51 protein-coding genes and 1 tRNA gene (1 of these 52 running past the window's edge) are annotated in these 57,671 nt (G+C 46.5%); 21 read left to right on the top strand and 31 right to left on the bottom strand.

Annotation, left to right across the window (positions count from 1 at the left end; genetic code table 11):
- Nucleotides 1-740, bottom strand: the 5' portion of a protein-coding gene (locus QUB66_RS10985; RefSeq protein ID WP_442923290.1) for an FAD-dependent oxidoreductase. The gene continues 472 nt to the left of window position 1, outside the view; only the first 740 of its 1,212 coding nucleotides appear in the window; it begins with the start codon at nt 738-740; its stop codon lies beyond the left edge, outside the window.
- A 332-nt stretch (nt 741-1,072) separates the two neighbouring features.
- Here QUB66_RS10985 and QUB66_RS10980 point away from each other — a divergent pair, with 332 nt between their 5' ends.
- A complete protein-coding gene (locus tag QUB66_RS10980) occupies nt 1,073-2,389 on the top strand; it encodes a glycoside hydrolase family 10 protein (RefSeq protein WP_332967654.1) in 1,317 nt (438 codons plus the stop codon).
- 195 nt (nt 2,390-2,584) lie between these two features.
- Here the strand turns inward: QUB66_RS10980 and QUB66_RS10975 are convergent, their stop codons facing one another.
- The 3 genes from QUB66_RS10975 to QUB66_RS10965 form a co-directional block, all read right to left on the bottom strand.
- Nucleotides 2,585-3,796 (bottom strand): M20 family metallopeptidase, encoded by a 1,212-nt coding sequence (locus QUB66_RS10975; protein ID WP_265233779.1) that lies wholly within the window; start codon nt 3,794-3,796, stop codon nt 2,585-2,587.
- A gap of 210 nt (nt 3,797-4,006) precedes the next feature.
- Complete coding sequence (gene bioD, locus QUB66_RS10970) at nt 4,007-4,714, bottom strand: dethiobiotin synthase (protein WP_332967655.1); 708 nt, start codon at nt 4,712-4,714, stop codon at nt 4,007-4,009.
- A gap of 58 nt (nt 4,715-4,772) precedes the next feature.
- Nucleotides 4,773-6,455 carry a protein kinase domain-containing protein gene (locus QUB66_RS10965; RefSeq protein ID WP_332967656.1) on the bottom strand — a complete coding sequence of 561 codons (1,683 nt, stop codon included), beginning with the start codon at nt 6,453-6,455 and terminating at the stop codon, nt 4,773-4,775.
- A 606-nt stretch (nt 6,456-7,061) separates the two neighbouring features.
- On the opposite strand from QUB66_RS10965, the gene QUB66_RS10960 reads away from it, so the two are divergent.
- Complete coding sequence (locus QUB66_RS10960) at nt 7,062-7,193, top strand: hypothetical protein (RefSeq protein WP_332967658.1); 132 nt, start codon at nt 7,062-7,064, stop codon at nt 7,191-7,193.
- 48 nt (nt 7,194-7,241) lie between these two features.
- On the opposite strand, the gene QUB66_RS10955 is transcribed toward QUB66_RS10960, so the two are convergent.
- Nucleotides 7,242-7,700, bottom strand: coding sequence for a GatB/YqeY domain-containing protein (locus tag QUB66_RS10955; protein ID WP_265233775.1), 459 nt, complete (start codon nt 7,698-7,700; stop codon nt 7,242-7,244).
- A gap of 309 nt (nt 7,701-8,009) precedes the next feature.
- Between QUB66_RS10955 and QUB66_RS10950 the strand changes: the two genes are divergently transcribed.
- Together QUB66_RS10950 and QUB66_RS10945 are read left to right on the top strand one after the other, a co-directional pair.
- Complete coding sequence (locus QUB66_RS10950; protein WP_265233773.1) at nt 8,010-9,002, top strand: ribose-phosphate pyrophosphokinase; 993 nt, start codon at nt 8,010-8,012, stop codon at nt 9,000-9,002.
- A 315-nt stretch (nt 9,003-9,317) separates the two neighbouring features.
- Nucleotides 9,318-10,577 carry a DUF3747 domain-containing protein gene (locus tag QUB66_RS10945; RefSeq protein WP_332967660.1) on the top strand — a complete coding sequence of 420 codons (1,260 nt, stop codon included), beginning with the start codon at nt 9,318-9,320 and terminating at the stop codon, nt 10,575-10,577.
- 107 nt (nt 10,578-10,684) lie between these two features.
- Here the strand turns inward: QUB66_RS10945 and QUB66_RS10940 are convergent, their stop codons facing one another.
- The 5 genes from QUB66_RS10940 to QUB66_RS10920 all read right to left on the bottom strand — a co-directional run bounded on the left by QUB66_RS10940 (nt 10,685) and on the right by QUB66_RS10920 (nt 17,220).
- On the bottom strand, nt 10,685-11,020 hold the full coding sequence (locus tag QUB66_RS10940; protein WP_265233771.1) for a XisI protein: 336 nt from the start codon (nt 11,018-11,020) through the stop codon (nt 10,685-10,687).
- Nucleotides 11,008-11,424, bottom strand: coding sequence for a XisH family protein (locus tag QUB66_RS10935; RefSeq protein ID WP_265233770.1), 417 nt, complete (start codon nt 11,422-11,424; stop codon nt 11,008-11,010). Before QUB66_RS10935 ends, QUB66_RS10940 begins: the two co-directional genes overlap by 13 nt.
- Before the next feature lie 158 nt (nt 11,425-11,582).
- Complete coding sequence (locus QUB66_RS10930; protein WP_332967662.1) at nt 11,583-12,524, bottom strand: hypothetical protein; 942 nt, start codon at nt 12,522-12,524, stop codon at nt 11,583-11,585.
- Nucleotides 12,502-16,806: an AAA domain-containing protein gene (locus QUB66_RS10925; protein WP_332967665.1), complete on the bottom strand. Its 4,305-nt coding sequence runs from the start codon at nt 16,804-16,806 to the stop codon at nt 12,502-12,504. The genes QUB66_RS10930 and QUB66_RS10925 overlap by 23 nt, the downstream gene beginning before the upstream one ends.
- A gap of 341 nt (nt 16,807-17,147) precedes the next feature.
- A tRNA-His gene (locus QUB66_RS10920) sits at nt 17,148-17,220 on the bottom strand.
- A gap of 347 nt (nt 17,221-17,567) precedes the next feature.
- Between QUB66_RS10920 and QUB66_RS10915 the strand changes: the two genes are divergently transcribed.
- From QUB66_RS10915 to cobA, 4 genes are all read left to right on the top strand, one after another.
- Nucleotides 17,568-19,112, top strand: coding sequence for a serine/threonine-protein kinase (locus tag QUB66_RS10915; RefSeq protein ID WP_332967666.1), 1,545 nt, complete (start codon nt 17,568-17,570; stop codon nt 19,110-19,112).
- Between the two features lie 196 nt (nt 19,113-19,308).
- Complete coding sequence (locus QUB66_RS10910; protein ID WP_265233888.1) at nt 19,309-19,992, top strand: manganese catalase family protein; 684 nt, start codon at nt 19,309-19,311, stop codon at nt 19,990-19,992.
- A gap of 133 nt (nt 19,993-20,125) precedes the next feature.
- Nucleotides 20,126-20,866: a sirohydrochlorin chelatase gene (locus QUB66_RS10905; protein WP_442923289.1), complete on the top strand. Its 741-nt coding sequence runs from the start codon at nt 20,126-20,128 to the stop codon at nt 20,864-20,866.
- On the top strand, nt 20,863-21,708 hold the full coding sequence (gene cobA / locus QUB66_RS10900; RefSeq protein ID WP_265233766.1) for a uroporphyrinogen-III C-methyltransferase: 846 nt from the start codon (nt 20,863-20,865) through the stop codon (nt 21,706-21,708). Before QUB66_RS10905 ends, cobA begins: the two co-directional genes overlap by 4 nt.
- Before the next feature lie 199 nt (nt 21,709-21,907).
- On the opposite strand, the gene QUB66_RS10895 is transcribed toward cobA, so the two are convergent.
- The 8 genes from QUB66_RS10895 to QUB66_RS10860 all read right to left on the bottom strand — a co-directional run bounded on the left by QUB66_RS10895 (nt 21,908) and on the right by QUB66_RS10860 (nt 28,496).
- Nucleotides 21,908-24,160: a transglycosylase domain-containing protein gene (locus QUB66_RS10895; protein WP_332967667.1), complete on the bottom strand. Its 2,253-nt coding sequence runs from the start codon at nt 24,158-24,160 to the stop codon at nt 21,908-21,910.
- Between the two features lie 575 nt (nt 24,161-24,735).
- Complete coding sequence (locus tag QUB66_RS10890) at nt 24,736-24,858, bottom strand: photosystem II reaction center protein J (protein WP_006635506.1); 123 nt, start codon at nt 24,856-24,858, stop codon at nt 24,736-24,738.
- Nucleotides 24,859-24,927: 69 nt separating this feature from the next.
- Nucleotides 24,928-25,050 (bottom strand): photosystem II reaction center protein L, encoded by a 123-nt coding sequence (locus QUB66_RS10885; protein ID WP_172190234.1) that lies wholly within the window; start codon nt 25,048-25,050, stop codon nt 24,928-24,930.
- A gap of 9 nt (nt 25,051-25,059) precedes the next feature.
- A complete protein-coding gene (gene psbF, locus QUB66_RS10880) occupies nt 25,060-25,197 on the bottom strand; it encodes a cytochrome b559 subunit beta (protein WP_006635504.1) in 138 nt (45 codons plus the stop codon).
- A 20-nt stretch (nt 25,198-25,217) separates the two neighbouring features.
- On the bottom strand, nt 25,218-25,466 hold the full coding sequence (gene psbE / locus QUB66_RS10875; protein WP_265233764.1) for a cytochrome b559 subunit alpha: 249 nt from the start codon (nt 25,464-25,466) through the stop codon (nt 25,218-25,220).
- A 56-nt stretch (nt 25,467-25,522) separates the two neighbouring features.
- On the bottom strand, nt 25,523-26,536 hold the full coding sequence (locus tag QUB66_RS10870; protein WP_265233763.1) for a photosynthesis system II assembly factor Ycf48: 1,014 nt from the start codon (nt 26,534-26,536) through the stop codon (nt 25,523-25,525).
- Nucleotides 26,523-26,858: a rubredoxin gene (locus QUB66_RS10865; protein WP_265233762.1), complete on the bottom strand. Its 336-nt coding sequence runs from the start codon at nt 26,856-26,858 to the stop codon at nt 26,523-26,525. The genes QUB66_RS10870 and QUB66_RS10865 overlap by 14 nt, the downstream gene beginning before the upstream one ends.
- Nucleotides 26,859-27,128: 270 nt before the next feature.
- Nucleotides 27,129-28,496 carry a hypothetical protein gene (locus QUB66_RS10860; RefSeq protein WP_265233761.1) on the bottom strand — a complete coding sequence of 456 codons (1,368 nt, stop codon included), beginning with the start codon at nt 28,494-28,496 and terminating at the stop codon, nt 27,129-27,131.
- A 268-nt stretch (nt 28,497-28,764) separates the two neighbouring features.
- On the opposite strand from QUB66_RS10860, the gene ndhC reads away from it, so the two are divergent.
- From ndhC to QUB66_RS10815, 9 genes are all read left to right on the top strand, one after another.
- Entirely contained in the window at nt 28,765-29,127 is a 363-nt protein-coding gene (ndhC, locus tag QUB66_RS10855; RefSeq protein ID WP_006635500.1) for a photosynthetic/respiratory NAD(P)H-quinone oxidoreductase subunit C, read from the top strand.
- A complete protein-coding gene (ndhK, locus tag QUB66_RS10850; protein WP_332967671.1) occupies nt 29,118-29,843 on the top strand; it encodes a photosynthetic/respiratory NAD(P)H-quinone oxidoreductase subunit K in 726 nt (241 codons plus the stop codon). Before ndhC ends, ndhK begins: the two co-directional genes overlap by 10 nt.
- Nucleotides 29,836-30,339, top strand: coding sequence for an NAD(P)H-quinone oxidoreductase subunit J (locus QUB66_RS10845; protein WP_332967672.1), 504 nt, complete (start codon nt 29,836-29,838; stop codon nt 30,337-30,339). Before ndhK ends, QUB66_RS10845 begins: the two co-directional genes overlap by 8 nt.
- 166 nt (nt 30,340-30,505) lie before the next feature.
- On the top strand, nt 30,506-30,730 hold the full coding sequence (locus QUB66_RS10840; RefSeq protein WP_265233755.1) for a type II toxin-antitoxin system HicA family toxin: 225 nt from the start codon (nt 30,506-30,508) through the stop codon (nt 30,728-30,730).
- Nucleotides 30,727-30,954: a type II toxin-antitoxin system HicB family antitoxin gene (locus tag QUB66_RS10835; protein ID WP_332967673.1), complete on the top strand. Its 228-nt coding sequence runs from the start codon at nt 30,727-30,729 to the stop codon at nt 30,952-30,954. Before QUB66_RS10840 ends, QUB66_RS10835 begins: the two co-directional genes overlap by 4 nt.
- 85 nt (nt 30,955-31,039) lie before the next feature.
- Complete coding sequence (locus QUB66_RS10830) at nt 31,040-31,288, top strand: DUF4926 domain-containing protein (RefSeq protein WP_332967674.1); 249 nt, start codon at nt 31,040-31,042, stop codon at nt 31,286-31,288.
- A gap of 132 nt (nt 31,289-31,420) precedes the next feature.
- Nucleotides 31,421-32,083: a restriction endonuclease gene (locus tag QUB66_RS10825; RefSeq protein WP_332967676.1), complete on the top strand. Its 663-nt coding sequence runs from the start codon at nt 31,421-31,423 to the stop codon at nt 32,081-32,083.
- Nucleotides 32,080-33,543, top strand: coding sequence for a class I SAM-dependent methyltransferase (locus QUB66_RS10820; RefSeq protein ID WP_332967677.1), 1,464 nt, complete (start codon nt 32,080-32,082; stop codon nt 33,541-33,543). Before QUB66_RS10825 ends, QUB66_RS10820 begins: the two co-directional genes overlap by 4 nt.
- Nucleotides 33,544-33,589: 46 nt before the next feature.
- Complete coding sequence (locus QUB66_RS10815; RefSeq protein WP_332967678.1) at nt 33,590-34,210, top strand: Uma2 family endonuclease; 621 nt, start codon at nt 33,590-33,592, stop codon at nt 34,208-34,210.
- Between the two features lie 68 nt (nt 34,211-34,278).
- Here the strand turns inward: QUB66_RS10815 and QUB66_RS10810 are convergent, their stop codons facing one another.
- The 5 genes from QUB66_RS10810 to QUB66_RS10790 all read right to left on the bottom strand — a co-directional run bounded on the left by QUB66_RS10810 (nt 34,279) and on the right by QUB66_RS10790 (nt 42,055).
- Entirely contained in the window at nt 34,279-35,544 is a 1,266-nt protein-coding gene (locus tag QUB66_RS10810; protein ID WP_332967679.1) for an ABC transporter permease, read from the bottom strand.
- 490 nt (nt 35,545-36,034) lie between these two features.
- The gene (locus tag QUB66_RS10805) at nt 36,035-37,855 is read right to left on the bottom strand and encodes an efflux RND transporter periplasmic adaptor subunit (RefSeq protein ID WP_332967681.1); all 1,821 of its coding nucleotides are present in this window, start codon (nt 37,853-37,855) and stop codon (nt 36,035-36,037) included.
- 610 nt (nt 37,856-38,465) lie between these two features.
- On the bottom strand, nt 38,466-39,092 hold the full coding sequence (locus QUB66_RS10800; RefSeq protein WP_332967683.1) for a Uma2 family endonuclease: 627 nt from the start codon (nt 39,090-39,092) through the stop codon (nt 38,466-38,468).
- Nucleotides 39,093-39,197: 105 nt separating this feature from the next.
- Nucleotides 39,198-40,466 (bottom strand): M16 family metallopeptidase, encoded by a 1,269-nt coding sequence (locus tag QUB66_RS10795; RefSeq protein ID WP_332967703.1) that lies wholly within the window; start codon nt 40,464-40,466, stop codon nt 39,198-39,200.
- Nucleotides 40,467-40,789: 323 nt separating this feature from the next.
- On the bottom strand, nt 40,790-42,055 hold the full coding sequence (locus QUB66_RS10790) for a M16 family metallopeptidase (RefSeq protein WP_265234252.1): 1,266 nt from the start codon (nt 42,053-42,055) through the stop codon (nt 40,790-40,792).
- A 367-nt stretch (nt 42,056-42,422) separates the two neighbouring features.
- Here QUB66_RS10790 and QUB66_RS10785 point away from each other — a divergent pair, with 367 nt between their 5' ends.
- A complete protein-coding gene (locus tag QUB66_RS10785; RefSeq protein WP_332967684.1) occupies nt 42,423-43,451 on the top strand; it encodes a hemerythrin domain-containing protein in 1,029 nt (342 codons plus the stop codon).
- A 395-nt stretch (nt 43,452-43,846) separates the two neighbouring features.
- Here the strand turns inward: QUB66_RS10785 and QUB66_RS10780 are convergent, their stop codons facing one another.
- The gene (locus QUB66_RS10780) at nt 43,847-46,438 is read right to left on the bottom strand and encodes an SdrD B-like domain-containing protein (protein ID WP_265234254.1); all 2,592 of its coding nucleotides are present in this window, start codon (nt 46,436-46,438) and stop codon (nt 43,847-43,849) included.
- A gap of 1,013 nt (nt 46,439-47,451) precedes the next feature.
- Nucleotides 47,452-49,383, bottom strand: a complete 1,932-nt coding sequence (locus QUB66_RS10775) for an SdrD B-like domain-containing protein (protein WP_265234255.1) — start codon at nt 49,381-49,383, stop codon at nt 47,452-47,454.
- A gap of 280 nt (nt 49,384-49,663) precedes the next feature.
- Between QUB66_RS10775 and QUB66_RS10770 the strand changes: the two genes are divergently transcribed.
- On the top strand, nt 49,664-50,350 hold the full coding sequence (locus QUB66_RS10770) for a peptidoglycan-binding domain-containing protein (RefSeq protein WP_332967685.1): 687 nt from the start codon (nt 49,664-49,666) through the stop codon (nt 50,348-50,350).
- 286 nt (nt 50,351-50,636) lie between these two features.
- Here the strand turns inward: QUB66_RS10770 and QUB66_RS10765 are convergent, their stop codons facing one another.
- Nucleotides 50,637-52,532 (bottom strand): DUF1565 domain-containing protein, encoded by a 1,896-nt coding sequence (locus QUB66_RS10765; RefSeq protein ID WP_332967687.1) that lies wholly within the window; start codon nt 52,530-52,532, stop codon nt 50,637-50,639.
- A 220-nt stretch (nt 52,533-52,752) separates the two neighbouring features.
- On the opposite strand from QUB66_RS10765, the gene QUB66_RS10760 reads away from it, so the two are divergent.
- Both QUB66_RS10760 and thiS read left to right on the top strand, forming a co-directional pair.
- On the top strand, nt 52,753-53,835 hold the full coding sequence (locus tag QUB66_RS10760) for a thiamine phosphate synthase (RefSeq protein ID WP_332967688.1): 1,083 nt from the start codon (nt 52,753-52,755) through the stop codon (nt 53,833-53,835).
- Nucleotides 53,836-54,049: 214 nt separating this feature from the next.
- Nucleotides 54,050-54,262, top strand: a complete 213-nt coding sequence (gene thiS, locus QUB66_RS10755) for a sulfur carrier protein ThiS (protein WP_332967689.1) — start codon at nt 54,050-54,052, stop codon at nt 54,260-54,262.
- A 378-nt stretch (nt 54,263-54,640) separates the two neighbouring features.
- Here thiS and rpmA read toward each other — a convergent pair whose 3' ends face one another.
- The 5 genes from rpmA to QUB66_RS10730 all read right to left on the bottom strand — a co-directional run bounded on the left by rpmA (nt 54,641) and on the right by QUB66_RS10730 (nt 57,381).
- Nucleotides 54,641-54,937, bottom strand: a complete 297-nt coding sequence (rpmA, locus tag QUB66_RS10750; RefSeq protein WP_332967691.1) for a 50S ribosomal protein L27 — start codon at nt 54,935-54,937, stop codon at nt 54,641-54,643.
- A gap of 27 nt (nt 54,938-54,964) precedes the next feature.
- Entirely contained in the window at nt 54,965-55,357 is a 393-nt protein-coding gene (rplU, locus tag QUB66_RS10745) for a 50S ribosomal protein L21 (RefSeq protein WP_332967692.1), read from the bottom strand.
- Nucleotides 55,358-55,718: 361 nt separating this feature from the next.
- Complete coding sequence (locus tag QUB66_RS10740; protein WP_332967693.1) at nt 55,719-55,934, bottom strand: hypothetical protein; 216 nt, start codon at nt 55,932-55,934, stop codon at nt 55,719-55,721.
- Nucleotides 55,935-56,270: 336 nt separating this feature from the next.
- Complete coding sequence (locus QUB66_RS10735) at nt 56,271-56,780, bottom strand: DUF3122 domain-containing protein (RefSeq protein ID WP_265234264.1); 510 nt, start codon at nt 56,778-56,780, stop codon at nt 56,271-56,273.
- A 103-nt stretch (nt 56,781-56,883) separates the two neighbouring features.
- Complete coding sequence (locus QUB66_RS10730) at nt 56,884-57,381, bottom strand: hypothetical protein (RefSeq protein WP_332967695.1); 498 nt, start codon at nt 57,379-57,381, stop codon at nt 56,884-56,886.
- Between the last annotated feature and the right edge of the window lie 290 nt (nt 57,382-57,671).

The raw sequence follows: 57,671 nt of genomic DNA, 5'->3' as shown, positions 1-57,671 counted from the left end.
GGCATTGGGCATTGGGCATTGGGCATTGGGTATTGGGTATTGGATGCTATTTCAATCATTTCTTGGTTTTCTATGGCACAGACTTTTTCCATTAAATGTACTTTAATGTCACGACTAATCATAATTTCTTTGAGGCGATGACGTACTCTATAGTTATGTCCCGGCATCAATTCAGCACCGCTATGAAACAAGTGAATTTCTAATCCATCTTCCTGCTTAAACTGTCCTCTCTCATTGAAAATCCATCCGTTACATCCGTTGCCGAACCCTTCTTCCTTCGCCAGACGAGATTGCATATTCAATGCTAATTCTACGCCGCCTGCACCGCCACCGACAATGGCAATCCGCAGAGGTTTTTCGGGATGATTTTGTCTCGATTCTAGTAACTGATTCCAGCTAGCTAAAAACTCCGGTACGGGTTTAGCTGGAATGGCATATTCTGCGGCACCTGACACCGATAGAGTCGCGGGAGTGCTGCCGATATCCACAGACAGCAAGTCAAAATCAACCGGAGGACGAGTTTGACAAATAACTTGATTTTTGCTACAGTCGATCGCGATCGCCCGATCGACCAATATGTGACATCCAGCAAATTCCGCGAGCGATCGCAAATCGATGTGACATTCATCATAATCGTAAAAGCCAGCAACGTGCCCCGGCAGCATCCCCGAATAAGGGGCGTACAGGACATCGCTGATCAGAGTCAAACGCACTCCCGGCAGAGGTTTCATGCCGAACATTTTTAATACAATAGCATGACTGTGACCGCCGCCAATTAAGACTAAATCTTTCACAATTACAGATGTTCGATCGAGATATTCTTTTCCCCGATATTGTACAACACTCGCATGGATTGGGCAGCACTGTCCGGTCAGGAGAGCTGGCAGCGCGTAATTAATCATTGCCCCAGCACGTTGACATCATACTCTCACTTACCCTCTGGATTACGGATGATACTTGGTCGAGTTGCGATCGCACATTCAGCACAAATAGCTGTAGACTGTAGAGCGAGCAAATTTTATCACCAAATTATGCCGGGGTGCGTTTGATAGCTAACTCACCATTCACAACTATGACATTACGGATTATTCCTCGCAGTTGGCTGCGATCGATTAAAAGCCTGTTACCACTACTGTTTGCCATCTCATTCATTGTAGTATTGCTGGTGAATAACGTGATTCCGGCGATCGGCCAGCAACCCCGCCAGGAAATTCGCGGAGTTTGGATGACGACAAACGACAAAGACATCCTCAGAGATAGGCGAAAAGTAGGAGATGCTGTCAGCCAACTAAAGCGGTTAAATTTCAACACAATTTATCCCGTAGTTTGGAACTCTGGCTATGCAATGTATCCCAGCCCAGTCGCCCAGCAAAGAGACATTCAACCCTTTGTTTACAGAGGGTTAGATGGACAAGATATGCTCGAAGATTTAATCAGTCAAGCTCACCGCCAAGGCTTGCTAGTAATTCCTTGGTTTGAGTTTGGTTTCATGACTCCTCCCACCTCAGAATTAGCATTAAACAATCCCGATTGGCTAACCCAAAAACAAGACGGTAGCCAAACATCAAACGGTGCGGGTGGCGAAGTAGTTTGGCTCAATCCGTTTCATCCAGAAGTGCAGAAATTTATTACCGAACTTGTACTAGAAATCACCACACAATACAACGCTGACGGCATCCAATTCGACGATCACATGAGTTTGCCGTCAGAATTTGGCTATGACGAATACACAGTTGCTTTGTATACCAAAGAAACCAAAAAAACACCTCCAACAGATTCTCAAGATGCAGCATGGCTGAAGTGGCGAGCCAATAAAATTACGGCTTTTATGTCGCAACTAAATCAAGCCGTCAAAGCAGAAAAACCCAAGGCAATTTTCTCGATTTCTCCCAATTACTACGAATTTGCTTACAAACATCACCTCCAAGATTGGCTGGCTTGGGTGCGTTTGGATATTGCCGACGAACTAATTGTGCAAGTTTATCGTCCCAATTTAGAATCATTTGTGGACAAAATTAACCGTCCAGAAATGCAAGAAGCACAGCAAAAAATTCCCACCGGAGTTGGGATTATGACAGGTTTAAGAAATCGCCCAGTAGCGATTGAGCAAATCAAATCTCAGGTGCTGGCAGTTCAAGAATACGGCTTAGGTGCGGCTTTCTTCTACTACGAAAGCTTGTGGGAAGATGCGCCCGAATCAATTGGCGATAGACTTTCTCATTTCAGTGCTTTCTTCCCATATTCTGCATTCCGTACAGCGCTACAATCACCCAGACGTGCAGCGACTTTCCCTCCGCCACCAGCACCCAAACCAGATCCTAAAAATAAGCAACAACAACCTACTAAAACCCCCGCACCTTTGCCCTCACCAACCACATCAAAGAAGTAGGGTGTGCACTGCGCACCGGTTGAGTTTGTACCTCACAAACCATAATTTGTAGGGTGTGCACTGCGCACCGGTTGAGTTTGTAACTAACAAACCATAGTTTGATCTCAAAATCAAAACGCTGAAACTGAGTCAACCGGTGCGCATTGCGCACCCTACAAGCTTAACTGGTGCGCATTGTGCACCTACAAATCAAGGCTAACCGCAAAAAGTTTCCACGCATCGTACAAACATTTCTACACCCATCCCCAGCGCAGTTTCATCAAAATCAAAACGCGGGTGATGGTGCGGGTAAGCCAAGTTTTTCTCTGGATTTGCAGAACCCAAAAAGAAATAGCAACCGGGGACTTCTTGCAAAAAGAACGACATATCCTCGCCGCCCATTGTTTGACATTCCGGCACGATTCCCGCAGGAGTTTCTACAACCGATTCGGCTACGCTGCGTACTAAGTCAGCCATGCTCGAATCGTTGATGACTGGCGGGTAAAGGGCGCAATAATCGAGTTTGTAAGTTGCGCCGTGACTCTGACAAATTCCGGCAATTACTTGCTCGATGCGCTGAGAGAAATAACCTCGATATGTGGGATTGAAATAGCGCACTGTGCCACCGATTTGGGCGGTGTCGGCGATGACGTTGTGGGTGTGGCCTGCGTGGAATTTGCCGACTGTGACTACCGCTGAGTCGATCGGGTTAATGTTCCGTGCGACAATTGACTGTAGGGCGCTGACAATTTGGGCTGTAACTACGATCGCATCTACAGTCTGATGTGGCATTCCACCATGCCCACCTTTACCAAAAATCGTGCAGTCAAAAACTTCTACAGCCGCCATCAGCGCGCCACTACGGACACCTACAGTGCCTAAAGGTAGATTGTTCCACAAATGCAAGCCGACGATCGCATCAACATCAGGATTCTGCAAAACTCCGGCTTCAATCATCGGTTTTGCGCCACCTGGGCCTTCTTCGGCGGGCTGAAAGATGAATTTTACTTGACCCGAAAAACTGTGTTTATGCTTTGCTAGATAATAGGCTGTCCCAAGGGCGATCGCAATATGACCGTCATGGCCGCAAGCGTGCATAATACCATCATGCTGCGATCGATAATCCACCTCATTTTCCTCTTGAATCGGCAAAGCATCCATATCAGCCCGAATTGCCAAAACCCGCCCCGGTTTGCCGCTGTCTATCGTTGCCACAACACCAGTTTTAGCAATATTAGTTTGATGTTCTATTCCCCATTCCTGCAACTTTTGGGAGACAAACTGCGCCGTTAAATTCTCGTCAAAACTCAACTCCGGTTTTTGGTGTAAGCGGCGCCGCCATTCGACTAACTGAGGCTGCAAATTTCTAATCTCCAGCCGCAACTGAGATAAATCGACATCAGTTAAATTCGGTAAAGTAGAAACCATGTTTTTTCTCCTTTTTAAATTATGAACAACTTGTAAAACTCTCTCTTTTCTTCCTCTGCGCTCTCTGTGTTCTCTGCGGTTAAAAAAATCTTATTCAAAAATCAAATATAAATGCTATGTCAATCCTATTTGAGTTGTGCCGGAGATTTTTTTTGGATGAACCGCAGAGGGCGCAGAGTACGCAGAGCAAGAGAGGTGTTGAGACTAGGGTTATTTAGCAATTTTAGAAACTAAATTAACTCCTGGCAATAAACGTTCTAAATCTAATTCTGAAGCTGATGCCGCTAATTTTTTCAGGTCATTTGGATCATCTAAATATGGCAAAGTACCCAACACAGGAATTTGAGTCAGCGACTGAATTAAATCGATCGGTGTCCAGTCGGCAATTTCTTGCTCAGAACAAGCTTGAACGCAATTAAGCACAATTCCTCTCAGCTTAAAACCTGTGTGTCTGGCGAGAGCAACATTCGCTACAGCTTGCCCGATCGCACCTAACCTCACAGGTACCACCAAAACTCCCCTCAACCGCCAATCCCTGGCAATATCAGCCACCGTCAATTCCCGCGTTACAGGCGAACCCAGCCCTCCCAAAGCTTCCACCAACACAAAATTCTTGCGCTCACAGAGACTTTGCAGCGTCGTCCAAACCTTTTCTAACTCAATATTTTTCCCCTCCCGTTCGGCAGAAATCGGCGGTGCTAGAGGCGCGCTAAAGTGCAGCGGATTGAGTTCTTCGGGGGATTGGTCGAGTGTAAATAAACGGGTGTAGAGTTCGCGATCGCCCGTTCCGGTTTGCAGCAGTTTCATAATTCCCAAACTGCGATCGCGAAAATACATTTGCCAATAAGCAGCCAGAGCGCTGGTCAAAACAGTTTTGCCCGCGTCAGTATCAGTTCCAGTAATTAGCAGCGAGTTCATCGGCAAATAGCTAATAAGTAATTGGCTTCAACTTTAGTCTAGGGGAATTTTGCCAGAACTAGGGTGAAGGCGAGGGTGCGGGAGTTGGCGCAGGTTCCGGTGACGGCGCGGGAGTTGGCGCAGGTTCTGGTGACGGTGCGGGAGTTGGCGCAGGTTCCGGTGACGGCGCGGGAGTTGGTGCGGGAGTCGGTGCGGGAGTCGGTGACGGTGCGGGAGTTGGTGCGGGCGTCGGTTTCGGTGCCGGAGTTGGTGCGGGCGTCGGTTTCGGTGCCGGAGTTGGCGCGGGAGTTGGTTTGGGCGTCGGTTTCGGTGCCGGAGTTGGTGCGGGAGTTGGTGCGGGAGTTGGCGCGGGAGTTGGTTCCGGTGTTGGCGCGGGAGTTGGTTCTGGTGTTGGTTCTGGCGGTAGCGTTGGAGTTATTTCCGGCAAAGGTTCTGGAGTTAGTTCCGGCGAAGGTTCTGGAGTTAGTTCCGGCGAAGGTTCTGGAGTTAGTTCCGGCGAAGGTTCTGGGGTTGGTGTTGGTTTGAGTGTCGGAGTCGGTGTTGGCAATGGTTCTGGGCTTGGTATCGGATTTAGTATCGGCGTCGGAGTTGTGAATGCTGGCGCTGTCGGAGTTGCTTTGGGCGTCGGTTTGTTGAGAAATGAGCCTACCAAGGCCCAGGAACCGAAGCCTGTCAAGATGACTAAGCCCGTTAATAGTCCGATCGCAGCCACGGGATTGTCCCACAAAGAGCCACCAGCAGGCTCAATTAGAGGATCTGGCTGGTTTTGCGGGCCGGCACTTAGGGGCACCATCGGCTCGGATTCTGGCGGCCTACCCACGGCTACCGTTGCGATTAGCGAAGCATTTGACGGCGCGACTGCTGATGCTGGTGGTGCAGTTGGCGCGTTAGATTGAGAGTAAGGATTCGTTTGGCCGTCGAGTGCTTGGGCGACTTCGCTGACAGATTGATATCGATCGCCCGGAGAGCGATTTAACATCCGATTCAGTACCAAAGCTAAACCCGCGCTCACCTGCACTCGCTGCTGCCAATTCCAGTGCAGCGTTGTTTGATCCAGCAATTCCTGCGGTTCTTTGCCTGTCAGCAGGACGATCGCCGTTACAGCTAAAGCATACAAGTCACTGCTGGCCGTGGCGCGCCCGCTTTGCAACTGTTCCATCGGCGCGTAGCCGATTTTACCGACTGTTGTCGCGTGGGCTGTTCCTTCGGGAGACTGAACCTTGGTAGCGAGTTCTTTCACCACTCCAAAGTCAATCAGTATCGGCAACTGGTCATTTTCCCGGCGGATGATATTTTCCGGCGAGATGTCGCGGTGGATGATGCCGCGGGCGTGAATGTGAGCCAGTACCGGCAGCATTTGTCGGATAAATATCAAAACTTCTGCTTCACTAAAGGTACGGCCTCTAGCAGGATCGAGTAACAGTTCGCGGTAAGTCATGCCTTCCACGTAATCCTGCACTAAAAACAAACGTTGATTCTCTTCAAATATTGCCCGAAACTGGGGAATTTGCGGGTGCGCAATTTGGTAAAGTATTGCCGCTTCTCTTTGAAACAATTCCTTCGATTTTTCCAAAACGTAAGGCCCGCTTTGCATCGGAATCAATTCCTTTAGGGCGCAGCGTTCTTTAAACCGCCCCTCGTCTTCTACTAAATAAGTCCGACCAAATCCCCCTTGACCTAAAATATTCACTAAGCGGTAGCGGTTTTGTAGGAGAGTTCCAATAGCAATAGGTGGCTGCATAAGTTTAAGTAGAAATTGGTGAAATACCTAACACTAACCTTACGGTGAGCGTGTAGGCTTCGTGTCTCGTTTGCCGTTGCTCTGTTGGGGATATCCATTGCTGAATATTCGTCACCAAAGACGATCCAAGTCTTACACAGCATCTCTGGCTTTACAGCCTTTATCCCTTCGTAGGGAACCCACGCAGAAGCCCTGTTTCCCAAGGCAAAAAACTATTTCGTATGACAAACTTGGATTGTATTTCACATTGGGACGTATCGCAATAACCAGCGGTCTGTCTTTTCCCCCTTTCTCTCGCAGTTGTCCGAGGCCAAGCATATTACTGCTGCTGTAGCCTCTTGTTCGCAGTCGAGTGGGTGGGTCGCAACCACTTATATCATACCATCTTTTTGTGAGAAATTCACTGACTTTGTTTGGCTTATATCCCAGCGCTGAATTGAGTACAATTACAGCGTGGGACTTACGCCAATTAAGTTAAAAAATAGGCGATCGCTAGACGGACGGCGGTTTCAACCGCCCTAAATCTTTAATGCTCAAGATCCTACTTCACTGCTTGTAGTTCCCAGTCCCGACCAAAGTTAGCATTTTACATTTTTTTGAGCGACTTTGAGAAATCGGGTTTTTGTGGGCGATCGAGAAGAATGGGCAACCACAGGGGGTTTGCCCCGATATTTCGTTTATTTGGGCGATCGCAAAAGCGAAAAATTAGGAGATTTGCTGCTACATTCTTCCCAATGACAACTCCCAACTCCCAACTCCCAACTGCCAACTGTCAACTGTCAACTGTCAACTGTTAAGCTTTGCTTTCACCATGTCTTGAATTCTGTTACCATCTGCCTTGCCCTTAAGCTGCTGCATTGCCTTACCCATCACCTTGCCCATATCTTTTGCAGAAGTAGCGCCCACCGAGGCAATCACCTCGTCAACGACTTGACTCACCTCTTCATCTGACATCTGCGCCGGCAAATACTCTTCCAGAATTGCCAACTCCGCCACTTCTTGTGCAACTAAATCTTCGCGGCCACCTTTGCGGTATTGATCGATCGAATCCCGGCGCTGTTTCGCTATCTGCATCAAAATTTCCAATTCTTGAGCTTCTGTCAGCGTATCTTGCCCCGAAGGACGCAGACTGACCTCTTTTTCGAGAATAACTTTCTTGATGCCGCGAACTGTTTCCAAGCGAACTTTGTCCTTGGACTTCATGGCTGCTTTGATTTCTGCGTCAATCCGTTCTCTTAAGCTCATCGATTTCTACCTTGCTTTCCCTAATATCCAAAATCTGGAGTATACTTCCGATTCTTAACTGTTTTTGCAGTTTTTGGCAAGTTTATTGCCTGTTGGTGGCATTTTGATCACCTTGATCCCAAATGTCTTCGGGTTTTGACCTAATTTGGGGCGGCTGCACTTCGAGTCTGGGCCCCAAATAGACTATCGGCAGAATTTTTAGCGATCGAACGCTACCCTAAACATAAAATCTATCCTAATGTTGGCTGAACATTTTTAGTTTCCGATGGTAAGATGACGGTAAAATAAACGTCTTGCAAGAGGCCTGCTGTGATCCGTTCTGCTACTTTACCGCTTCCGCTTCCCCAGTCGCCAGTTTCTGCTCACGACCGTCTGCGACTGTTCTCCGGTTCTGCTAATGTTCCCCTCGCCCAAGAGGTGGCTCGCTATCTGGGGATCGATTTGGGGCCGATGGTTCGCAAGCGGTTTGCTGATGGGGAACTCTACGTTCAAATTCAAGAATCGATTCGGGGTTGCGATGTTTACTTAATTCAGCCTACTTGCTGTCCGGTAAACGATCGCCTCATGGAATTGTTAATTATGATCGACGCTTGTCGTCGCGCTTCGGCAAGACAAGTTACTGCGGTGATTCCCTACTACGGCTATGCTAGAGCAGACCGCAAAACAGCCGGCAGAGAGTCAATTACTGCGAAGTTGGTCGCGAATTTGATTACTGAAGCTGGGGCCAATCGCATTTTAGGGATGGATTTGCACTCGGCTCAGATTCAAGGTTATTTTGACATTCCCTTCGATCACGTTTACGGTTCGCCAGTGCTTTTGGATTATCTGGCGAGCAAGAAATTGACGGATATTGTTGTGGTTTCGCCGGATGTTGGCGGAGTCGCTAGGGCGAGAGCGTTTGCTAAAAAGCTTGGCGATGCTCCCTTGGCAATTATTGACAAGCGCCGTCAAGCTCACAACGTCGCCGAAGTGATGAACGTCATCGGGGATGTCAGAGGCAAAACAGCCGTGTTAGTGGACGATATGATCGATACTGCGGGCACGATTTCCGAAGGCGCAAGATTGTTACGCCGCGAGGGTGCGAGACAGGTATATGCTTGTGCTACTCATGCGGTTTTTTCACCTCCGGCGATCGAGCGTTTGTCTAGCGGATTATTGGAAGAGGTAATTGTTACGAATACAATTCCTGTACCTGAAGAGCACCGTTTTGAGCAATTAACTGTGCTTTCGGTAGCGAATTTGCTAGGGGAAACTATTTGGCGGATTCACGAAGATAGTTCTGTGAGCAGTATGTTCCGGTAGGCATAAAAGGCATTTTTTCAATATTTATTTTAGGGTGCGTTAACTAAGTGTAACGCACCATTTTTTTAAAGAATATTCCCCTAAATCCCCCTTGAAAATAGGGATGCAAGAAAATACTCTTGTCGCCCCCTTGAGAAGGGGAGGCCAGGGAGATCAGACTTAACTGCACCGTATTCAATTTTATGATATTTGCGCGATCGCACTTAGCATCACCGGAACAAGAGATGGTAAAATTCTATCTTGTTGTCTGAGCAGCGCGACCTTTTCATATTCTAGATAGGTCTCATCAAAACAAGGGGTAAATAGGGAAAAACTATGAAACATTCACTGGTACGAACAGCGGCCGCACTTGTCGGTTCAGCAATTTTAACACTTGGCGCGATCGCTCCGGCGAAAGCATATACTTTTGACGAAACCGAAATTAACCAAGATCGAGTAATTGCGATCGCCCAACCGGGCGGTCTGACCGGCTACCAATTACTAATTGTAGAACAGGTCACAGACAGACGCAAGTGCTGGAGCGAAAGCGGCTCTAATCCCGTCGTAGTCAATCCGTTATTAGCTACTTTTGATTTCACCGGCATTTGCGGCCGCGCCACAGACAGCAACGGCTTTTCTATCCGCATGGCCGGCACCGATTTAGTATTAAAATATAGCCTAAGTTTGCAAGTCGTTGACGGCAACGTTTTACTAATGGGAACTCCCATCGATCCTAACGACACTCAACCGATAATTATCGGCCGCACAAACGGCGACAATAACGGCTTCATGAAAATCACCCTCGACCCCGCTTGGCGCTTCAGTAAAAGAGCTTACCAAGGCAAAATATTAGGTCACTTTTATTTTACTAGCAGTCAACCCGCACCGGGAGAAACTGGAAATACCGGAGGAAATACCGGAGGAAATACCGGAGGAAATACCGGAGGAAATACCGGAGGAAATACCGGAGGAAATACTGGCGGGAATACTGGCGGGAATACATTCGGAGATATTGCTAGCGATATCTACGCTTCCGAAATTAAAGAAGCTGTGGCGCTAGGATTTGTAGCTGGATTTGCTCAAGATAATACCTTTCGGCCACAACTTGCTGTTACCAGAGAGCAATTGGTATCTTTAGTATTAGAATCATTGAAAGGAATACAAGGTGCTAACATCACATTTTCTAGCAATGTTTCCACCCGTCCCTACAGCGATGTTGATAGCACGCGCTGGAGCGCGGCAAAAATTCTATTTGCACGGGATAATAAGATAGTTAGCGGCTATAAAGATGGAACTTTTAAACCTACGCAGCCGGTGACTCGCGCTGAATTGATGGCTGTGCTACGAAGAGCCTCAGAATTTGGTTTGTCGGCGCGGGGATTGCAGCCTAATTTAATTGGTAAGCAGCCTCCAAAAACTTTTGCGGATACTCAGAATCATTGGGCTGCTGCTATTATTACTCAAATGTCTGCTTATTGTGGTGTGGCTTCGTCTCTCAATGAAGTTGGAACTCGTTTTGCTCCCGATGATTCGGCAAAGCGGAATTACGCGGCGGCGGCTACTTTGCGGATGCTGAAATGCGTTAAAGCTCAGTAGGATTATTGTAGGGTGCGTCACAGAAGCGAATGCAAAATAATTGGGATTTTCCCAAGAGACGCGCCCTATATTAAGTGGAGATCTGTCAACTGTCAACTGTCAACTGTTTAGGCTACACCGTAATCAGTATATGGTCGTTTGTATGGCGGTTGCAATCCCAAAACGATATCCTCTCTTGGCACTCCCATTTCAACTAATTCCTCCGCTGGATTTTCCTCTGTCAAATTTTGTTGAAGCCAGATTTTTCCATCTTTTATATCAATGTGAATGATGGTTTGATAAATCCGGGTTAAGTGTTCCCAGCCGACATTCATCCACTGATAATGATCTCGTTCTGTGTCGCAGATAAGTTGCACTTCGACTTCATCATCAGAAACATCATCTTCGGCATAACGGGTGATTAATGTCTGAACGTATTGACGATATTGAGCTAGTTTGTCCATTGCACAATTACCTCATTTTTTGAATCGTATACAATTAGAAATACCTGATACTGTTGTACCGCAGCTTGAGTAAATTCAGACTGAAAAAATGTTTTATACACGTCAATTGGTACTGCTAAGTATAATTTCCGATTAGGTTCAACAGATGCCAGACCTAGCCGATAACTTAGAAATTGTCCCAATGCAGCATAAAAGTCTGTAATCACAGAGGGATTGAGGAAGCTTTTGATTTCGACTGCAATTTTCTCCCCTCCTCGCTCCGCTGCGACTAACCTTTCTGCTCCCAAATCGACCTGAAATTTAATATTACCAAACTTAAACCTTAGTGGATCGGCAGTAATCACCCACTGTTCTTTTTCAAGAGATCTCTTTACGGATTCGTGGAAGGTATCTTTGGCGGACACAAATTTAATCTCAGCACGATCGCATACAACTACAAATTATAGCAAAATCACAGTATATTGTCAATCAGTAAAAGACTAAGTTTCTCAATATTTTTTAGCCAATGTGGACTTCAGTCCGCACTACAAACAGTTTCGTAGTGAGGACTTTAGTCCGAATATTACTTGTTTCCCGACTCCATTTCCTTGCGTTTCTTCGTTGATGACTTTTTGCGAGTTTTCGGAACCGGGATTGTCTCTGATTCTGGCTGTGCGATGTCTGCGATTGATTTGCACAATTCATTCAACAATTTCTGCTGAGATTCGAGCTCATTCAGCCGATTTGATGCTGTTTCTAATATTTGCTTTCCCTGTCTGGCTTGGATGGTAGTTTGATTTTCGATCGCATCCAGCAACACAAAAACTGATACAATTTGCCAAATATCCACATCGTCGCCGATGACATCGCACTGAGAGACGATTTTGCCGTTTTCGGGAACGTGAATCCCTAAGCCGGAAGCTTGGATGAGCGGCTGGATTTCTGCTAGACTTAAATTGGCAAGGTCGGTAATTTTATGTTCGAGCGATACAAAATCTGCTAAATCTGGTAAGTTGACCGATTCTGCGGGTAAAGCATCGAACTTAAAGGTAAGAGTTTGATTTAACGGATCGGAAATCGCGTAAATTGATTGGATTTGCGATCGACTAACCGCACCTTGATCGAAAAAATCTTTGCCTAAAGGTGCGATCATCTTCGTTGATGAGCCTCCCGTAGGGGCGGGCTTCGCTAACGCAATTTTACCATTATCCGCCACCTCCAAAATCTCCAAATTAACCAAATTCGTCGCCGTAGTTTTCACAAAAACCTGATCCAACCCCAGCAAATCCGCCAACTCCTGCAAAGTCGGCGCAGGATCAAACTCAACACCAGCCCGCAAAATAAACTCTTCCAACACATTAAACTCGCGCGGTTCACTAATCGCCACTTCCAGCGGAGTTTGGCGAATTGCAAAGCGGAATTGACGCGCCGCCAACACTGACAAACCAGAGTTTTCCTGCTCAATTTGTTGGGCTAGCGAACTTAAATTCGCGTCAATTTGTTTAGCCGATGACGCTAGCAACATCTACAAAACCTCCGCAGTGACGCACCATTTTTGAAACTTCCTGATACATTTTTCCGACAGTACCTGTTTGTTGGGTAAATAAATCGTGACAGCCGACAACTATCAGCAATTCTTGAGCACGGGAAAAAGCCACATTCACCCGTTCCGGTTCCTTAGCAAATCCAATATCGCCCCTAATATTATTGCACACTGTGCTGACAATTATCACAGGTCTTTCCATGCCTTGAAATATGTCAACCGTACCAGTGCGGATACTCAAAGAAGGGAATCTTTCGGCGGCGATTCTATCTTTAATTGCGTTCAATTGAGCGCCGTAAAAAGTGATAATCCCGATTTCTTTCGGCGGTTCACCCTCTACCATCTTAGGCCGCCAAGCCGTTTCCATCTGTTCGCACAAAAGCTCGATCGCATCAATCTCCTTCACATTCAACCGCGAAGTGCCCTGTTTTCCCTCTTCAAACCCTTGTCCCACGGGCGTTTTCACCCATAGGATATGATTGTGTTCTTTAATGATGTCACCTGCGAGATGGTGCGCGCGTCTCGTGTCTGCTTCCAGAATCCCACAATTGAGCTTTTGCTGGTAAAACTGATTGATTGCGCCCATAATTTGCGGGTGCATTCGGTATTGAGTTGTCAGCATTTTTTTGATACCGTCGCCAGCACTTTCAAACAATATTTTGAACAGCGATTCTTTGATAAAACTAAGTTCATCTCCCGTACAACCAATGTCTTCGGCGATATCGTCGATCGTACTTTGATTAAACATCGGCGGCAATTGCCTGTGATCGCCCACCAATACTAATTTTCTGCCCTTCAAAGCGGGAATTAATAACTCTGGTGGAGTGCATTTACTAACTTCGTCAATAATCACTGCATCAAAGCTGGGAAAGTTTTTGCTAAAATCGAAACTCGCAGCTTGCACGCAGGTAATGCCGATCACGTTGGCGTTGTCAATATAAATTTGCTTTAAATCATTGCGGTCTTTTTCCGATGGATTGCGGAGTTTTTCAATCCAATCTGTGACAAAGTTTTGAGAACGTTTGAGGGCAGTTTCTTCTCGTTCTAATTCCCGTTGCCAATGTTTGAATAAACGCTTGATTTTGCTTAAAAAATCTACGCTGAATAATCCGGTACTGGGAACTTCTGGCTGGTATTTATCCGGGATAGTTTGCCATGCTAATTCCCACCAATTTCTCTCTATAATTAATTCTGCTGTTGGCTGCTGTTGTTGGAGTTGAGCGGTAATATCGCTCAATTCTGCTTGAAGTTGCGCGAGTTGCTCATGCAAAGCTGTGGATGCAATTTCCAGCGGGGATAATTGCTCGTCAAGAGTAGTTTTGATGACTTCCAAAATTCCGAACGGATCTAAGTCAGTAATGGATTTTTCAAGCTGAATCAGACTGGTTTTCCAAACATCAATTTGCTTAACAAACTGCTGCGGTTGTTCCCAAATATTCGACTTTTGGGCGAGATATTGAGAGGCTAAGATCCGCAACTTTTCCGGTGCGTTTGGTAGTTCTACAATTGCTTGCAATAGATTCGTAACTTCGCTAATTTTTAAGTTAGCTTCTTGCTGCGCTGTTTCTACCTGAACTTGGGCGGCGGATATTTGCTGCTGACTGACGGTTTGACCGATTTTATCTAATAACTGTTGCTGTTTGATCAGTTGTTGTTCGGTTTCGGTTTTTAGGGGAACTATGCACTGACGCGCGTTTCCGAGGATGCTGTGCAGCAATTCTTTGACTAGGCGATCGAAGGTTGCCTGGATTTGATTTGGCTGCAAGGATTCACTATAAAATTGTTGGATATTAGCTAAGAAAGTGCTGGCTTTTTCGATGATAAATTTGCGCTGGCTGGCGCTGACTTGGGAATAGCTGGCGAAGTCTTTGGCTAGTTGTTGCCATTGCACGCGATCGCCCGCAGTGAGCACGATCGGCGTTTGACTCAAATTTAGGTGTAAAAACTCGCTAAATCGGAACTGCTGCCCTTGAATGTCCTTAAAACCTGCGGTGGCTTCGTGGGATAGCGCCTGCCGCAACCGATCCAAATCGGGCAAATTGACTTTACACTTAGGCGGGACGATCGGCATTTTGAGCTGTCGAGCAATTTTCAGCAATCCTGCGGGCAATTCTACCATATCATCCGTCAGCATCGCGCCCGTTTCCCAGCAAGCTTTCACGACTTCATACAATCCCGTATCCGCCGTCTCAATCCATCCCGCAACGGCGACGACAACCGCCGCAATTTCGGTTTTTCGGAGTTCCAAATTCTGGATTTTTTGTTCGAGATTGTGGCGATGTGTCTGATTTTGCTTGTCGCCCAACTGTAGCTGATTCACCGCATCCGACAACTGGCGCGACACCCGCAACGACTCCGCAACCCCTGACATCGCGTGACAAACATCCTCAGCGCGATCGCCCGCCGTCTTAAATTCGGATAATTGCGGTGCTACAGTTTCGCGCAACCAAACCGCAATTCCAAACGCGCCGCACATCGGGCGATCGAATCCTATTTGAATAGCATGATTGACGCAAATCCGCACATTTGCCATAAAGTTTTCGACTAAAACATTGCCTTCCGAATAAGGTTTTAGTTTCGGCATAAACTCGGCAATTTCCGAAGATTCCCAGTTAACATCCGGCGCAGATAGAAGATTGGCCAGCCCATCAACTAAAGATGCAATCTCGCTTTTGGCAGTTAAACTTAGTTGATAAGCTGCTGATTGCACGCTCAACCTTTCCTCAATATCTGCCTGACTATCATGTAGGTGTTTTAATCCCTTGAAAAAAGCTCTCTCGGCGGCAGAATAGGCATTAAATCTGTCGAAATCTGCCAGCAACTGCCGCAAAGATGTGACATTAATCTGACGCTGCGACAGTTTTTGTTCGCAATCAATCGCCGTATTTTGTAGCCAAGTGCCGATCGCATTTTCTTCTAAAAACGGCTGCCCTTCTTCCTGCACCTTATGAGCTTTTCCCTTCCGCAAAGCCCGAATCGCCGGATTATGAACCAACCTACTCAAAGCATTATCAACCGCCAAATTAGCCTGGGAAGCAATCAGTGTTTTGCCACCTTGACGCGCAATTTGATAGCAAATTTCCGCAATCACCGTCGTTTTTCCGGTTCCCGGCGGCCCTTGAATTAGAATTAAATCCCGCGCCGAAAGTACCATTTCTACGGCGGCGAGTTGATCATCATTAGCATTGCGATTTAATAAGTCTTCCCGATCTAACTTAACCAGTTTATCTGGAATTCTCGCCTGAGAAGAGTCGAATAAAAACTCGCTTAAATAGGGATTTTGAGCGCGGCCATCCGTGAGCATTTTTAAAGCTTTTTTCTTGCGATCGATCTGACTGATATCGCCCGCCGCCTCAAAATACAAAAATCCTTGTTTGGGAAGTTGATATCTGCCGCCCGCCATGCGATCGCCCAAATCAACATCTAACTTAATCCGTAATTTACCATGATCAAACTCAATTTCCGCAATGCTACCCAAAGTCTCGCCATCGCGGCAACTTCTGCTTCCCGGTGGCGAATCAAATAAAATAATGTCTTCATTTCTGGCTTTTTTTAGCCTTTCGCGAAAGTCGCCGATTTGTAAGGGATTCTCATCGTAGCCGTCAAGAGTTGCAGAATTGCGATCGATTTCAAAAGTAACGATTTTGAAGCCGGAACCGTAGTTGTGAGCGCGGAAAGGTACACAAAATTGACGCGCCTCGGCGATGCGTTTTTCGACATTTAAGAAAGTGTGCCAAACTTTTAATTGTTCGGTACTCGGTATATGTCTATCGTCCCAGAATGGCATTTGTTGGACGCGGGCGATCGACTTTGCGGGAATTGGCGATCTACTTTTTGGCAAAAGTCGCAACTGCATCGGTAAAACATACCCATCTTTTCTACCTCTGGGAACCGCCACCAAACCAGCATCCAGCAGTTTTAAGCCACCGATTCCATCTTCTATGCGTACAGTTGCGAGTAATCGCAAAGTGCGATCGGCTTTTTGCAACAATTCCGGCAATTCAAAATAATCTCCATCCGTAGCAAGAATCAATTCCCAGATTTCTTCCTCAGAAAATCTCTCATTCACCTTTTGGCGGCGCACATAAAAAAGACTGTGGGATTTGCCGGCTATCTCCGACATCAGAAGTTCCGCACGATCCCTGCATTCCCAATCGCAATATTTCGCTAAAGCCGCGTCCCCTTCAACTTGGCCAATAAACTTATTAATCGTGCGATCGCCACTAAATTTATATCCCCAATCTTCTGCTACTAAAGATGGCATATTTTGATTTTAGATTTTAGATGTTAGATTTTAGATTGGATTTAAGATTAGCACATAGGTTCGTAGTTTGTAGGGTGTGCACCGCGCACCAATTGAATTTGTAGGGTGTGCACCGCACCGGTTAAGAAGAACGGTTAAGAAGATCCGGCGGTTAGAAACCGCGTCTACACAGACGAAACCCGCCTCCGCGGGTTAAAGACGAAGACCGGGCGATAAAAATCACGTTACCTTCTTCAGTCCGCGGAGGCGGACATTGTTTGTGTAGACGCGGTTTCAACCGTACGTCCGATCTGCATCACCGCACACAAGGCGCGTCTGAATCTGCACAATAAAATCAAAAGGGCGAATGATGGGAATTGAACCCACGAATGGTGGTACCACAAACCACTGCCTTAACCACTTGGCTACACTCGCCATAACGTTTATAACTATAGCATCATATCTCAGCACAAGTCTAGGGGTAAAGCAAAAATATTTCAAAATATTTTTCAGCGTCCCTGAACCCGACAGATCAATTGCGCCTCCCATTCCAGGCACAGCAAGAGTTTAGCACAATTTTCCCTTTGGGAAAGCTGCAATAATCCCGCTTCCTGAGTAATCACGCAGCTTGGGATCAGCAGGTTTCCCAGCGTCCCGATTCAGCCCAGCACACTAAAATAGCCTCATAGCCCAGACTACATCAATTCCCTCATCCTTCCCTTCTTTCTTCCTTGGCGCCCTTTGCGCCTTCGCGGTTCGTTTAAAAAAAATCCAAAATCAATATGAGTTACTGCCTAAATCCAGAATGTCAAAAACCCGAAAACCCCAACACCGCAGAACATTGCTTAAACTGCGGCTTTAACCTATTGCTAAGACAGCGATATCGCCCGATTCAACTCATAGGTAGAGGTGGATTTGGCAAAACTTTCCTAGCAATTGATGAAGACATCCCATCGCACCCCCGCTGTGCAGTAAAGCAATTTTATTTTCACGATCGCGATCCAAAAATATTCAACAAAGCCCTTGAATTATTCCACCAAGAAGCCATCCGTTTAGACGAGCTCAAACACCCACAAATTCCCAAATTATTAGCCTGCTTTGAACAAGAACGCCAGATTTATTTAGTTCAAGAATTTATAGACGGGCCGACTCTCAAACAAGAATTAGAGGAGAGTGTATACGATGAAAATAAAATTTGGCAACTGCTGCAAGACCTATTACCCGTGCTGCAATTTATCCACAATAGCCACGTCGTTCACCGCGACATTAAACCAGAAAATATTATCCGCCGCCAATCTAACAATAAACTTGTATTAATTGATTTCGGCATTGCTAAACTGCTGACTGATTCAGCCCTACTCCGTCCAGCAACGCTCATCGGCAGTCAAGATTATATAGCTCCTGAACAAATGCGTGGTAAAGTATTTCCTGCTAGTGATCTTTACAGTTTAGGTGTTACTTGCGTTCGCCTAATGACGCAAGTTCCGCCGTTGGATATGTATGACTGCAACACTGAACGCTGGTGGTGGCGCGACTTTCTCCCGAAAGGCACGAGTATTAGCAACGAGTTAGGTGAAATTTTAAATAAATTGCTGCAAACTCATCTTTGTCAACGCTACAGTTTTGCGTCGGAAGTTTTGCAAGATATCAATGCAGTTTTAGATGTTCGCCCTCAAGATTTACTTTTGCCGAAACAGCCGTTAGCAAAGCCCTCGCAGAGGATCGCCCCTACGATCATTGATAGCCCTAACTCAGATAATCTCACCGCGCCACCAACTCCTAATTTTCTGATTTCACCGACCAAAACTGCGGCTAATTCGCCAGAAAGTTTTTATTTATCTGTTACTTCTAATTTCGTTCCGACTATGACTTCTGCACGGGCAGTTGATTATACCAAACTACGGGATTGTTTGTCAAGCAAAAAGTGGAAAGAAGCCGATCGCGAAACTTGGACAGTCATGTGTCAATCTCTCTCGCTAGAACCGGGAACTCCGTTAGAAATCAGCCAAATTTACAAGTTACCGTGCCCAGATTTGCAAACAGTCGATCGCCTGTGGCTACATTATAGTCAAGGTCGGTTTGGTTTCAGTGTCCAAAAGCAAATCTACGAAAGCGTTAAGGGAGATTATATCCGATTTTGCGATCGGGTAAACTGGCCGAGATACAACTCTGCTATCGCTTCAGGACAAATTAAATTTACTCAAAAAGCACCAATCGGACACCTCCCGTCTCGCAGTTGGGTGGGCGGCATTCAGTGGGTGCGACACCTCGATGCCCTGTCAGCAAAATTAACCGAGTGCAACAATAATGAGCCTGCTAAATCGTAATCTTGTGTACCAAATAACTAAGTAAAATTTTATATTTTAAATCTACCTGAAAGCAGAGAAATGGCTCCCGCTAGATGTATCCAGCGAGCGAGGTTCGAGGTTCTCGCTTGTCGCACAATGGATGCTGAAGGTAAACACAGATACAAGTCGGCAATCTGGCGACTGTAACAACCGAACTAAAGAGAGGTATCGATCGATGTTTTTTCACAAAAAACAATTAATGGCTGCGGTGACTGTAGACGAAGCCAACCCCCGTTTTGCTCAATTGCTGCTAGAACAGTTTGGCGGAGCCACCGGAGAACTGACAGCAGCTCTGCAATACTGGGTGCAGTCTTTTCACTGTGAAAATGCAGAGATTAAGGATATGCTCCAAGATATTGCGATCGAAGAATTCAGCCACTTAGAAATGGTGGGCCAACTCATCGAAATGCACACCAAAAACGTTGATCAAACAGATGCTTACAAAAGCACTTTGTTTGCGATACGTGGTGTAGGCCCGCACTTGTTGGACAGCCAAGGTCAAGCTTGGACAGCAGCTTATATCAACGAAGGCGGGGATGTGGTGCGCGATTTGCGCGCTGATATCGCTGCGGAAGCAGGAGCTCGCCAAACCTACGAAGAATTGATTAAACTAGCGCCGGATGCCGGAACCAAAAAGACACTGCACTTCTTGCTAACTCGGGAAATTTCCCACACTCAAATGTTCATGAATGCTCTGCAATCAATGGGCAAACTTACCGATCCGCTGTTCGGAAATATCGCGCCAGATTCAACAGTAGATTTGTTCTTTAACTTGTCTAGTGATGGCAAGGACAAACCCAATGCTTTGAATTCTGAACCTACTTTCAAGTACGTCGCCGATCCTGAACCCAAAGGTTAATCAAAATATTCGGCAACTTATATCCCCTACTTCTTATAGAAGTAGGGGATATCGTTGTTATGTTTTTTTAGGAATTTAGGCTCCCAGATGTTAGAATTATTCAACATCATCGACCCTTAACATCAAATCCCTATTGAAATTGCGATCGACCTATTTATTAGTTTCCCACGGCAGCCGCGACCCCAGACCCCAAATCGGTTTGGAAAACCTAAGTCAACTGCTGTCTCAAAAATTGCCTGACTCGTTCCCCGCAGTCGCCACCGCCACCCTAGAACTCGGCCCCGCGCCACTCCACGAACAAATTTGCAGTTTTGGCGAACATACCCTGTCGCTGGGACTGACAGAATTGCAAATCCTGCCCGTATTTTTATTACCGGGAGTTCACGTCGCCGAAGACATACCCGCAGAGGTGGAAATTGCCCAAAAAATTTTTGGTTCCCGGTTAAAAATAGAAGTGCGCCCGCATTTAGGTTCCCAGGAAGCGGGCTTAACAAACTTGCTGAAAACTCAGATGCAAGACGTAGCTTTTCTCCCCAATTTGCTATCCCCAAAATGGATTGTATTATCTCACGGCAGCCGCCGCCCCGGAGGTAACTCGACAGTCGAGGAAATCGCCAGCGAACTCAGTGCACAGACAGCTTATTGGTCGGTAAAGCCGAGTTTGGAAGAGCGAATTGACAGTTTAGTTCGTGGTGGACAGCAGCAAATCGGAATTGTGCCATACTTCTTATTTAATGGAGGAATTACAGATGCGATCGCCAAAAATGTCGCACAGCTAAAGCAGCAATTCCCTGCGGCGGAGCTTCATCTCGCAAATCCTCTAGGCGCAAGTGTAGAATTAGCAGACTTAATTCGGGATTTAATTCAAAAATGAATCGCAAAGACACAGAAGAGGTCAAGGAAGCAAGCAAAATGTCTTTAGGTAAAGTGTATTTGGTAGGTGCAGGGCCCGGAGACCCGGGTTTGATGACGTTAAAGGGAAAAGCTCTGTTAGAGTGTGCGGATGTCGTGATTTACGATGCTTTAGTCAGCCCTCAAATTTTGGCAGTAATCAATCCGCAAGCAGAACGAATTGATGCCGGCAAACGCAAAGGCCGTCACTCGTTAATGCAGGACGAAACAACTCAGTTAATGATCGAAAAAGCTCAAAATAATGCGATCGTAGTTCGTCTCAAAGGCGGTGATCCATTTATTTTCGGGCGCGGTGGCGAAGAAATGGAAGAGTTGGTAAAAGCTAGAGTTGCGGTGGAAGTCGTTCCGGGTGTAACTTCTGGGATTGCGGCCGCTGCTTATGCGGGAATTCCTCTCACACATCGATCGTACAGTTCGTCAGTTACCTTTGTCACCGGCCACGAATCAGCGGGAAAATATCGACCAGAGGTAAATTGGCAGGCGATCGCCCGTGGCTCCGAAACCATTGTAGTATACATGGGAATCCACAATTTGCCTTATATCATCGGCCAGTTAACAACAGCCGAATTGAGTGCAGAAACGCCCATAGCATTAGTGCGCTGGGGAACGCGGCCGGAACAAGAAGAATTGATCGGCACTTTGAGTACAATTGTAGAGCAAGTTGAGGTGGCTGGATTTTCCGCACCTGCGATCGCGGTAATCGGAAATGTCGTCAATTTACACTCAATATTGTCAGGCTGTCGGCCATATCAGGCGGCGGTTGAAACCGCGTCTACACAAACCATGTCCGCCTCCGCAGACTGAAGACGTACGGTTGAAACCACATCTACACAAACGATGTCCGCCTCCGCAGACTGAATAAAATAACTCAATTTTAACCGTCTTTGTCTTCAACCCGCGGAGGCGGGTTTTGTCTGGGTAGACGCGGTTTCAACCGTCGTCTCTTCTTAAATCCCCAGCCTAAAAACTTCGCTGTCAACTGTCAACTGTCAACTGTCAACTGTTAACGCGCCACCTGTCGCATATATTCCCCCCACAACTGAGCAGCATTTGCACTACCTCCGGCAGTCGGAGAATTATCATCATTTCCCAACCAAACTCCCGTCACCAGTTCCTGACTGGGAATATAACCGACAAACCACAAATCCTTATTATCATTAGTCGTGCCTGTTTTTCCAGCTTCTCCCAACCCCAAAGCAGCACTACTACCCGTACCTCCCCGGACAACACCTTGCAGCATATCAGTCATCGTATCCGCTACGGCTTCAGAAACTAACTGCCGATTAGCAACGCCATCTTTTTGATAGTCATAAATCACCCGACAACTTTTAAAATCATTTCGATCTTTGCAATCGCTGCTGTCAATAATTCGCTTGATCACATGGGGGCGATTGCCCAAACCCCGGTTCGCCAAAACCCCGAATGCACCCGTTAATTGTAATACGTTAACTTCACTTTCACCTAACACCAAACCAGGGGTAGAACGCAGTGGAGATGTAATCCCCAAACGTTTAGCCATCGCCACTACATTGTCTAAGCCGACATCTTGTGCGACTCTCAAAGCAATGGGATTTTCTGACTGTGCTAAACCCCGATACATATCAGCGCTACCGCTAGTTCTGGCACAGCCGCTGTAACTTTGTCCGCCCCAGGAAAGCGGCTCGCAAGAATAGGTCTTATTTGGTGATATTCCGCTTTCTAAGGCGGCTGTATAGGTGAAAATCTTAAATGTAGAACCGGGCTGTCTCAATGCTTGGGTGGCTCGATTAAATTGACTTTGCAAATAATCTACGCCGCCAACTAAAGCTAAAACTTCTCCAGTTTTAGTATTAAGAGTTACCACAGCTCCTTGAGAAAAACCTGCACTCGCTCCGGCATTTTCTACAGCATTTCTCAGGGAAGATTCAGCCACTTTTTGCAGACCGGGATTTAAGCCTGTTTCTACAATAAAATTGCCTTCTCTGGCTAACTGCGCCCCCAGCAAAAATTCTAATTCGTCAAATACATAACTGTAGAAATAAGGCGCGATCGTACTTTGCAGGTATTGGCGGGCTTTGGGATTGATGTCGATTCGCGATCGCCTCGCGCGATCGGCTTCTTCCTGAGTAACAGTCCCCATTGCGCGCATTCGTTCGATTACCCGATCGCGATATTGCACCGCCAACTGATAATTTTGAATCGGATTAAAACTGTTTGGCGCTGGCAAAATGCCCGCCAAAGTCGCTGCTTCCGACAAACTCAAATCCTTCGCCGACTTGCCAAAATAAAACAGAGACGCATCCTCAAAACCGTACAGGTCAATTCCCAAAAACACGCGATTCAAATAAGTCAGCAATAGCTCGTCTTTGCTGTAATAACTCTCCAGTTTCAAAGCAACTACGGCTTCCCGCAATTTGCGTCCGGCGGAATCTTGAGTTCCCACATAATCTCGAAACAAACTCCTCGCTAACTGCTGCGTCACTGTGCTGCCGCCTTCGCGAATTCCTCCGCCGCGCACGTTGGTCAACAGCGCGCGCAAAACCCCGATCGGATCTACACCCAAATGCCAATTGTAGCGGCTGTCTTCCGAAGCAAGTACCGCCTTGGATAAATAAGGCGAAAAATCCTGCAATCCCTTTAATTCTACGTGAGCGTTATTCTGCGGAGGGCGCAGGGGAGTTTGTCCGTCGCGGGCGTAAACTATCACGGGCCCGTTGATACTTCTCGGCAGAGGTCGTACTTGAAACTTGCTCGATTCAAAGCCGACCAAAATAGCGATCAAAGTGGTAATTCCGCTGACACCGTAAAAGCTGTAACGCAAAAATTCAAAATACCAAGGTGGCGGATCTATGTACTGAACTCTGACGGCGGCGGCAAGTTCCGGTGGGCCTAAGGTGAACACGTCTCCGTGACGCAGGGACATACTTTTAACTCGTCTTTTACCTCTGTAAATGCCGTTGGTAGAGTCTTCATCTTTGATCACAAACGGTGTTCGCCGTCGAGTATCTCGCGCCAGGGATAGGTGCACGTGACTGACAACGGGATTGCGAACTACAATATCAGAAACTTTGGACGATCGACCTAACAAATATCGATCGCCCAATAGCGGATAAACCTCGGCCTTTGCAGCGCCGGCATCTTGTACCCACAGTTCGGGTACTTTGGCATTCGGTTTGAGGGCTAGCTGGTTAAAATTAACCTTGGCAATAGTCTGGACTGCTTGGGTGATCGCACCCAAGACGGTTTGAGGTTTGCGGGGTGGCTGCGGTGGGGTCATATTTCGCTGTGGACTACGATCGAGCGATCGGCTCTTGCACCATTCTACTCGCAACTTTTGGCCAATTCCAAAAGCAGGCCCGATCAAGAAAAAATCGAGTTTTTATGGAGATATAGCCTTTCTCAGAAAGATCAGGTACGCGAACGGCATAGGGCATAGGGGATATGGCATAGGGCATAGGGCATGAGGCTCTCCTCACTTTTTTGAGAACCGCTATATCTTGAAAGAAACCCGGTTTCTCTAAAATTGCACCAGTGGCTCAGAAACCGGGTTTCTCATAAAATCTCGGTTGGGTGGCTAAATATCTCGAAAGAAACCCGGTTTCTTGTATATAAATTATCATAAAATTGCCAAAATCTTCCTTCTTCCTTCTTCCTGATGACTAATGACTAATGACTAATGACTATTGACTACTGACTACTGACTTCTTCCTTCTTCGTGATGACTACTGACTACTGACTAATGACTACTGACTACTGACTACTGACTTCTTCCTTCTTCCTTCTTCCTTCTTTTATAATTAAAACCCCCCTTTTTCAAGGGGGGTTTTAGGCGTAAAATACGCGAGATTCTCCTTACATCGAAGAACCCAAACCGGCATAAGCACCGTAGAAGAAAAGGCTGACAATGCTCAGAACACCGAGGCCTGCGACGGTAGCTACCAGCCACAAAGGAATTCTGCCACTTTCACTAAACATAGCGATTACCTCACTAATTCACAGCTAAACAAATTGGATTGAACCACAGAGATAAAACTCAAAAACCAGTTAATTAAAGAAATAACTGGAGAACAAAATACCCAGAGTAAAAATCAGCAACAGACCCAAATAAAGGGAAGTCCGATTTAACTCTACGGGCTGCTCGTTGGGATTAGGAACGCGCTCAGGCATTGTAAACTCCTATCGTTGAATAAATTGCATTGCTGCGATCGCGCCCAAAAAGAAAATTGTTGGGACACCTAAAGTATGAACTGCCAACCAGCGTACCGTAAAAATCGGATACGAAATTGGCTCATTGTTTGGCGTTCTGCTCGTCATTTTTCCAAATCCTTGTAAAATTACTTGCCAATGAACTGATCTACTTGTTTCTTAGCTTCAAAGCGATCCGAGATAATCGGCACTTCTTCCCGCTGCTCTGTGAAATACTGGTTAGGGCGAGGAGTTCCGAAAGCATCGTAAGCCAAACCCGTTTGCACAAACAGCCATCCAGCAATAAACAAAGCTGGAATGGTGAGGCTGTGAATTACCCAATAACGGATGCTTGTAATAATGTCCCCAAACGGACGTTCTCCAGTTGTACCAGACATTTAGATTCCTCCTTTCAACAACAAATCAACAGACAATCTCTATTACTATTCTACTATCAAGCAGCTTGCGCTGCACCTTGATATTTAAGTAGAGTGCCGCTCGCGCCAATCACAAATCCGCGATCGGGGCCCATGAAGACAATTTTGTAAAAATTAGCGGGAACATCCTCAACTTCGCGGTCTTTTTGCCAAGTTTTCCCGCCGTCCAAACTGCACAGCAAATTGCCGCCGCCGCCGGCTACCCAAACTTCATTATCAGTCCGGTAAGCCATATCTAGCAAACCCCAACTCGCCTTGCGATCGGGAAAAAACGGTTTTCCCCAACCTTCAGCACTTTCGGGATCGCTAAACTGAATTTGACCGCCGCGGGCGAGCATCCACAAACGCCCGTCCTTCGTAAAGCCCATATTTTGTAGGCGACGAGAACTGTTACGGTTGTGAGGTTCCCAAGCATTTTGTCCTGGTTTCCACACGGAGTAGAAATTGCCCTTTGAGGATACCGCAACATACTGCCCGTCTTCTGAACGGTTGATATTGCGAACTACCCCAAAGGAATCCTGGACAATCGCTTTCCAATTTTTGCCGCCGTCAGAAGTGCGGTAAATGGCGCCTACATCCGTCGTCATGTCAGCCGTATTTGGGCCAATAGCTGCGATCGTACTGGGAGAACCCGGTAACTGAGCACTCAAAGCAATCCGCGTCCAAGACTTGCCCTCATCGGTAGTGTGGAGCAAAACCGAAGGCTGCCCGACTATCCAGCCTTCGGAACCGGAAAAACTCACCGACGAGAAACGCGATCTCGGCTCGTCTATATCCAGTGCGATCGGCTTCCAGTTAGTCCCGCCGTCGATCGTTTCAAACAGAGTCGCCTCCGAACCAACAACCCAGCCGTGCTGATCGTTGCCCGTAAAGGCAATATCCTGCAAATTAGCGGACGTAGGCAAGGAAATCACCTGCCAAGGGTTGTAACTCACAGAACCGATCGTGCTGCAACTCGTACAGATGAGTGCAGCCGCCAATAACATTACAATTCGTTGCCAAAATCTCACAATCGTTTTACTGCAAACCATACATACTAAGTAAAAACAAGAAACCAACGACCAAGCCGCCAAAAATCAGCAAACTTTTCTGACCTTCGGTCATGCCGTTGACACCGACACCGTAACGCTGATTTGCCTTAAACCCCGACACCCCTTCCAGCAGGCCGAGATTTTGAAACACTGACTTGCGCCCCGCACAAACGGGACAAACCCAAGTTAGGGGCAAATCTTCAAAAGCCGTGCCAGGGGCAATGTCATTTTTAGGATCGCCCTTTTTCGGATTGTAGACGTAGCCGCAGGCGCGGCACTCGTGCCGATCGAGGGTCTTAGTCTCAGTGGCTCGATCGCTCATAGCTCAAAAGAGTAGGTCAGCTAATCTTAAAATATACATTAAAGAGTGTAGCAGTTCTTAGGACTAAACCATATAGGGTTGCAGAAAGCGTATAGGTAAATATAGCTAAATATAGTGTTCTTATTTGTCAATAAAAACAATAAATGAGAATGTAACGAGAGAGTGAAAATAGAGGGAATAGGGTAGGGTGGGTAGTGAGTAAATCAGAAAATAGGCACAAAAAACCCCGCCGGGCTAGGGCGGGTAGTAAGTAGGTTGTACTGGGTAGGGTTAGATGCCTGCAAAACTTACATCAGGGTTAACCCCTAAATAGTGTTTCTGGATAACCTCTACACTATTGCCGCACGCTGTAGCCAGCAAGAATAAGTCAGTACCTGCGTGTGCCTGTAGGCTTATGAACGTATGACGGCAGCTATAAAAAGGCAGATACCCGCTGATTAAGCCATCACTAACTAACTGAGATACAATGCCGGGGTATTTATACCTAATATCCCCTCTGGTGTTTACACTTTCTGTCCATAGGGTGTAAGCATTACCAGTATCCCAGCCCTTGCCATTTAACTTAGTAAATACTAAATCGTTAGGCTGTGCGTTTTCGGGCTTGATTCTTAACAAAAGTTCCCTTAGTTTAGGGTACATTTTAAAGATGCGTATATCACCTGTTTTCGTCTTCTTTGTTACCTTAGATTGCCCGTCATAACTGCGACTAAAAACGATATTGTTTTTCTCTTCACCTCGGAAGCAATCACGCCAACGCAAAGCAAACGCCTCACCACTACGACAACCTGTTAGAAAACGGAATTCGACTAAGGGAGCCATTTGACGTGGTGATGCGTTTTTATGCTTGTAAAAAGCATCAATGATCGTGTCACGTTCCTCTTTTGTAAAGGCACGTCGATCGCGCTCTTCGGCGTCTGATTCATTGTCGGGTATATCCCACCATTCTCGCTCTGTACCGTCCGCATTGATAATTGGTTGGTAGATATCCGTTGTATTTTCAACTTTGTTTTCGAGAATAAACGGGTTTTTTGTTAGCTGAGTTTTGCCTTGATACTGTAGTCTGGTAAAGGCTTCTGATAAGGCGGCTAGCGTTCGTTTTGAGTAATTATCAGTGATGTTGAGCGATGTCACCATATCGGCATTTACATCCAATAGAACCTTGTCAGCTATCCCTTTACCCGTATCTAAAAGCTTTCTTTCGATTGAATCCCAAACCAAACCTTTAATTGTGTTGGTAAAAATTCCTGCGTGTTGCTTTAGAAAGGTAGTTGCTTGCAATTGCGGGCGCTTCCACTCTAAGTAGTCCTCCCACATTGCACCCACCGTCAACTCGGCTTCCGCCTCTGGGATAGGCGCTGCTAACTGTAAAGCTGCGTACTGTGCTTTTAGTCCGTACTTGGCAAACGTAGGGTCAAACAACTGATCCCAGTCGGGGTGTAGCAAATCGTTTTCGATCCGAAAGGCGATCGCTTCTGCCCGTTGACGATTCTCAGGTGTATCCTTCATCCCTAACGGTTGATACTTGCGCTTCCCACCAAAAATGGGGTTGTACCGAGTGCTGAACTGTAGTCTGAGAGATTCTCTATCAGCCTGTACTTTCACGGTGTCAGCGGTGCTGTTGCTGTTTTTTGCGTACATAGTATTTATTTGTCAAGGTACGGTGTAGTAAGCTTTTCACCTCCTAGCAACCTACTATCACAGCTTACTGGTTTTGTGGAATATTACAACATACGCATAGCGTGAACAAAGGTTATAGCGTGACCAGCCGGGTTATGCTATCAAGATTAAAAAATATTGCAGAAGATGGACGATTAATCTCAACCAATTCGTAATTCTAGCTACGCAAAATCTATATAATGTAAAGATCGAGTTACAAACCCTTTCACAGAGGCAGTAATCATTCACCGTGTTTGCACTTAGCGGCTACGAGTATTTCTTAGGCTTCCTGTTAATTTCGAGCCTAGTGCCTATCCTCGCCCTCACGGCGTCTAAGGTACTACGGCCCAAAAGTCGTCCCTACGACCGACGTACTACCTACGAATCTGGCGTCGAGCCGATCGGCGGAGCCTGGATTCAGTTCAACATCCGATATTATATGTTCGCCCTAGTCTTCGTCATCTTCGACGTAGAGACCGTCTTCCTCTATCCTTGGGCGGTAGCTTTCAACCAGCTAGGACTCTTGGCTTTCATCGAAGCCTTGTTTTTCATCACGATCCTCGTTATTGCTCTTGTATATGCATGGCGCAAAGGAGCCTTAGAATGGTCTTAAGTTCAGACACATCACAAAAATCGCTAATTGTCAATCCGGCAGAGCGTCCGCAAGTCACATCCGAATTATCCGAGAACGTCATCCTAACTACGGTTGATGACATCTATAACTGGGCGAGACTTTCGAGTCTGTGGCCACTGCTTTACGGTACGGCTTGCTGCTTCATCGAATTTGCAGCTTTAATTGGATCGCGCTTCGACTTCGACAGATTTGGTCTAGTACCGCGATCGAGCCCCCGGCAAGCCGACTTGTTAATCACCGCCGGTACAATTACCATGAAGTACGCCCCCATCTTGGTGCGGCTGTACGAACAAATGCCTGAACCCAAATACGTGATCGCGATGGGCGCTTGCACCATCACCGGCGGAATGTTCAGCGTAGACTCGCCCACAGCAGTCAGAGGCGTTGACAAACTGATTCCCGTAGACGTGTACATCCCCGGTTGTCCTCCCCGTCCAGAAGCGATTATTGACGCAATTATCAAACTGCGGAAAAAAATCGCCAACGATTCGATGCAGGAACGTGGCAACTTGCTACCCACCCACCGCTACTACACCAGACCCCACAAAATGAAAGTAGTAGATGACATTTTGGACGGCAAGTATTTGTCAATTCCCGGCCGGATAGCCCCACCGAAGGAATTGACGGAAGCAATGGGAATGCCCGTACCGCCCGCCCTGCTTGCAGGACAAAAACAGGAGGTACAACGTGGCTGAGACAGAAACTTCGATTGTTGAAGCTGGGAAGGTTTCTCAGTGGTTGACTCAGAATGGCTTCGATCACGAAGCTTTGGCGGCCGATAATTTGGGCGTTGAGATATTAAAGGTCGATCGAGAATTCCTAATTCCGATGTCAACAGCGCTGTACGCCTACGGGTTCAATTATATGCAGTACCAGTGCGCCTACGACCAAGGCCCTGGAGAAGATTTAGTCAGCGTCTACCACTTGGCTAAGCTGACAGATAATGCTTCCCATCCCGAAGAAGTCCGCGTCAAAGTATTTATCCCCCGCGAAGATCCGAGAGTACCATCAGTGTACTGGATTTGGAAAGCAGCAGATTTCCAAGAGCGGGAATCCTACGATATGTACGGCATTGTCTACGAAGGACATCCGAATCTGAAACGGATTTTGATGAACGAAGATTGGGTAGGCTGGCCGCTGCGGAAAGATTACATTTCCCCTGATTTCTACGAATTGCAAGACGCTTATTAATAGAGTTTTGAGTTTTTAGCTCAAAATACAGTTGGTTATTTTGCACCCACTTCTTTGAGGAGTGGGTACATTTTTTTTGTGCGTTTTTTTTTGAAATGTCGATCAAAATTTTTTGGGATATGATGAAAGTGTACCCATCACCTTGTCATATTTTTAATGTCTGCTTATGCCCAAAAAGATTAGAGAACTCAAAAGCCTGTTGCTAAAAGCTGGGTTTACTTATCGTTCGGCAAAAGGCAGTCATACAAGATGGGTTCATCCTTTACTACCTAATGAACCAATTACCATTGCTGGAAAAGATGGCGATGATGCGAAACTGTATTTAGAGAGAGAAGTTAATCGAAAAATTGGAATATTGAAAGCAATTGAAGAAGAGGAGTCTGAATCATGAAATTACCTTATATAATTGTTATTCAATGGTCAAATGAAGATAACTGCTACCTAGTTCACTTACCTGATTTTCCATCTCAGCAGTTCCACACTCACGGAGATACCTACGAAGAAGCTTTGCAGAATGCAGTGGAGGTATTAGAGCTTTTAGTTGAAGAATATCAGGCAGATGGTAAATCTCTCCCAGCACCTAAAACTTTAGTACAAAACTTGCTGTTTGCTTGAGCATAGATTTGAAGTCATTGAGCATGGTTCGGAGATTCCGAGATTAACAACCTGCTATTCTTTGTAGTGCGTGGAGGTAATAAGAGTGGCAAAGAATACAATTAAATTACTAGATGTCGTTGCATTGACAGTTGACATTCCTGAATACAACCTGTGGCGCGGACAAGTTGGGACTGTGGTTGAACTGTTGGCTGATGGTGCAGCGTTTGAGGTTGAATTTAGCGATCGCAACGGACGTACTTATGAGTCTGTCGGGCTACATCCAGAGCAAATCATGGTGTTGTACTTTGAGCAAGCATCACCCGATTTCAAACCCGAAATGGTTACAGCATAAGCGACACAACAACTTGCAGATTTTATTAAAAATTGGATTTCAGGTTGATAAGTGAAATAGCTAATAAACCTGCAATCTTTAATGATACCGTTTAATGGTTCAGCAAATTAAATAATCTGGTGGTTCATCAAAATGACGATTCTGACCGTAGAAATTCTTTGTTCTGAGGCAGCAATATTTTCAGCCGCCGAGTCTCAACATCCAGAACCTCTGCTTTACGGAGTCACAGACGGAAAGGCTATTGGGACATATTTAGAACAAAAGTTCAAACTGTATCTCAAGCTGCAATATGAATTTTTAGAAGGAAATTCAGCAAGCGGCATCGATTTTCCCGGGCTACTTGTGGATGTCAAGGTAACAAGCGTTAGACAACCACAATCCTCATGCCCTTTTAAATCTGCAAGACAAAAGATTTTTGGGCTGGGATATTCACTGATTATCTTTGTTTACGAAAAGACAGACAACAGTACAAATCGAACTGCAACGCTGAATATTCTGCATACAATTTACGTAAGTGCCGAAAGAACAGCAGATTTTCAAATGACCCGTGGGATTCACAATATTTTAGATAACGAAGGCAACAAAGATGATTTGCTGGCTTTTTTGCTTGACAAAAATCTACCAGTTGACGAAATTGAGGCAGATAAAAATGCAAGCGAAATAATGACAAATCCGCCACTACAGGGTTTTTTAACCATTTCTAATGCGTTACAATGGCGACTTCAATATGGCAGAGTAATTGAGCGTGCCGGACAACAAGACGGCGTTATCGCAGTGTATAGATTTAACTCATGATTTCCACAGTTCGCAAAACAAAACTAGAATACGGAGATTTTCAAACACCCCCAGAATTAGCTGAAATGGTGTGTAGAAAATTGATAGAACTTGATATTAACCCCAAAATCATCATTGAGCCAACTTGCGGTATAGGTAATTTCATTCAAGCTGCTGCAAATTCCTTTCCATCCGCCAGCAAGATTATCGGCGTTGAAATCAATCAAATTTACTTAACAGAATTACGAGCCCAAGATCAATTGTTACAGGATCAGAGATGTGAGGTTAAGCACGGAGATTTTTTTGAGTTTGACTGGACATCATTAATAAAGCAATTTAATCATCAGGTGTTGGTACTTGGTAACTTTCCTTGGGTGACAAACTCACGCCAAGGAACTATTGGTAGTGAAAATTTGCCTAAAAAAAGTAATTTTCAAAATCACGCTGGCTTAGATGCACTCACAGGTAAAAGTAATTTTGACATCTCAGAATGGATGCTAATTAAAGCAATTCATTGGTTGCAAAATCGTGACGCAACTCTGGCAATGCTTTGCAAAACTTCCGTTGCTCGAAAGTTATTGAACTACATTCATTCAAAAAAACTTAATCTCGCTAGCTGTGCAACTTACAAAATAGATGCTAAAAAATATTTTGATGCAAATGTGGATGCCTGTCTGTTAGTCTGCCAGTTTGACTCAAGCTCGCAGAACTACTTCTGCGATGTATTTAGCAGTTTAGAAAGTTCAGACTCCCACCGCATAGGCTATCAAAATAATCTTCTAATTAAAGATATAGATTCTTTCAACAAGTTGAGTAATTTATATGCTGTCAAGTCAGGTACGAAATGGCGATCGGGCGTAAAGCATGACTGCTCGAATGTGATGGAGTTTCGTAAAATTGATAATCTTTTTGTCAATGGATTTGGGGCAACTGTCGAACTTGAGGAAACTTATCTATTTCCGCTACTTAAAGGCTCGGATGTCGCTCAAAATCGGATTAATGCCACAAATCGCTATATTTTAGTAACTCAAAAATTTATTGGCGAGTCAACCGAATCTATAAGCCAGATAGCTCCTAAAACTGGGCGCTATCTCGAAAAATACGCACAATATCTAGACAATCGCAAAAGCAAGATTTATCAACATAATCCTCGCTTTTCTGTTTTTGGAGTTGGCGATTATAGTTTCAAATTGTGGAAAATAGCCATTTGCGGACTTTATAAAAAATTGGATTTCAGATTAATCGGTGCAATTGCTGATAAACCTGTAATTTTTGATGATACTGTTTATTTTCTCAGCTTTGAAGACGAAGGAATCGCACGTAAAACTTTTGAGCTTTTGAATTCACCTGCTGCAATTAGCTTTTATTCATCAATGGTGTTTTGGGATGAAAAGCGCCCGATCAAATCCAGCATTTTAAATTGTCTGAATCTAGCAAGGCTGGCAGATTCGGAATTTGTCACCCCAGAGGCACGCAGATAAACGCAGATAGAGATATAATTTATATTATCGGTAATTCTGAAAACCTATGACTCAAGCTTTACCTAAGCTCGTAAACTTCGAGGAATTTGTGGAGTCGCTGCCCGAAAATTCGGCGGTACGCTACGAACTGCATAATGGAGATATTGTTGAGATGGCACAACCAGTAGGCGAACACGAGGAAGTTAAAGGCTTTCTTACAATCGAAGTTTCCTTTGAAACCAAACGGCTGGGGTTGCCATACAGTATCCCAAACCAAGTGATAGTTAGGCCTCCTGAAAAAGATTCTGGTTATTTCCCTGATGTGTTGGTGCTGAATCGCGCAAATCTGGTGAACGAAACTTTATGGCAAAAACAGTCTATCCTCAGTTTGGGTGCATCGATACCTTTGGCGATTGAGGTTGTGTCAACCAATTGGCGCGATGATTATTATTGGAAATATGCCGATTATGAGGAGATGGGTATTCCTGAATATTGGATTGTGGATTATGCTGCGTTGGGCGGACGCAATTTTATTGGTAATCCCAAACAACCGACAATTTCTGTCTGTAACTTGGTTGATGGTGAATATCAAATCTTCAAGTTTCGAGAGAACGATCGCATTGTATCGCAAACCTTCCCCGATTTGAACCTCACAGCAAACCAGATTTTTCAAGCTGGTGCAGTATAAGCTAAATTACAATTTAGGCTTTCGGGCGGGCAGGATGCCCACCCCACAATAGCTTATATTGCTTACACTTAATCATTGCGTAAAGCTGCGATCGGATCTAAGCGAGCCGCATTCCGGGCCGGCAATACTCCTGCTAATAGCCCGACGGTAAAAGATAGCCCAAAACCGGCAGATATCGACCAGACAGAAACCACAAACGGAAATTTGAACGCTGTCGAGGCCCCAAAGGCGATCGCAATTCCCAACCCAATGCCCGCCGTTCCCCCCACTGTGGACACTAAAATAGATTCCGCCATAAATTGAATCAGAATTGCTGCATTAGTAGCGCCTACCGCTTTGCGAATCCCGATTTCCTTCGTGCGCTCCACAACAGACACCAACATAATATTAGCAATACCGATGCCGCCAACTACCAAAGAAATTCCGGCGATCGCTCCCACCATCACCGTAAATAAACCTATCACATTGCTGAAAGCATTAACGATCTCAGTTTGATTGACAACTCGAAAATCATCCGCTTGCGGCGGATAAATATTGTGGCGCAAGCGCAGGATATTTTCAACTTGAAATTGAGCGTCCGCTAAATCCGCTTCGCCGGCAGTTTCCAACCAAAAACCCGAAATCGCAATCCCGGCCAAAGAATTTCTCCCCACAATCCGCGAAGACATATTTTTGAGGGGAATATACACTCGATCGTCCTGATCGGTTCCCCCTACAGACCCCTTGGATTCCATCACTCCAATGACCTTGTAGCGGTTTCCCTGAATGCGAATATCGGAGGATAGCGCATTAGCTCCGACTCCAAAAAGTTCGTCCCGCACCTTAGAACCGAGGACGACTACTGGCTCAGCAGCATTCAATTCATCCTCAGTAAAAAACCGCCCTTGTTGGGGTTGAATGTTCTTCACATCTGGATAGTTTAAATCTGTTCCCAAAATCGCAGTAAATGAATTTTGTCCGCCGTAAACGACTTGGACTTGGCGCTGCAAATAAGCGGTAATTGCTTTGACTGCGGGAGCTTGTTTGCCGATCGCCCTAGCGTCATCCCAAGTCAGGGTAGTAGCAGAACCGCTTCCCTGACTGACACCGCCCGTTCGAGAAGCACCGGATAACACCAACAGCACATTTGTACCTAAAGATTTTAACTGTTCTTCTGTTGATTTTTGGACTCCTTGTCCTACTGAAGTAATGGCAATTACTGAAGATATCCCAATTATTACGCCCAGCATGGTTAAACTGGTACGCAATTTATTATTCCACAGCGCTTCTGTCGCCATGAATGCGATTTGAACGTTGGAGATTTTGTTGATGGCTGGGGGAGTCTTTAGTTTCATTAGGTGGTTGGGTATTGGTAATGTCTAGTTGGTGGGGATTAAGATTTTTTTTAACCGCAGAGAGCGCAGAGAGCGCAGAGGGAGATCGATAATTAATTGGTACGCAATTTATTATTCCACAGCGCTTCTGTTGCCATGAATGCGATTTGAATGTTTGAGATTTTGTTGATGGCTGGGGGAGTCTTTAGTTTCATTGGGTGGTTGGGGATTGGTAATGTCTAGTTGGTGGGGATTAAGATTTTTTTTAACCGCAGAGAGCGCAGAAAGCGCAGAGGGAGAGAAGAGGGAGATCGATAATTAATTGGTATGCAATTTATTATTCCACAGCGCTTATGTTGCCATGAATGCGATTTGAATGTTTGAGATTTTGTTGATGGCTGGGGGAGTCTTTAATTTCATGTTATTATTGATTGGGCATAGGGCATAGGGCATAGGGCATAGGGCATTGGTAATTGTCAACCACTGACTACTGACAACAGTCAACTGACAACTAACGCAAGCGGGTTCCGCCACCTGGTTGCAAACCTGGAATTCCACCCGATGATGGAGTTTGGGATCTAGGCCGCAATCCGGAGGGTACACTAATCAGCACTTTTTCATCTCCTTTTAAACCCGATCGCACTTCTGTCTTGTCATCCACTGTCATACCTGTTTTAATCGGCATAAAAGCAGGTTTGCCATCTTCTCCACCGGGAACAAATACCCCTGTTGCCCTTTGTTGACGGACAATTGCTGCTGTGGGGACTACCAAAACATTTTTGAGTTCGCCTGCTTTAAACTCGACATTTACATTCATCCCAGAACGCAGCATTTGTTTGTCATCATTAATAATTGCGGCTTTTACCTCAAAACTTGTCACATTTTGCTGGACGATCGACTGAGGCGAAATTTGAGTGATTTTACCTGCAAAAGTTTTTCCTGCAAAAGCATCGGCTTGAATAGACGCAGCTTGGCCGATCTGAATCTGAGCAATATTAGTTTCTGCTACGTTGGCGATTAATTGATTTTTTGAAGCTAAGGACAAAATCGAAGAAGAAGTCGCCGAAGAAACCGCACTTCCCGCTGTCGTGGGAGTCACAAAAGCGCCCGGATCTGCGTATTTGCGGGTGACAGTGCCGCTAAAAGGAGCCCGCAACACAGTGTCATCGATCAGGGCTTCGACGCTTTGCAGGCTGCCTCTAGCGGAGAGAACTTGGGCGCGGGCTTGGGCGATTTCTTCGGGGCGAGAACCGGCTTCTAGCAGCGCCAAAGCTTGCTGTTTTTGCTCGACTGCGGCGCGGGCTTGGGCGATTTCTTCGGGGCGCGCGCCCGATCGCACCAGGGCCAAAGCTTGCCGTTTCTGCTCCACAGCAGCCCGCCCCGCAGCGATATCTTCGGGGCGCGCGCCCGATCGCGCTAGGGCCAAAGCTTGCCGTTTCTGCTCCACCGCAGCCCTAGCTGCTGCGATTTCTTGGGGGCGAGCACCGGCCTTCAGCAAAGCTACAGCTTGTTCGGCTTGTCTGACTTGCGTGCCGGCTCGATCGCGCGCGGTGCGGGAATTGTTGACAATTTGCAAAGCAATCGCCCCAGCAGAATAGAGTTCTTGATTTCTCTGAAAGTCATCCTCTGCTTGATTTTTAGCGTATTCGGCATCTTTGAGTTTGGCACTTGCTTGGGCGATATCTTCAGGCCGATTCCCCTCAAGCAACTTTTGTAAATTTGCCTGTTGTTCAGCTAATTGCGCCTCGGCGACGACAATCTCCTGAGTTCGATTCCCATTGAGCAATTTTTGTAAATTTGCCTGTTGTTCTGCGACTTGCGCCTCAGCTACAGCAACATCTTGGCTGCGATTCCCGTTGAGCAATTTTTCCAGACTGGCTTGTTGTTCTGCTAAAACTGCCTTAGCCGCAGCAATATCTTGGCTGCGATTACCGTTGAGCAATTTTTGCAAGTTTGCTTCGGCGGCTGCGAGTTGTCCGCGAGTTTGGGTAAGTTGGCCTTGGAGGTTGGAGTCGTCCATGTAGGCGAGAATCTCCCCTTTTTCAACGCTATCTCCTTCGTTGACAAGCAAACTTTTGAGCACTCCTGAAGTTTTGGGGCTGACGTTGACGGAACGTTCGGGCACAATTGTGCCGTTTGCCGAAATTGTAATCGGCAGGTTGAGCCTTTCTACAGCAACGGTTTTTTCCTTGCGCGCGGTTTCGCTACGCTGTTTGACTGCGAGTTGGCTGTAAGCTGTGTAGCCTACTCCTGCCAGCAATCCGGTGGCTAGAAGCCCACTCAGCCAGGGAGTTAGCTCTTTTTTAATGTGAAAGTTTTTTACAAGGTACATATTCTAAAAAAGTAGATATAAATTAGATCTTGATGGGTCTGTCTGTGATTTAGACCGATCGGGAACAGAAAAGGTTCAATGAAAGTGTGTTTAATTTTTTCGGTTGTGCCGTTATGTGGCAGGAATATTCTAATAATCAGGAAATCAGCTACGATTAATTGAGAATCTCGATCGATGAGAAATGCAGAAATAAGCATTCAATTAGAGTTGCTACCGGAGTTGGAAAGTCAACTATCTACTGAAGCCTTGCGACTAAACCTACCTTTATCTGAATATATCCTACGTGTTTTATCGATCAGAAAAGTTCTGAGCAACCCACCTAAAACTGGAGCAGAACTTGTTGCTTATTGGCAAAGCAAAGGAGTCATCAACTCACGACCTGATATCAGCGTATATTTAGAGCGGGCTCTCCCGCCCACCCCAATCATTGTTTGATTGTTTTTCAACATCCAATTTAATTGCCCAACAGCTTATAGTGATTTTACCGAAGCACAGGGGATTTAAGCCCCACCTTTAGATGGATTGTTTTTAGGCAGGGGATTTAAGCCCTTGCCTAAAAACTTCGCACTCCGAAGTCAACTGTCAACTGTCAACTGTCAACTGTCAACTGTTACCTGCCAGCCATCAACACTTGTTCAGCAGTCAGTTTTAAATCTGGGAAAGTTAGAGAAACGATGGTCTGATTGCCCCGAATCTGCTGAATTTGATATTCCCCATTCACTAAAGTGCAGATAGAGAGCGTGGGTTGTTTGGGCTTCCCAATGTGTTGAGTACCACCCAATCCTGCGTGGTCTGCAATCCAATATTCAGGAATACCGAAAACTGCGTAGTCTTCGACCTTACGGGAATAATCATTTTGCCAGTTGCTACTAACAACTTCTGCCACAAATTTAATCGAACTGCCCAGTGTCAGGATCGACTCGTCAGACCAAAACAGTTCTTTGGTAAGTTCATCTCGATCGACAACTGCAACATCAGGTCGAAATGCTGTCATACCAATATTTGAAGGGCGCAATAGTCCCCGCTGAAGCACAAACCAAGGTAAGCCTGTTGCGTCTATCTGGACACAGATTTTTGTGGTAATGAAGGCTGCAACCTCTTCGTGAGGGCCTGTTGGTTCCAAGTCGAATACCTCTCCATCAATCAGTTCATAGCAGTTATCGCCACCATAACGGGCGATAAACTCGTCAAAGCTGAGTGGTTTATGTTGTATTGGTTGGTCGATCGCAATGGTCATAGCTCAACTTAGCCCAATCAATTCTTTTAGTCTATCAGTAGGTAATAGGTAATAGGTAAATCGCAGCGATCGAACTTTTCAAAAGTTCGATCGCTAATTTCCTACTCAACAAACAGCCATCACACCCAATTCCTGAATCGCCGCTTCCGGGCCCACCAGAGAAATATATGGTTCGATGAAGTATTTCCGAGCAGCTTCCTGAGCTTCAGCAGTTGTTACCGCCGCAATTTCTGCTTGAAATTCCTGGTCAAATTTAATACCCAATTCCAGAATTTCGTACCAGCCTAAAACTTGAGCAATTTGCGAATTAGTTTGTTTTCCTAAAGCATATTGACCTAGCATTTTATTCTTGCAAGCTTGCAATTCTTCTTCGCTTAGTTTGGTGTTGGCTAGCCGATCGACCTCAGTGCGCAATCCTTCAAAAGCAGTCACCGTATTTTCCGGCGCTGTACCCATGTACGCGACAAACTGAGCCTTGTCCAGGCGCGTCGCGTAGAGCGCGGAAACATCGTAAGCTAAACCCCGTTTTTCCCGCAATTCCACAAACAACCGACTCGACAAACCGTTACCCAAATAGGTATTCAACAACTTCATTGCTGCGTAGTCGGGATTTTTGACAGACGGTGCGAGGTAGCCCAGCATAATCACTGATTGCTGCGTATCTTGCGCCTTAGCGACGCATTGAGGGGAAGGTGTCAACGGGGATACTGCTAAAGTTGGCAGGGGTGTTAAAGGTGCTTTCCAGTCGCCAAATGTTCGATCGATTAAAGCGATCGCATCTTCAGTCGATATTCTGCCGGCTACAGAAATAACTACATTATCGGGACGGAAATAGGTTTTGTGGAACTGTTCGAGCTCGTTTCTGGTGAGCTTTGACATCGTAGCTTCCGTGCCCAAGGTTGAGAAAGCATAGGGATGTTCCTTGTACATCGCGTGTCGCAATTGCTCGAAGGCGATCGCAAATGGCTGTTCTTGTTGCGATCGAATTGCTGATATGGCGATGCGGCGTTCGAGTTCGACTTCAGCTTCCGGGAAAGTGGGCGATCGCATCAATTCCGCAGCCAACTCCAAAATGTCCTGAAAATCGGCAACAACCGTCTTCAAACTCACTAAAAAGTAATCGGTAGTCGAGTCTGTACTCAACCTCGCTCCTACTGATTCTACACGTTCGGCAATTTCTAGCGAAGACAGGCGATCGGTTCCCTTAGTCATTACCGCCGACAGCAAGTGAGACAATCCTGCTTGTTCGGGCTGTACGCAGCGGCTACCGGCGCGCAGAAATATCCTAGCTGCAATAATATCTGCTGCTGGATTTTCTGATGCTAAGACAACAATACCGTTGTCTAAAACCTTGCGCTGGATTTCATTTTTCATCATTAATTTAGTTAGTAATTGGGAATTGGGAATAGGTAATTGGTAATTGGTAATTGGTAATTACTCGATCGCCATTTTGCTATTTTCCATTGGCATCTTGTTATACTGTCATTCCGGGTAAGGTCTGACGCACAATATCTAAATATAGCCTTTCTCAGAAAGATCAGGTACGCTTCCGGCATAGGGCATAGGGCATACCTCACTTTTTTGAGAACCGCTATATAACAACATATATCCGGTAGGGTGCGCGCCAAACAGAGAAAACCCCGGACAAACGAACATCTATCCGGTACAAAAGATATTGATATTCACTCGGTTAACAATCAGACTGGTTTGAGCACCACGGCGGCGTAGCGCCGGGGAGAAAGATATTGTTGAGCTAGCCGCTGGAGGTCTGATGCTTTAAATGCCTGAATCCTGGTAGGATAGCTGAGGGCTAATTCGGCAGTGGCGATCGTACTGTAATATCCATAAAGACCGGCTAGCTGTCCCGGCGTTTCGATGGAAAAAGCGAAGTCATTGCACAGCAAACGCTTGCAGCGCATCAGTTCTGCCTCGGAAACCGGTTCAGATTGCAATTCCCAAAGCCGATCGCAAATCCGAGCTTCCACCTGTTCGATATCATCCGCTTCCAACACAGCACAAATAGTAAATAAACTCGATTCTCGTTGTAGTGAAAAAGTGCTTTCGATCGCCTGTACCAATTGTAATTCTTCCCGCAGTTCCCGGACTAAACGCGAAGTCCGCCCGTCTGCGAGCAACACTGAGAGCAAATCCAAGCCGCAAGCATTTTGTAACTGTTCAACTCCCGGCCCAGTCCATGCCATCATCAGCCGCGCTTGTTCCAATCGGGGGAGACGGAGTTGCTGACGGCGAATTGCTACTAACGGCGGTTCCGCTTCTGCTGCAAATTTGGGACAATCCCACCTGTCAGAAAACTGCCCAAATGCTTTCCCCGTGATGTCTCTGGCTTGTTCTTCCTCAATTCCTCCGACTATCACCACAGTCATGTTTTCCGGCTGATAGTGCGATCGATGAAAACACCGCATTTCGTGGGGAGTTCGCGACATCAGCAACTCTTCGGTTCCTAATACCGATCGCCTGTAGGGATGCTGCTGGTAAACTGTTTCCATCATTGCTTGGAAACCCAGCCAATCGGGATCGTCTTGAGCTTGGCGAATTTCTTCGAGCACCACATCTCGTTCGCGATCGAATTCCGCATCGGGAATCGCAGCGCGCAGCAGCAATTCGGCCAGTGGCTGCGCCGTTTCTGCTAAATAATCGGCCGCAGCGTTGACGAAAAAATGGGCGTAGTCGTGACTTGTAGCTGCATTGGCGACACCGCCACGATTTTCAATTACTTGGTCAAATTCTCCAGGGGCGATCGCATCCGTCCCTTTAAATATCATGTGTTCTAAAAAATGAGCCATTCCCGACCAAGAATCCGGCTCCTTCATAGCACCAGCCCTCACCCACACGTCTAGGGCAACCACCGGTGTGGCCGAAATCCGCTGGTGAATGACTGTTAACCCATTGTGCAGCTTCCAGACGTTGGCTGGGAACTCTAAAGCAGTTAGGAGTTGAGACAAGCTAGTTATTCTTAAACTTTAGTTAACTTTGGCTGCGACTATGGTAGCGCTTTACTGCTGTGCGATCTGGATTAATTGATACAAAATTCAGTTGTCAGTTGTGAGTTCTCAGTTCTCAGTTCTCATTTCTCATTGGGCAGTTGTGAGTTCTATGTTTTCTGTTCTCTGTTCTTCTGTTCTCATTAAGGGTAGTTTTTGCTGTTTTCAAAACGACCTTAACATTAATTAATTACCATTTTTTTACTCAAAAGTCAATAGGTTGTGCGGGATATTAATGAATCAGTCGGTAGAAAGAGGAAGTTATCAGAATATTTCCATAAATTAAGAGATGTAAGAACACTAAAGACATCCAGAGGAGACACGACAGATGGTAGCTACCTTAGAAGATACCAAGCGCCAAGCGATCGCGATGAAATTAGCAGACATGAAAGCGCTGCAAAACCTGTTGATCGCCAACGAGCAATTGTTCATCAATTCCTGCAACGACTCCGAACTGTGCGATCGCTTCCGGGATATGCTGGAGGACGATCGCAAAAACTTGGGCGTATTGGAAACCACCATCATCCAATACGGCATTCAAGCTGAACCAAAAGAAACCACCACAAAAATGATCGAAGCAGTTCAGAAACTAATGAAAGGTTCTGAACTCACAATGTTTGAAAAAGTCGGTCAGCACGAACTGCTCAAACACCAACAAACAATGGCCGGCTTGTTAGTGAACAAAGCTGCTCAAGTAGTTGGCGCCGACATCGAAGCGGCCATTACTCCGCTCAACACAGTTAACTTTGAAAACCGTGCTCACCAAGAACAACTCAAAGGAGTTCTAGAAGTCTTAGGAGTGCGCGAACTCACCGGAAAAGACCCCGATCAAGGCGTTTGGGCTCGCGTCCAAGATGCGATGGCAGCCATGAGTGGCATCATCGGCGGTGCAGTTACCCGCACCAAAGAAGAGATGAACATCGCTGAAATCATCACAATGGATCACCGCAAAGTCGATACCATATTTATGGAAATCGAAAAAACCGACGATCCTCAAAAACTGCAAGAATTCTTCGGTCAACTTTACAAAGACCTCAGCGTGCACGCAGAAGCCGAAGAACAAGTTGTTTATCCCGCAGTCCGCAGCTACTACACCGATACTCAAGCGCTGTACAACGAGCAAGCAGAAATGAAGCAAATGCTCGCAAAAATCAAGGCTCTCAACCCCAGTTCTTCTGATTTCAAAGCTCAAATCCAACAGCTCAAAGCAGCGGTTCAGGCTCACGTAAAAGAAGAAGAAAATGATATGTTCCCTCAAATTCGCCGCAACTTTAGCGAAGCACAAATGGAACAAATGGCTACTCAATTCAAAGCAGCCAAAAGCACGATTCAGCAAGAAATGGCTAAGAAGAGCTAATTCAGCAGCAAGCTAATTTCCACTCTAGCAAAACTAGAGGATAGTTAAACTGCAACCTATCAATCTCGCTACCAAGGTGGCGGGATTACTGTTTTGTGTGAACTGACCAATGTTCAATAAGAGGACTGAAGTCCTGACTACAAACATTAAGTTCGTAGTCAGGAATGCAAGTCCTTTCTTTCTATCCGTTAACCACAGAGCCACCGTTGGGATGCAAAATTTTATCGGTTATGCTTTTTGCCACACTCTACGACTAATACCAATTATTTTGCAAATTGGTATAAAGACAGTTTGTGCGATCGCTACAACAGCAAACTGCACGTCAAAACAATGTTTTGACGTGCAGCTTAAACCAGCGAATTACTAATTGTTGAGTCTCAAACTAGAGACCCAACTTAAACTTTAAACAGCGGGCTTGGAGCAGGAGCGACGAACAGTAACTTATCGAGAGACTTATCTTCTGTCGTTACAAAAGTCAGCGAACTCGCTGTTTTCAATGCCTCAAGATCATCAAAGTTGGTAACAACTGCACCGCCTGCGACGAATTCAGCGATCATGCTGGCCTTCACCGTAGAATCGGTTGAACTGCCGGGGTTAGTCAAGTCATCGGCGCTAACTGTAGCAGCCACACCCGTGCCATTCAACTCATCAGGGAGGCTAGCAGCAGTTCTGACTGGAACTGGTCTTGCTGGCGAAGGCACTGTATTCGGGCCTGGCACGTCAAAGCTAGTAGGATTCGGGCCAGTGCGGATTGGGAAGGGGTTGATAACGCTAGGATCGCCAAAAACTTCCAAAACTGAGTAAGTTTTGGGCAACAAATCTGAGAATAAAGCAATCCCTTGTGCATTAGTTCTGACTAGAGGCTCAGTGCCTGCATCGAAGCGACCATTTTCGTTCAAATCCAAAGTAAATGGAATGCCTTCCAGAGGGCCTTCGTTCCCATCTTGTATGCCGTTGCGGTTATCATCTTGGAATTTCCGAACTAACAAATCATAACGGCGAGTGTTGCCAATCAAAGCGCAAGTAAAGGTTTGATTGGGGCCGAGAACGATATCCAGCGGTTGAGTAGTCTGGACGAAGTTCAGTTGAGCCGGAGAAAGCTCTTCTCGGACGCTATAGGTACCAGGAACCAAATTTCTGAATCCAAAAGTACCAAACTGGTCAGTTGTCTGAAATGGTTCTGTTGGCTGCCGTTGACCATCACGGTTGGTATCGATATAGACGACAACGCCACTAATTGCAGGTTCATTACCATCTCGATAACCGTTCTGGTTCAAGTCCTCGAATTTGCAACCAGTGATGTTGCTGTTCGGCGTATTGGCAAAAACAACCCTAGCGTCTTGAGTAGCCAGAGTCACTGGAACGACAGGAGTTGTCGAAGGTGAAAAACCAACTGGTACTACTTCCCGTACCGTGTAATTACCTGCTGGTAAGTTGGGGAAAAATCCTACCCCTTGGGTATTAGTTTGTATTTGTTGTTCTCCAGCTTCAGGAGTCCCATTATTGTTGGTGTCAAGGAATACGGTGACACCGGCAATGGGTGAGTCACCCATATTTGGTTCGTAGCGACCATTTGAATCCACATCATTGTACTTGAATACATTGATGTTTGGTCGAGTGTTACCAAAAGGACTATTCCCTCCCAGTGAATTATTAGGACTTACAGGAAGAAATGTCAGTGCTGGTGAGGGGTTAGTCGCTGGTAAAGGTACAGGCGTGTTGGCAAAAATCGGCCGTTCGCCAGTTGCTGCGATCGATCTTTCACCTGGTTGTTGGATACTGTCGCGGTTAGTATCGATGAATTTAGGGTCTTGTGGTCTCAGCGTATAGGTTGAGTCGGCTACTAACAGCGGTTGCTCTCTGCTGATCGTACCCTGGAACCGTGCTTGCGGCCCAGGTGCCGAAACCAGAGTGGGGTTGGAAGTAGTTCCTACTGGCAGATTGATGTTGCCTGGGACACCGCCACCGACTACTGCTGGTAGTACAGATGGAAAAATTTCCAACACTGAGTAATTATCAGCACGCAAATCTTTGAAGGTAGCGACTCCATTGATATCGGTGATGGTGATTGGTTCTGATCCGGCATCCCAACGACCGTTTTTGTTCAAATCTAAGATGAAGGGTACGCGAGCAACGGCGGGTTCCAAAACTCCACTGACGACATTTCGTGTGCCACTGCGGTCTATGTCTTGAAATTTGTTAACTTCAATTTGATAGAGCGGAGTGTCACCAACTTGAGCGCAGGCAAAAGTTTGACCGGCAGCTACCGTCACGTCTAGTAAAGGAACGTTGTTTGGCGGGGTACTTTGGGGGAAATCTTGTGTTTCTAATGGTTCTGCGTTGGGAGAGTTAATTTTTACTCCATTTGAATCAACTTCTGGTCTGATCCGTTCTTCCCGAACTTTGTAGCTTCCTGGTGCTACGTTGAATGACCAAGCACCATTTTTATCAGTTAAGGTGTTGGGTTCTGCTGCGTCGCGTTGACCGTTGCCATTGATATCAAGATATATCCTGACATTTTTAATGCCCGGTTCATTCCCGTCGCGAAAACCGTCGGCATCTATGTCTAGATATTTGCATCCAATAATTCGGCTGCCTACATCGACTGGGCCGTTACCAAAGAAAACGTTGACATTTCTGTTGCCAACCGTGACCGCGAGGGGGTTGGGAGTAGTAGGGGTCAAATTACTAGGTATTACGGTTTCCCTGAGTACGTAATTGCCCGGGACAATATTTATGAATGAGAACGCGCCGTTAGCGTCCGTCGTGGTTAAGACTTCCCCAGTACCAGCATCAAATACACCGTTGGTGCTTGTTGCTGATTCGAGGAGGATGGGGACATTCGCCAGACCTGGTTCATTTGCCTGTCTGGTGCCATCCCGGTTCTGGTCCAAGAACTTGATACCTAAAATTGCCGGGCCAGCATTCCCAACCACAACTGGCTGTAACTGATTGGCAATGCGCTCTTCGTTAGTTAAATTTGCCATGATTTCTCTCCTTCACACCTAAATCCACGTTAATTACAGACTACTGTATGGGTTTGTCAATAGCTGAGTAGCTTTTGCTAGTCGCTGACAATTGCCACTCGATTTTACATACGTCTGTGCTTGAGGTAATGTTCCCCATCTCACACAACAATGCCTCAAGCTTTGTCGCTGGCCAGTATATCAGGTTTTGAAGAACCCTGGCAATTTGAGGGCAACATCTTCAACACTTGCAGGTTTTCTCTGTCCTTACATACTTGCTGGTTCGAGATCTAAAAAGGCCTTGACTGAGTGTTCCCCCCGATCGCATCGTTCAGGTTTGTCATGGTTTGCTGTGAAGAGACGATCGCAGCCTCTGAAATTGCCAACCGCAACCCACTTGAGACCGATCGAGCTACCGGACTGGATATGATTTGCTTTGCCTGAAAATATGCCGATCAGGGTTAGGGGAACTGTCTGATAGTTTCTCACAGAAAAGCTCGGTAAGTGGGAAGCTCAGAGACTTTAGTCCTGAGAGGAAAACGATCCGGCGATTTCAATCGCCTTGAATCCCCTTGCGAGGTGGAGCGGTATGGTTACCCCTCCAGTGAGGATATGGTTGTCCTCTGCTCCTTTCGGAGTAATTTTAGCTTCGCCAATGTTATAAAGGCTTGTCAGGCTAGCAGCACTGTCGAGAGTGACTTTAAGACTGTTTAACTACTAGCGACAGAGCAAGGGACTAGCTTCGCATCAAGCGGGTGTCATGACCTAAATAACGTAGTCAGTTAAGACTTAGGCTGGTCAGTACAGCTTGCTTGATTTCTCTTACAAGCTCAGTGGCTTTAGCCCTGAGTTACTGACTCGCGATCGATGATACAGCCTCATAAATATTGCACCCAATATACAAGCCAGCTTCGGGACTCCCGGAACTTAAGCTTGAGTGTTGGAGGTTGCCAAGAATAGGGTATCACGCGATCGCCCTTTAATCTCTTCCTGATTTTTATGCAGTTTGGGATTCCGGGCGATCGAGCTTTTTGTCACCCTTGCATCACCGACAAATCTCTCACACCCACCGACACGAAAGGGTTTCGGAGACCCCAATTAATTAATTCATTTTTGTTGACAAATTGATAGACTTGTGTGTTTGGCTCCAGACCGACATTCTGTTGCCCAAAGTTAGGAAGATTGCCTAAATTCGCCGCTGGTCGATCGACCAAAAAATCACTAACTGGATAAATATCACGACTCTGACTCGAAAGCAAGCTATCGACCGCAATATTGCTGACAGGTTCGCCCACATAGCTAGTATCCGTCAGCGGGCCGCCATTTAAGGATTTAGCCGATCGACCATCAGCCTCTCCCGTCAGCAAATCCATGCTGCTGGCCCGAATATCCGCCGAGACAACAACCACCGCAGGCGGAGTCGTTTGAATGAAACCCGGCCGCGGAACTTCCCTGATGACGTAACTACCTACCGGAACATTGCGGAAACTGTAATTGCCCTGACTGTCGCTGAATGTGTTCGCTTCGCCCGAATCTAGACTGCTGTTGTTATTCAGGTCGATGTAAATTTGGGTATTGGCGATCGGCGGTTCCCCGGCATCTAGGCGACCGTTGGCATTAAAATCGTTAAATTTGACACCGCTGATCGTACCCGTCACCAACACGTTGCCAAAGCTGAGATTAGTGGCATTTGTGCCGTTACTCACGGCGATCGGAGTCGGATTGGGCGTGGTTTGTCGGAAACCGGGCTGCGGGACTTCCCTGACGAAATAGGTGCCTTGGGGCAAGTTGATAAAAGAGAAATTGCCTTGGGGGTTGGTTAAAGTCGAAGGTTCGTTGGGATCGCGGGCGTTGTTGTTGTTGAGGTCGATGTAAATCGGCCAGTTGGCAACTCTCGGTTCCGTCGGTTCGTTGATACCGTTAGCGTTGAGGTCGTTGAACTTGAAGCCGCTGATGCTACCGGTGGGGAAATTGTTGCCGAAATTGATGCCGACAGCGTTAGTGTTGCCCGTAATGTCGATCGCCCCTGGATTTGGCGTAGTCTGAGCCCATCCCGGTTGCTGAACTTCCCTCACCAAATAGCGACCGGGGGAAACATTGGCAAAAGTGTAGTCGCCTTGCGGGTTAGTGATGGTATTCGGTTCGCCCGGATCGAGGCTGTTGTTGCCATTAAGGTCGAGGTAAACTTGCCAGTTGGGCAGAGGCGGATCTGTCGCATCTCGGACGCTGTTGGCATTGAGGTCATTGTACTTGAGACCGCTAATGCTGCCGACAAAAAAGACATTGCCAAAATTGACGTTGTTGATATTGGCGTTGGAAGTAACGTTAATCGGGCCTGGGTCAGGCGTAGTTTGGCGAAAACCCGGTTGCTGGACTTCTCTCACCAAATATCTGTCTGCGGGAACATTGACAAAAGCGTAATTGCCTTGAAAGTTTGTAATAGTAGAAGGTTCGCCGCCGTCGAGCCTGTTGTTGCGGTTGAGATCGAGGTAAATTTGCCAGTTAGCTAGGGGTGGTTCGCCCAAGTCTTGGCTGCCGTTGCTGTTGATGTCGTTGAATTTGGTGCCTGCGATCGTCCCGGCGTTAAAGTTGTTGCCAAAATTGATATTGCCAGCATTTGTCCCGCTGTTAATCGTGATGGGTGCGGGATTTGGCGTAGTTTGGCGAAAGTTCGGCTGCTGGACTTCCCTAACTTGGTAAGTCCCAGGCGGCAGGTTGACGAAGGTGTAGTTGCCTTGGGCGTTGGTGAGGGTGGAAGGTTCATTAAAGTCAAATCGATCGTTATTGTTGAGGTCGAGGTAGATTTGCCAGTTAGGAATTGGCACATCACCGCCATCGGGGCGCCCGTTGGCGTTGAAGTCGTTGTATTTATTGCCGCTGATGCTGCCGACTTGGAAGTTGCCGATGTTGACGTTGCCGATGTCTATTTGGCTGGCGGTTCTGGTGGGGATGCTGGATTCGGTCATGGTGTTGAAGAAAGCCCAATGAACGCTGTTTAATCTTTGCTCTACGGCAATCTAGCAGTTTTTTTGCCAATTGCAGCTATTTCAGGGGATTAATTTTTTGATCGGAGGGAGTGGGAGAGGGGGAGATTGGGAGAGTGGGAGATTGGGAGAGGGGGAGAGTGGGAGATTGGCAATTCTGCGATGAACATCCCTTAAATCCGTTACAAAATCCGTTGCCGAACTTCTTCCCCAATTTGATGTACGATCGCCAAGAGTTGTGCAGACAGAGGTCGAATTTTCCATGTCCCGAAACCTGACAGCAAGCTGGAATAAAGCCCGTGAGGTTCTGAGTTGGCCCCTAGGCTGGGGTTTGTGCGGTTTTTTGGCAATAAGTTCGATCGCCTCTACTCCTGCTGCTGCACAAATGCCTACCTCCGAACCCGGTAACAATAATAGCCCGATCGCCCAAACAGCCCAAACAGGTGCGATCGTCCGTCCGGCCATCAAATTAGGCAGCCGCGGCTCGGAAGTGCGCGAACTTCAAGCTGCTCTTCAGTTGTTGGGATTTTACGCTGACAGTGTAGACGGGATTTTCTCGCAAAGCACCGCTAAAGCTGTGTCTCAGTTCCAGCAAGCAGCAGGCATCGCCCCAGACGGTATTGTCGGTCAAGATACTTGGAACCGACTGTTTCCTGCGACTCCTGGGGCGATCGAAAGCCCGATCGCCAACAATCCTGAAACGGCACAAAACTCAGAAATTAACCCACAACCGCAGCCCACCAATTTTCCGGTTTTGAGAAGAAGAATGCGGGGCCCGGCGGTTAGAGATTTGCAAGAACGACTTCGGGCGAAGGGCTTTTTGCGCGCTAGTGCTGACGGCGTGTTCGGCCCGGAAACTCAAGCTGCTGTAAAGGCGGCTCAGCGACAATATCAACTACCAGCAGACGGCATTGTCGGCCGTGCTACGTGGGAAGCTCTGCTGCGGTGATTGACTATTGACTGTTGACAGAAGGGCGGTTTAAACCGCGTCTACACAGACAAAACCCGCCTCCGCGGGTTGAAGAGCGGTTGAAACCGCATTATTTTCTTCATTCCGCGGAGGCGGAATTCGTTTGTGTAGACGCGGTTTCAACCGCCGTCCCATCTATATTCATTCCGCGCAGGGGGAATTCGTTTGTGTAGACGCGGTTTCAACCGCCGTCAGATCTATATTCATTCCGCGGAGGCGGAATTCGTTTGTGTAGACGCGGTTTCAACCGCCGTCCCATCTATATTCATTTGATATCTTCAATCCGAGCATTCAAACCGTTAACGGTGAGAATTTGGAGCAATTCGTCAGCTTTTTCGCGCTCCCGAAAAGCACCGGCTTGGATCACCTGTCGCCCGTTGGTAAAAGTCCGAAAAGCATCGGGAACCAAGGATAGCATTTTTTGTCGATCGCCCGAACTATTGGCATCCACCACAACTCGATACCGGAAACCCAAAGCAATAGCTCGATCGAATGACGGCGAATTCTCCGAACCTGCTACAGAATTACCCCCTAAAACAGCAGGTACATAGCCGCCCCTTCCTAGAGGAATGTTGCGGCTCGGAACCGGCAATTTACCCTCGGAAGAAACCGAACTCGAACTATCAAAATTGGGCGGAATCATGGGTTGCTGTACCGAACTTTCCCGAACGGAGCGAGCATCTGGATCTGGTACGGGAATTGCGATCGCCCCTGGGACTTCCGGTGAAGCAGCGACACTCCTCGGAGCCAGCAGAGGCTGCAACTGAACATTTTGCGGTGCAAGTCGATTTTGCACAGGTCGCCTGGAAACGGGCGCTGGTGGCGCAATTGGCGCTCTTTCAACTCTGGGAGTTAGCCGCCCAGGAGTGTAAGCAGGGAGAGAAGTTTCTGGGCCACCGATACTCGAAGGTCGATCGACATTTAGCTGTAAAGCACTTCCCGCAATGGCCTGCGGCGGGCTAAAAGTTCCAGCCACATCAACGGATCCAGTCGTCCGGTTGCTCAACAATTGATTACCGTAAGCCGGGATTACTTGACCTTTCGCCGCATTATTCACATCATATTGACCATTATTACGAATCACATTTCCCCCCGGTTCCGCCGCAGTTCCCAAATCCGGCAGAGCTCTAGTAATCGCCACAATTCCATCCCGCTGATTACTCTCGATATAATTGTTACGCAGCACCGGTCTAGCATCAGCTTGCACCACCACGCCGTCCTTATTGCGAGTAATTTTGTTACCGATCAACAAAGGCGAAGCGTTCTGCGCTACATTTATCCCAAATCCCGTGTTTTCAAACACATTATCTCGAACTTCCGGGCGGGAACTACCAAAAATCGTCATCCCGTTAGCTCCATTTTTCGAGAAAAAATTCCCGCCAATCGTCGGCCTTCCAGTTCCCACTACCGAAATTCCGTCGTGAGTGCTCCCCGAAAAAGTATTGTTGACAATTGTCGGAGAACTCGATTCGATCCACAAAGCGTAACCGCGATAGTTGGTATTTGTCACCGTCACCCCGCTGAGTCCCGCCCCGTCTGCGCCTAAAATCGCGATATTTTGACCCGCTGAAGTCGGACTGAGGAATTCTCCTCCGCCTTTGATCACAATATTCTGGCCACGAGTGCTGGGATTTCCTTGAACAGTCACACTGGGCCTGAGCATTAATGGAAATTTTTCGCCGCTTTGAGCGCTGTAAGTACCGGGCGCTAGTAAAATTGCTGTTTTGGGCGGGGCTACGCTTAAGGCGTAGGTGAGGGTTTTGAATGGCGCTCGATCGCTCCCATTACCTCCTGTGTCGCTACCGCCGTTGGAACTCACATAGAGTATGTTAATGTCGCTCTCTGGCGCTTGAGAAAGTAGCTGCACGGAGGGGATACCCGCAGCGATAACTGAGGCTTGAGGGCTATAAAAAGCCGTGCTGGCAAAGACGAGCAGCAAGCAAGAACTTAAAGCTTTCCTTGGCGATGGCGTTCCGCCCCGCAAGCTACGACTTTTTTTGCACTCGCTCTGTTTTGAATTTAGGATCATAAAAAAACACAATTTATCTTTGAGCCAAATTTCGCATCCCGTGTTTCGTGTCGGATTTTTGCGATCGCATTTTAATTTCACCCGCCTGCTGGGGTTTTCTGCTGTTAATCTTTTGTGATCTGCTAACCTCACGGCTTTCCTCCGAAGTGTGGTATGCAGTTTAACGATTCCACTTTGATCAAGTTTGATCTATTATGCTTCGTTTTCCTGAAATTCCATAAAACTTAAAAATTTGTCAAATTTAGAGCGGTTGATGCCAAAATTAGGTCGATCGCTTTTGCCACAATCTTGACGGCGTGGGAGAATGTAGCGGTTTGACAGGTAGGATTAATTTTAATTAAGGTGGTTCTGAATGACCGAGAAACAAAACAGAACTTTACCGGCACAGCCGGCCCTCTGCCGGATTTTAGATGCAAATCTAGATCGATCGCGCGAAGGGTTGAGAATTATTGAAGAATGGTGCAGGTTTGGTCTTAACAACGCCGAAAAGGCCCTCGTGTGCAAGCAACTGCGTCAGGAATTGGCGGCTTGGCACACGGCAGAATTACGCAGCGCTAGGGATACGCCGGCCGATCCGGGGACGGAGTTGACTCACCCGCAGGAAGAGCAGCGATCGAGCATTCAGCAGCTACTGGAGGCGAATTTCTGTCGGGTGGAAGAAGCTCTGCGGGTACTGGAAGAGTACGGCAAAGTTTACGATCGAAATATGGGCAAGGCTTTTAAGCAGATGCGCTATCGGGTGTATACTCTCGAAAGCGATTTGCTGGCTTACCGGCGCTACCAGCAGTTACTTCGATCGCACTTATATCTGGTAACTTCGCCCAGAGACAATTTGTTACAAGTCGTGGAAGCTGCTTTGCAAGGCGGGCTGACTTTGGTGCAGTACCGCGACAAAACCTCTGACGATGGGGTAAGGTTGGCCAACGCGCGGCAGATGAGCGAACTTTGTCACCGCTACGATGCTTTGTTGATTGTGAACGATCGCGTGGATTTGGCGATCGCAGTGGATGCCGACGGCGTACACTTAGGACAGCAAGATTTGCCTGTAGCCGAAGCGCGCAAGTTGCTCGGCCCGGGACGGATTATCGGCTGTTCCACTACGAATGGCGAGGAAATGCAGCGAGCTATTGATGCGGGAGCCGACTATATTGGAGTTGGGCCGGTTTACGAAACTCCGACGAAAGCAAATAAGCCGGCGGCGGGTTTGGACTATGTGCGGTATGCTGCTGATAAGTCGCCTGTTCCTTGGTTTGCGATCGGCGGAATTGATATCAACAACCTCGATCAAGTATTGAATGCTGGAGCTCAAAGGGTTGCTGTAGTGCGATCGATTATGGATGCAGAACAGCCTACTTTAGTGACGCAGTTTTTCATCTCGCAGTTGACTCGGATGCAGAATTTGAAAGCTCAGAAAGCTTTGCAAGGGACAAGCTAGATTGATTGGCTCAGTTGATTAGCAATTTGTCCGGCGGGTTTCGCGCAGGGAGTCTGTGGATAAAATATAATTTTTGTACAACAGGACTTACGCATCAATAAGGTATTTCTGTCATTGCGAGCGTCCCCGCGAAGCAATCGCAGCATCTATTTTTCATCGGTTCTGCGTAAATCTTGTTACGAAACCCGCTCTAAAAACTGATAATATTTGAATAATGACAAATCAAATTGCGCTGAAAGTTAACGGAGAAAAACGCAATTGTGCGATCGACACACCGTTACCAAAATTACTAGAAAAACTAGGATTAAACCCGCGCTTAATAGCTGTCGAATACAACGGCGAAATCCTGCACAAACAATTTTGGGAAACCACACAAATAAAAGATGGCGACATCCTAGAAGTAGTCACAATCGTCGGAGGAGGTTAGATAAAACGGCTGTTTCAACTTATAAATCAATACGCTTGGGTTAACGCTTTGTTGTCATTGCGCTTCGGGAGAGCAATCGCAGTGTCTGTTTTTCACAGTGTTTATTTCTGGAACAGTCTTAACCCAAGCGTATTCATAAACCAATACGCTTAGGTTAACAAGGTAATTTTTCAGCGTGCACCTCACTTAATTGAGAAGTGCCATAGTCTCTGCGATTGCTTCGCGGGGACGCTCGCAATGACACGCTTCGTTAAATGAACCGTCTTTTATTATAAGCTGCAAAAACTCTGCCTCCTCTAACTCTCAAATCACAGAGAAAATCAGGAAACAGAGCCTTAATTATATGCGTTCCCAGGCAGAACCCAGGAACGCATAAAATTAAACTGCCACAGGTTCAGCCACAGGTTCAACCACAGGTGCCACCACAGGATAAACGCTGAGTTTCTTGCGAGTTTTGCCCTTTCTTTCAAAAGTCACCACACCATCAATCATGGCAAACAAAGTATCATCTCTGCCGATACCAACATTATTACCGGGGTGAACCTTAGTGCCGCGTTGACGAATCAAAATGTTGCCAGCTCTGACAACTTGACCGCCGTACTTTTTGACACCAAGACGCTGAGAATTAGAATCGCGTCCGTTACGTGTACTACCTGTACCTTTCTTGTGGGCCATAATGTCCTCAACTTTATTTACTATTGTTTATTCTGATTCAATTTCGCCGGTTTGGGGAGCTTCAACAACTTCTTGAGTTAAATCTCTCGATGCCAAAACAACACCATTGACTGTAATAGAGTCAATCATAAACCGAGTTGTTTCTTGGCGGTGTCCTTTTTTCTTCCGAGTTTTCTTTTTCGGCTTCATCTTGTAGACGAGGACTTTGCGGCCCCGGAAATGCCGCAGCACGGTTCCTTCTACAGTGGCATTTTCTAGTAAAGGCTGGCCGATATGAACATCGTCTTCGTGCTGTACCAGAAATACTTTGTCAATGATGACTTGTGATTCAGCTTCCACGTGAAGCAGTTCGATGTCGTAGAAGCGGCCTGGTTCTACCCGAAATTGCTTGCCGCCGGTCTCAATAATTGCGTAGGTCATGGGATAGTCGTTGGGTTTGCCGTACAGGTAGCTGGTTAGTCATTGGTCATCAGTTATGGACTTTTGACGGCTGACTGCTCTCCAGCTTTTGGAATGTCTCGACCTGATCCGAGCAGGATTTAGACAGACAATCTACAATTATTGTTGATTTGGGTATTTTTGTCAAGTTCTGCCGTGCGCGAGATTTTCTAATTAGGTAGTCTTGGACGCAAAGGCGGTCATAAACCGGGTTCTTTTACGAAAAGGCGCGTTTTCACCCAGAGTAAGGATAAAAAACCCGGTTTTTTTGGTCTTAATGTCGCGAACTGTTAGGGATAAAAACAGAAGATGCTGGATTTTTTATCCAATTTATCCAACAAATTCAAGTAGTCGCAGAACACCTGCTACTTCGCAACAATTCCAAAGCCTGATGTCTTACCCTACCCTCCATCACCTCTTTTTGCAAGGTAATAAAAGCCTCAAAATCTTCTAAACCGTACTTAGTCATCTGCAACTGCTGTCGCAACAGTTCTTCTGCCTCAACCGTTAAATAACCTGTTTTCAACGCTTTCCCGACAATGGTACTGATTAAAGTCATAGTAGATTCACCCTGATGGCACGCACGTAAACAATGGAGTTCTGTCACCAGACTAACTCTGATTTTAGTTTGTTTCGCGATCGCGCTTCAAATAGGTCAAATCTATCTTAAGGTATATTTTGAGCGATCGATTTGTCACTGGTAAATTGTATCAATTTTTACTCAATAATGCGATCGAACTGATGATTTTACAAGTTTTCTTTAAACTAACGCTACATATAAATAATGCGTGCTACTTTGAAAAAAAATGGCAATCCCTTGCCCTGCTTAGGAATAATTTAATTGTGAAAATTGATATCAAATCAAAAAATGTAGCAAAATTTCTTGCAACAGGCATTACTTAGTTTCTAACAACAGTCGCCATTCTCTGACAGCAAAGGGAGGAACCAGCAACGCAGCTTTTTTTTCATCTTTCACAGGCAAGTTCAACCGCAAGGGCTGATTGGTTTCGACTTGTGTAATGATTGATTTAAAATCGTATTCTCCGACATTAATCGGCAAATCCGACTCGCTCCAAATATCATTAGCCATGCCAATTGCGCGACTTCCCGCAGCCACATTCAGCGACACAGGGTGCTCCAATTCAGTTCCAGGAAACCCTACCAATCTCAGATTAAAAGAGTTTACTACTCCCGACTTTACTCGCTTGTACAAAACCACTTGCCACGCTTTCTCATCAGTATCGCGCAGGCTTTGTACGGAACGAAACATTACTCTGTCGCCCGCTTCTGGATACTTGTGAATCGAGGCGAAAGCGGGCGGGCTGACAGCTAAGATTAGATACAAGCACAAGCTAATGATTGTTAAAGCCTTGAAAAAGGAAGGTTTTGCACTGAGATTTTTCATGGGATGACCAAAATATCGCTTGTTACCCAGAAGCTTGATAAATAAAAAAGTAGGGTACGGCGCACCCTACTACTCATTTTAAACCTATAATCCAACTGCCTGCTTAGGGGGAAGGAAGAGCATAAAAAGCAACTCCCTCATCCCGGAAATCTGACCTCCCCTGTACCGCCAGCCGCTGGCTTGCGCTTGCGGTAAAAAAGTGTGTAATATTTAGCGGATTTTCCCGTTCCCTCGCGAGGTTGGTAAAACGATAGACGGGTATCGCACCCGGAACAGCCGTGCTATATGAATTGAAAACCTCCCCCTGATCGCGGAACTGGGGTAAGGTGCGAACAAAGCTTATCTCACCAGGTTTATTCGTAAAGAAATAAGTTCCTGATGCCGTATTCAAGAAGCGTTCAACCTTTGCGTTACCGCCGTTTGGAGCAATAAATTCATCGCCTTCACTCTGGAAACGAGCAGGGTTGGTTAGTCGGTCACTTTTCTCGATCGGGTCTGTAGTATAAAAATGCCCTCCTGCCGTCTTGTCAAAGAAACGCGCGACGGGAATGCCACTACTGCCTCCTTGATTTACAGGCGCACCTGTTAGGGCGTCTTTCAAAGTGACATTGCCCCTGTCAGTTGAAACCTGTAATGTGAAAGGCTGAGGAAGTTCGTTTAACGTATTCAAGCTAGTCACGCGGACTACATAGTCCACACCAGGCACACTTGTAAGCGAAGTAGCACCATTAGAGTATTGGGCGCTAAAACTCGGTATTTTTGAGTTGAGACCGTTGCCATCATCAGCCTGAGCAACAAGAAGACCACTCGTATCCAGGGCTATTTCATTCTAAACAGATCTTTGAGTATGCTACAACTAAAGCCAGCGAGACGTTGAGCTTGAGCCATGTT

Origin of the sequence: Microcoleus sp. A2-C3, from assembly GCF_036706065.1 — a bacterium.
GTDB lineage: Bacteria > Cyanobacteriota > Cyanobacteriia > Cyanobacteriales > Microcoleaceae > Microcoleus.
The sequence above is the reverse complement of the archived record's forward strand: the minus strand, read 5'-3'. Positions and strand labels throughout refer to the sequence as shown.

What these genes read in the sequence shown, in the direction of transcription:
- cobA (WP_265233766.1), top strand. Translation starts at nt 20,863, where the DNA reads ATGAATCGCAAAGACACAGAAGAGGTCAAGGAAGCAAGCAAAATGTCT.
- QUB66_RS10795 (WP_332967703.1), bottom strand. Translation starts at nt 40,466, where the DNA reads ATGAAAAATGAAATCCAGCGCAAGGTTTTAGACAACGGTATTGTTGTC.
- QUB66_RS10815 (WP_332967678.1), top strand. Translation starts at nt 33,590, where the DNA reads ATGACTCAAGCTTTACCTAAGCTCGTAAACTTCGAGGAATTTGTGGAG.
- QUB66_RS10740 (WP_332967693.1), bottom strand. Translation starts at nt 55,934, where the DNA reads ATGACTTTAATCAGTACCATTGTCGGGAAAGCGTTGAAAACAGGTTAT.
- QUB66_RS10925 (WP_332967665.1), bottom strand. Translation starts at nt 16,806, where the DNA reads ATGCCATCTTTAGTAGCAGAAGATTGGGGATATAAATTTAGTGGCGAT.
- QUB66_RS10780 (WP_265234254.1), bottom strand. Translation starts at nt 46,438, where the DNA reads ATGGCAAATTTAACTAACGAAGAGCGCATTGCCAATCAGTTACAGCCA.
- QUB66_RS10975 (WP_265233779.1), bottom strand. Translation starts at nt 3,796, where the DNA reads ATGGTTTCTACTTTACCGAATTTAACTGATGTCGATTTATCTCAGTTG.
- QUB66_RS10895 (WP_332967667.1), bottom strand. Translation starts at nt 24,160, where the DNA reads ATGACCCCACCGCAGCCACCCCGCAAACCTCAAACCGTCTTGGGTGCG.
- psbF (WP_006635504.1), bottom strand. Translation starts at nt 25,197, where the DNA reads ATGACGAGCAGAACGCCAAACAATGAGCCAATTTCGTATCCGATTTTT.
- QUB66_RS10820 (WP_332967677.1), top strand. Translation starts at nt 32,080, where the DNA reads ATGATTTCCACAGTTCGCAAAACAAAACTAGAATACGGAGATTTTCAA.
- QUB66_RS10770 (WP_332967685.1), top strand. Translation starts at nt 49,664, where the DNA reads ATGTCCCGAAACCTGACAGCAAGCTGGAATAAAGCCCGTGAGGTTCTG.
- QUB66_RS10910 (WP_265233888.1), top strand. Translation starts at nt 19,309, where the DNA reads ATGTTTTTTCACAAAAAACAATTAATGGCTGCGGTGACTGTAGACGAA.
- QUB66_RS10870 (WP_265233763.1), bottom strand. Translation starts at nt 26,536, where the DNA reads ATGGTTTGCAGTAAAACGATTGTGAGATTTTGGCAACGAATTGTAATG.
- QUB66_RS10760 (WP_332967688.1), top strand. Translation starts at nt 52,753, where the DNA reads ATGACCGAGAAACAAAACAGAACTTTACCGGCACAGCCGGCCCTCTGC.
- QUB66_RS10800 (WP_332967683.1), bottom strand. Translation starts at nt 39,092, where the DNA reads ATGACCATTGCGATCGACCAACCAATACAACATAAACCACTCAGCTTT.
- QUB66_RS10915 (WP_332967666.1), top strand. Translation starts at nt 17,568, where the DNA reads ATGAGTTACTGCCTAAATCCAGAATGTCAAAAACCCGAAAACCCCAAC.
- bioD (WP_332967655.1), bottom strand. Translation starts at nt 4,714, where the DNA reads ATGAACTCGCTGCTAATTACTGGAACTGATACTGACGCGGGCAAAACT.
- QUB66_RS10810 (WP_332967679.1), bottom strand. Translation starts at nt 35,544, where the DNA reads ATGAAACTAAAGACTCCCCCAGCCATCAACAAAATCTCCAACGTTCAA.
- QUB66_RS10865 (WP_265233762.1), bottom strand. Translation starts at nt 26,858, where the DNA reads ATGAGCGATCGAGCCACTGAGACTAAGACCCTCGATCGGCACGAGTGC.
- QUB66_RS10885 (WP_172190234.1), bottom strand. Translation starts at nt 25,050, where the DNA reads ATGCCTGAGCGCGTTCCTAATCCCAACGAGCAGCCCGTAGAGTTAAAT.
- QUB66_RS10955 (WP_265233775.1), bottom strand. Translation starts at nt 7,700, where the DNA reads ATGAGCTTAAGAGAACGGATTGACGCAGAAATCAAAGCAGCCATGAAG.
- QUB66_RS10735 (WP_265234264.1), bottom strand. Translation starts at nt 56,780, where the DNA reads ATGAAAAATCTCAGTGCAAAACCTTCCTTTTTCAAGGCTTTAACAATC.
- QUB66_RS10945 (WP_332967660.1), top strand. Translation starts at nt 9,318, where the DNA reads ATGAAACATTCACTGGTACGAACAGCGGCCGCACTTGTCGGTTCAGCA.
- QUB66_RS10980 (WP_332967654.1), top strand. Translation starts at nt 1,073, where the DNA reads ATGACATTACGGATTATTCCTCGCAGTTGGCTGCGATCGATTAAAAGC.
- QUB66_RS10785 (WP_332967684.1), top strand. Translation starts at nt 42,423, where the DNA reads ATGGTAGCTACCTTAGAAGATACCAAGCGCCAAGCGATCGCGATGAAA.
- rpmA (WP_332967691.1), bottom strand. Translation starts at nt 54,937, where the DNA reads ATGGCCCACAAGAAAGGTACAGGTAGTACACGTAACGGACGCGATTCT.
- QUB66_RS10965 (WP_332967656.1), bottom strand. Translation starts at nt 6,455, where the DNA reads ATGCAGCCACCTATTGCTATTGGAACTCTCCTACAAAACCGCTACCGC.
- QUB66_RS10835 (WP_332967673.1), top strand. Translation starts at nt 30,727, where the DNA reads ATGAAATTACCTTATATAATTGTTATTCAATGGTCAAATGAAGATAAC.
- psbE (WP_265233764.1), bottom strand. Translation starts at nt 25,466, where the DNA reads ATGTCTGGTACAACTGGAGAACGTCCGTTTGGGGACATTATTACAAGC.
- rplU (WP_332967692.1), bottom strand. Translation starts at nt 55,357, where the DNA reads ATGACCTACGCAATTATTGAGACCGGCGGCAAGCAATTTCGGGTAGAA.
- QUB66_RS10840 (WP_265233755.1), top strand. Translation starts at nt 30,506, where the DNA reads ATGCCCAAAAAGATTAGAGAACTCAAAAGCCTGTTGCTAAAAGCTGGG.
- QUB66_RS10860 (WP_265233761.1), bottom strand. Translation starts at nt 28,496, where the DNA reads ATGTACGCAAAAAACAGCAACAGCACCGCTGACACCGTGAAAGTACAG.
- QUB66_RS10825 (WP_332967676.1), top strand. Translation starts at nt 31,421, where the DNA reads ATGACGATTCTGACCGTAGAAATTCTTTGTTCTGAGGCAGCAATATTT.
- QUB66_RS10940 (WP_265233771.1), bottom strand. Translation starts at nt 11,020, where the DNA reads ATGGACAAACTAGCTCAATATCGTCAATACGTTCAGACATTAATCACC.
- QUB66_RS10775 (WP_265234255.1), bottom strand. Translation starts at nt 49,383, where the DNA reads ATGACCGAATCCAGCATCCCCACCAGAACCGCCAGCCAAATAGACATC.
- QUB66_RS10805 (WP_332967681.1), bottom strand. Translation starts at nt 37,855, where the DNA reads ATGTACCTTGTAAAAAACTTTCACATTAAAAAAGAGCTAACTCCCTGG.
- ndhK (WP_332967671.1), top strand. Translation starts at nt 29,118, where the DNA reads ATGGTCTTAAGTTCAGACACATCACAAAAATCGCTAATTGTCAATCCG.
- QUB66_RS10930 (WP_332967662.1), bottom strand. Translation starts at nt 12,524, where the DNA reads ATGTTGCTAGCGTCATCGGCTAAACAAATTGACGCGAATTTAAGTTCG.
- QUB66_RS10890 (WP_006635506.1), bottom strand. Translation starts at nt 24,858, where the DNA reads ATGTTTAGTGAAAGTGGCAGAATTCCTTTGTGGCTGGTAGCTACCGTC.
- thiS (WP_332967689.1), top strand. Translation starts at nt 54,050, where the DNA reads ATGACAAATCAAATTGCGCTGAAAGTTAACGGAGAAAAACGCAATTGT.